Source organism: Mammaliicoccus sp. P-M59, assembly GCF_022386135.1.
Lineage (GTDB): Bacteria > Bacillota > Bacilli > Staphylococcales > Staphylococcaceae > Mammaliicoccus > Mammaliicoccus sciuri_A.
This window is the reverse complement of record NZ_JAJNJJ010000006.1, coordinates 1-57,671: the sequence shown is the minus strand read 5'-3', so window position 1 is coordinate 57,671 and position 57,671 is coordinate 1. Positions and strand designations below refer to the sequence as shown.

Here is a 57,671-nt window from a genome sequence, read left to right as displayed (position 1 = left end):
ATATCTGCATTAAGACAATTCGGCTGGTTTGTAAATAATAGTTTAAACAATAAACCTATTTACAAACTCAAAAAGAAAGACGGTATGAGATATATAAACTATCTACGCGAAGATAGAAAGATGTCTTCTTCTGGTATCAACATGAAAAAGTCAGCAGTATCTGCTATGTGTCAATACATAGAGAACTATTTAGCTGACGATGATGATTATGAAGATGATAATGGAGACTTAATGTTTGAAAACTTCCGTAATTTTATGCAAGGCTTACCCCCTGTTGTTAAGACACAAACTTATGACAAGAAGAAAGTTACGAAAGATGAATACGACTTAATGATGAAAGCTTTAGAAGAAGATGAAAACTATTTAGGCATGGCATGGCTTGCTGTAGCATTCAATGTTGGTGCTAGAAGAAGTGAAATCATTCAGTTTAAAACGAGCATTTTATCAGAAGAATGGAACGAGTCTAAGAAGTATAAGAAGCACTCCCCTATTCGTGGTAAAGGTCGTGGAGAAGAAGGTAAGCGTTTAGAATACTTATTCTACCCTGAAGCCTTAAAATATATTCAACTTTGGATTGAGAAACGTGGATATGAACATGAGTTTATATTTACTATCGGTCAAGGAGAAAATATAAGAGTAATGGGACGTAACTGGGCTGATTATTTCTGTGAGAATACTTTATCTCACATATTAGGAAGAAGAATAAATCCTCACATATTTAAAGCAAGTTGTATTACGTATTTGCTTGAGCAAGGAATTAAGATGGAAGTTGTTTCTAAACACTTTGCACATCACAATTCTACAGCGACAACTGAAATATACAATTTAAGCGATTCAACTAAAGAATTAGATAATTTAGATATTAAACTATAACTTCTATTTTTGAACTCTTATGGGAATTAACTTTCTCGTAAGACTTGAAAAATAGATTTTTTTATGACCGAGAATACAAGGAGTGAAATAAGTGGCAAGTAATTTTAATATAGGTATTTTGTCAGAATTAAGAATAGATGCAAACTCCTCTAGGACAAGTATTAATGCTGCAATTAATACTATACAAAAAAATATCAATGATATTAAAGTTGGTATAGAAGCTAACGAAACAAAAACTCAAACAGAAAATCTGAGGAAATCAGCAAATAGAGTTGTAAATAGCTTAAACTCTGGTAAAAATATAGCAAAGATTAAAGCACAAATAGAAGTAGATGAAAAGCAAGCTTTAAGTAGTATAAAACAATCGATTAAGAATTTAAATTCAAATTTAGGAAATCAAAAACTTAAGGTTAATATTGATGCCAATGTTGATACATCTAGAGTCGATAAAGCTACCAAAGCTGCAACTACTAAAGCTGGTAAGAATAAGGTTAATATTGAAGTTGAGAACAAACCTTTAGATAAAGGTATGAACACAGATTCAGAAAAAGTTAAGAGATTAACTCAAAATTACTTGAGCTTAAAGAATGCTTACAGTAGTTATGACCAATCTGTAAGAGATGCTAATAGTCGTAAGAAAGACAATATTACATACGAAACTACTCAAATCAAAAATGCTAATAACGAAGTAGAAAAGTTCACAGTTACTTTAAGAAAGTATAATACTGCAAGAGAACAAATTGGTAAGCAAACTCTTAACTACAAATTAGATGGTGCTGGAAGTTATCAGTTAGATAAAGACACAAAAAATTCATCTAACGCTAAAGTTAATGCAGATGCGCAACAACGTATTAATAGTTTAAGAGACCAAGAGATTAAGAAGATTGAAAGATTAAATTCTCTAGGTAAGATTAATACATCTCAGGCTAACATGTTGATTAAGAGTTATATGCAGCTAAACAGTACACATAATATGACTTTAAAATCATATCAACAAGAGCACAACATGATACAAAAAACTGTAAGTGCTCATGTACAAGCTAACAAGTTATTAAATCAACGTCAGTCATTAATAGCTCAAATTGAGCGTAACGAAAGAAGAAAAGCTGACACGATTGATAAAAGAGCTACAGGTGCATTAAAGAAAGAATTAAATAACCCTGACTTTTTAAATAGTAAAGATGCAGCTTACAGAATGGCACAAATACAGACTCAAGTTAGAGGTATAACTGCCGAAGCTGAAAGAGCTACACGTTCTCAAATGGGATTTGTTGAAGCTTTCAGAACAGCAATGGTTAAGTTCCCAGTATGGATGGGTGCAACCACTCTGTTCTTTGGAGCTATTAGAAGTGGGCAAATGTTCATTGATACAATCACACAAATTGATAGTAAAATGATAACTTTACAAAAAGTTATGCCAGATAGCACAAACATGGCTGACATATTTAATCAAGCTAATGAAGCTGCTTTAAATTATGGGCAAACAATCAGTGGTGTATTAGATGTTTATGCTGAATTCGCAAGACAAGGTTTTAAAGGAGAAGAACTTACTCAATTTGGTAATGCTGGCTTAATTGCTGCTAACGTTGGTGAAATCGACCCGAAACAAGCTTCGGAATATTTAACATCAATGTCTGCTCAATGGGAAACAGATGCTAACCAAGCAATGAGACAAGTCGATTCACTGAACGAGGTTTCAAATAACTATGCAACAACTGTGGAAAAACTTGCTCAAGGACAAGCAAAAGCTGGTTCTACTGCTAAATCTATGGGACTAAACTTTGATGAAACCAATGCTGTAATAGGTGCCTTAACTGCCAAAACTAAACAATCTGGGGACGAAATTGGTAACTTTATGAAAGCAGTATTACCTAAACTTTATGTTGGCAAAGGTGCTGCTACAATTGAAGACTTAGGAATAAATACTAAGAATAGTGAAGGTCAACTTAAAGGTGCAATGGTTCTTTTAGATGAAGTTGCACAGAAAATTAAAGGCTTAGATAAAGACCAACAAGCTGCGATTATTCGTGGTTTAGGTGGAACATATCACTACCAACGTATGCAAGTATTACTTGATGACCTTGGTAAAGCTGACAGTTTATATAAACAAATTAAAGATACCTCAGAGAATTCAGCTGGTTCTGCACTAAAAGAGAATGCTACATATATGGAATCAATTGAAGCTAAAGCAAATAAAGCTAAAGTTTCTATAGAACAATTTGCAGTTGCAATCGGAGATACTTTCTTAAAGTCAGGTATTCTTGATGGAATTAGAGTTTTCACGGATATGATGACAGGCTTAACTAAAACAGTTTCAAGTTTAGGTTCTACTGCCCCACTATTAGGAGCACTAGGTGCCACTGTCGCATTATTTAGTAAAAATGTTCGTTCTGGTTTTTCAGATGCTCGACAAAGCATTGCTGATTACATTTTAAAACAAAACGAATTACAAGCTGTAAAAATGGATAAAAGTTTTAATGGAATTCAAGGCAATATTGGCACATTCAAAGATAACCAAAAAGGCGCTTCTTCACAATTAGTGTTTACTGAAGGTGCTTATGATAAACAAGCTTCACAAGCAAGAGCTGCAACTACTTCTACTGTTGCCTTAGACAAAGCTCAAAAAGATGTTTCTATTTCTTCAATTGCTGCTTCAGGAGCATTAAGCAGAAATGCAGGTGCTGCAACTGCTAGTGCATTTGCATCAAATGCAGCCGCTACAGCTGTAAGAGGATTAGGATTAGCATTTAAAGGCTTAATGTCGGCTACTCTTGTTGGCGCTGGAATAATGGGAATCTCATTTGTTTTAGAAAAGATTATTGGTAAATTCAATGCTGCTGCACAAGCCACAGAAGAATTTGAGCAACAGCAATCAACAATGAAACAAGCCATTGAAAGTATGAGCTCTTCAGAATTAGACAATATGGTTAGTTCTTATGATAAATTAAAAACTAAATTAGATGGCGGACTTGATTTAAATAATGAAGAACTTTCAGAATATAAAAATGTATCAAGTCAATTAGCAAATATACTCCCTGATTTAGTTACTGGTGAAAATCAATATGGTGTTGAATTAGCTGCTAACAAAGCCTTAATGGATACACGTATTGAGCAAATGAGAACTCAAATAGACTTAGAAAAACAACAGCAAATGTTAGACAACATTGATAAAAACAATGATGTTATTAAAGAGAAAGATAAAGCCGCTAATAAAGTAGATAGTGGAGTCTTTAGACAATCTGCTGCTGATAAATTACATAGTATTGCTCCACAGAACGCAGTGATGCACGAAGATTATCAAAAAGAGATAAATGCTATATCATCTAAACTACAAAAAGTAAAAGATGTAAAAGCTGCTGAAGAATTACTTACTCAAGTTGAAAAAACACGTGCTCAAGCAAGCAAAGATGGACGTGCGGTTGAGCTTGATTACTTAAACAGAGTTAAATCAGGAATAGAGCAATATAATTCTTCTATGGGACAATCAGTTCTAGCAACTCAACAAAGTAAACAAGCTGCTTCACAAAATTGGAACACAAATATACAACTAATGCAAAATACCTTATTAGAAGGAGAAAAATTAAAAGCTTCTAGTATGTCTGTATTTGACACAATCTCTATGTCAGTAACTAAATTTACTAACTCTGGTACAAAAGCAAAAGCTCAATTTGAATCATTAAACAGCACTTTACTGAATGACGATGGATTTGTAACAAAAATGCAATCATATGAGAGCGCTGTTGAACGGTTTAAAGATGCCCAAGGAACCGATAGCGAAAAATATGCACTTAAAGAGTTATCTAATGCATATTCAGAAGTAATCAAATCTATCTTAGATGCTGCTAACACAGCAGACATGAGTAAAAAAGCTCGTGATTCATTAACTAATAGTTTAGAGAAAAATTTACAAGCTGAAACTGGGTTAAATGTAGAAGTAAGTAAATCAGGCAAAGTTCAATTAGATGCTGCCAATGCTACAGATAAAAATTCTAAAGCAACTGCTGATAATACAGCTGTTAAAAACGAGAATGCTGAAGCTGCCGAAGCCCAAAAGGAAGCTAATGAAGAACTCGGTAATGCAATGGCTGAAGCAGGAGATAAACAAAGACTTATAGGTAAAGCTCAACAAGAATTAGCTGAAGGTAACTTAGGTTGGGATACTAAATCAGATTTAGTAAAAGCATATGGTACAGAAGTATATGCTGCTCTTCAAAATGAAGCAGCCATGAGAGATTTCTTAATGGATAAGTCTGACGAAGAGGCAAAGAAATATGGACAAACACTTCAAGATAAGTTAGCAACTGATACAGCATATTATAATGCAGTAGCTGCTCAAGGTACTGAGTTAGCAAATCATATGATGGAAACTTATGGTATTGATACTTCAAATTATCAAAACATGACACAGTTAAAAGCTGCTGTAGTCGATTCATTCAGAAATGGAGATAAAGACCAACAAGAAAAATTAGTAGATAATATTGCTAATACATATGGTATAGACTTATCTAACTTTGATACTTTAGCTCAAAAGAAACAAGCTGTACAAAATAAATTAACAGAGTTACTTGGTCAAAAATGGGCTGATTATATTAACCAGATGGCTGACCAAACCAACAATGTTTTCGAAGCATTTGGTGGAGGTTCTCCTTTACAAAAAGCTACAATGTCAGCATTTAAAGTTGGTGGCTCCCCTGCTTTCGACATTATGAATGGAGCAATTAACGGGATAACAGGAAATACAGCTGTACAATCATTGCTTGATGCAGACCCAGTGTGGCAAAAAGCCGCAGGAAGCATGGGAGATTTAACGTCTGTTGCTGATGGTTTAGGACAAAGTTTAGATGACTTAGGCTCACCTTCTGGCTCTGGCGGTAAGGCTGCTAAAGGTGCTGGGGATGCTGGTAAAGCTTCGAAAAAAGCTGCTAAAGATGCAGAGAAATTAAAAAAAGAAGCTGAATCTGCTGGTGTATCCGTAGAGAAACTTTATAAAACATTTCAGAAGCAAACTTATGTAGCTGACGAATTATCTATGGCTTTAGATAAAGTAAATCATCAATTGGAATTGCAACATTTAAACACTCAAAAATACGCTACATGGTCACAAAAATATCGTGACTCACTTAGACAAGAAAACAAATTAATTGATGAGAAAACTAAGAAACTTAATGAACAAATTAAGTCTATGGAAGCTCAAATTGCCGCTGGTAAAGTTATTGAGTATGGTTTAGTAAGTTCTGATGTTAATGTTCCTTACTATAAATATACTGCTAATAATATGAGTGGTGGAGAAACTGGAACTATTTCTAGCTTATCTGGTTCATCTACTCAAGCTAAGGTATGGAATAACTTGAAAGCAAGAGGACTAACTGATGCTCAAGTAGCTGGTATCATGGGTAACATTGAACGTGAATCTGGTTTCAAGACTAATGCTAAAGAAGCTGGTGGAACAGGTATAGGACTAGTTCAATGGTCATTCCAACGTGCTAATAATTTAAAAGCATATGCTAAGTCACGTGGTAAAGCATGGACTGATTTACAAACACAATTAGACTTCTTATGGCATGAGTTAAACACAAGTGAGATAGCAGCATTAAACGCATTGAAAAAAGCTACATCTGTTACTTCTGCAAGTAATATATTCCAACAGAAGTTTGAAAGAGCTGGAGTTGTTGCACAAGGACAAAGAAATGCTGCTGCTAAGAAATATTATAACCAGTTTAAAGGTATGTCTGGTGGCGTTAACACTCAAATTAAAAATGCTGGTCAAAGTATTGTGGCAGGTTGGAAAAAAACAGCTCCATTTGGTAAATACTACGGTACAAACACCCCACATTATGGTGTAGATTATGCTGCTAATTCTGGTGCACCTATTAGAGCTTCACGGTCAGGTATCGTATTGTCTTCAGGTTGGAGTAATTACGGTGGAGGTAACCAAGTTGTTATTTATAGCCCTGAATTAAATAAAACATTTACATATATGCACATGCTAAGTGATTTAAGAGTGAAAAAAGGACAACAAGTACAAGCAGGACAACAAATTGGCAGAATGGGAAGTACAGGTAATTCTAGTGGAACTCATTTACATTTCCAAGTAAATGAGGGTAAAGGATTTACTGCTGCTGGTACATCATTTACTGGTTGGAATAGAGCTATAAACCCAGAACCATATTTAAAAATAGCTGGTTCTAATAAGTCTCTATCATCACTTATGTCTGCTTCTGCGGTCTCTGGAAGTGTTTCTGCCGATTATGTTAATGATTTAAACGCTGCCGAAGAACAACGATTAGCTCAAATTGAAGCAATCATTAATGAACAAAATGCCGCTGAAGCAATGAAGCAAAAAGTCGATGAACTTCGTAAAACACTCATGGATAAACAACTTGAGCAAGCTAGAAATTCACAACAAAAGAATGAAAACTTATATAATATTCATAAATCACATGCTGAAGAATACGACCATTGGAAAGAATTACAACAAGGAAAATCAGCTAAACTTGAATATGAATTAAATAAGATTGAGTTTGAAAAAGGAAGAAACAACCAAACTTGGAGAAACAAAAATGCTCAACTGCAAGCAAGTAAAGAAGCCGAAAAAGGTTTCGAGCAAGGTAAAATTGATTATATAAACAAAGCTATGAAACAAGATAAGAAATTATTTGGCAAAGGGACAGTTTATCGTGATGAATTTGAACAAATGAAACGTGCTGCTCAACAATCGATTAGAGACATAGCCTCAGGTATACAACAAGCTAATGGTGAGATTGCCGCCTCTATCATAGACCAAATTTTAGATGATTACGATAAAGCTGAGAAAAAACTCCAATCTAAAATTGAATCATTAGGTAAGAAAAAACAATTTTTAGATTCTGAGGACAACAAGCAAGCAAAAACTAGTATTAATTATACTGAACAACAAGCTAAAGCATCAACTGATTTAGGTTTACAAATTAAATTTACTATTGGAGAGCTTGAGAAACAAGTTAAACACTTAAAAGGTAATTATGAATTACAAAAACGTGTAAAAGATAGAATTCTTGAATTAAAATCTGCTTATGATGATGCACGATTAGCTGCCTACCAATATCGTATTGAAGCTGCTGATGCTGATATAGACAGACAATTAAATGTTAATAGTAAAAGATTATCCACTGCTCAAAAAGATAGTATTAAAGCTGATTATGACAATTCGTTTATAAGTCAAGATTATCAGATTGATTTATGGAGAGATAATCAAGTAGATAAGCTTAAAGGTCTTAATAAAGAGCGTGATGCATTAGATAAGAATAAGAAAGAGTTAGAAGCTCAATTAAAACTTTATAAAGATATGCCAACTCAAGCAAGAAAAATTAAAGATGCTATAGATGAAATTTCTAACTCTGTAAAAGAGAATAGTAAAACTATACATCAAATCAGGCTTGATTTATCTCAATCAGTTATTAACTCAATTAAAACGATTTATCAAAAACAACTAGAATTAGCTTCTAAAGCTTATGATGATGAATACAAAGAATATGAAAAACTGATTAACAAAAAGTTAAAACTTATTGATGAAGAAGCACAAGAAGAAACTTACAACAAAGATATCAAAGATAAGACAGAAGAACTTAACAAACTTAGAGATGAAATCGCACAGCGTATGGGTGACGATAGTTTATCTAACCAAAAGAAACTTAAAGAATTACGTGAACAATTAGCTAAAGCTGAATACGATTATGATGCTTATATCAGAAACAAAGAACGTGAAGAACGTAAGAAGTCTCTACAAGAAGAGCTTGAAGAAAAAGGAACACAAATAGAGAAACAAAAAGAAGACTTAAATAAAGCGTATACAGATTTACTTGAAGATACACGTAAGTTTAATGAGATTCAAGAGCAGTTGATGGAAGGACAAATCAATAAGTACAAATCACTTATAGAAGAACTTACTAAGTATGTTAATGACAACATGAAAGACATTGGTGCTTCTGTTGGACAAAATATGCTTGATGCCTTGAATGAGACTTTTGGCACATTAGAAGGATTAACTTCAGAACTTAAGAAATATGAGAAAGGTGACACTAAAGTACCTAACTCTGGTTTAAAACCAACTAAGAAAACTGAAGTTTCACAAGCAGCTGTTAATGCAGTAAATGCTATTGCACCTTCTTCTATATTAAGTGGTTTAAGTGTTAACTCCCCTACTTTACCTAAAGATGCCACAATTAGTAAAACTGTTACTAATAACAATAATACTCAAATGGAAGCTTTAGTAAATATCCAGAACTTCACTGGAACAAAACAAGAGATTGACTCATTAAGTGATACTCTTGCAAATGAAATGAGAAAACGTGGATTAATTTTAACTAAATAAGAATACAAGGAGTGATTTCTAGAAGATGAAAAACATGTATAGTATGGAATATACGGAACTTCGTAACGCTCCACACTTCATCTTTAATGGATTTCACACTCGTGACTTTCACGTACAAAATGTACAAGTTGATTCGGGACTAGCTAAGGACACGTTCTTAGCTACCCGCAATTTAACTGTAGAAAGAACGAGATATAGTGACCGAAGTTACCTACTTGGGTACACTGAAGAACCATTAAAATTTAAGGTGAGACTTTTATTTGATGAACATAAGTTTACTCTAAATAATTATCGTGAGTTAAAACGTGTCTTTTATCAGCCAACTTATAAAGAATTTAAGTTTGATAATGAAGAAGAAAGTAACTTACATATTATTATGTACGCTATGGTTACTGGGACTTCTGAAGCCACACACAATGTAATCAATGATGGATATGTAGACTTAGAGTTTGAAACTAATAGCTCAAAGAAATATTCTGAGATTATGGAAGATGAATATGATTTTAGTAAATCAGCCTCACAGAAAATATTGGAAGAATATGCTAAAGAAATTGGTTCTTTGGCTCAAATGGAAGAGAAATTGTCTAGAGATTTAAAACAATGGGTAGCGAGAACAAATTACGCAAACATTGAAGAAGTTGCTAAAGATAAAAATAAAGATAAGTTACCAGATGGTTGGAAATTAATCTCTGGTGATAAGAATAATATTACAATTGATTCTAAAGGTAAGATGACATTTAATAATGTTCACATTAGAAAACGAATTAACCCTATTAACAACCGTAACTATTATTTAAGAGTTAATGGTAGCAAAGGTAAAATTAGAATCCATGAAAACGATTATGAGATTGACACACTTGGTGTACATCAATTCAAATATAGAAGAAACCTTCTAGGAAACTCTGGTACATTTGATTTAGATAGCTCTGGAGATGGTATTGGTGAAGGTTGGGTACAAGTTGGAACTAATGGTTCTTTCACAATAGATAGAATTAATGAAATACAGACTATTACAAATGGTCAACTTAAAACAACAATGAACATAGTTGATAATCAAAAATATATTTTTATTTCAGACATACCAAACTCTAATTCATATGTAAAAATTGGAACATTGGAAAAGTCTAACTTTACTAATTTACAGTACTTCACTTTTATTGGAAGAAAAACAGATAAAGATATTATTATTGGAACAAACAATAGTGATGAAGCAAAATTCTCACATGCAAGAGTATATGCAATCACTGATGATGAGTTTAATGAAATAAACTCTTTATCACCTACAGAGATTAAAAATAAATACCCTCACTTTGACCTACACCCATACTTCGATATAGACTACTCTGGTGTTCAAGGATATATTAACTATATAGACCTATGGGAACTGAACGATTTAAACAAGAAGAAATTAGATAGTGGAATTCCTATTGAAAAGATAGTTGGTTTTGATTATGACAAGTATAAAGCATTCTTAGAAAAAACTAAGGCTAACATAGATGATGTTAAAGCAGACCTAATGGAATCATTTGATAAACTCAACACAGTTGAAGAAATTAACTTCCAAAATCTTTACGATAAAATAATTCTTTTATCACAAGATTTCAGTCGGGAATACGCGTCTCTAGACAAAGGCAATAATATGAAAAATTACCAATGGGACGACGTTCAGCCGCATTTTCTTAAAATTAAACAACTTTCTGAAAAAACTGCTGAATATTTAACTGAAGTAACAGAATTCATAAATTTAAACCAACATAAGATTGATACTTCGTCTGAAATTGGAAATGATTTAATCACTGTTTATAATTTCGGTGATGATACTGTTTACCCTACTTTCGAGATTGAATCAACAGATGGTTCAGATATTATGATTAGAAATAATGATACTGGTGAATTTACTATTATCACTGACAATATTGCTGGTGAAAAAATAACTTTAATAGGTGAAAATGAACAAATTACAACTTCGAGACCTGCCCCATATTTTAAATATGATGCGCATGATGATAATTTTATCAGATTAAAAACTGGTCACAACACCTTAGAATTTGCTGGAAATTATAAATTAAAAATTACATATCAATTTGTTTTACTTTAAGAGTCACATTAATTTGTGGCTCTTTTTTTATTGAGATTTTAGAGAATAACAAGGAGGAAACACAAAATGGCTATAAATAAACATTTTAACGTAGATACTTATGAATTTGAAGATAGACCAAAACCTAAATTATGGTTACTTAAACCAGACTTTACAAGAATCGAAAGAATTACTGGTGCTTCAAAGCTTCAAGGTACATTTAAATATAATAACTTAAACCAACTATCATTCCAGATATCCCCTACTATGTTCGATGGTTTTAAACATGAGCAAGTAAAAAATACAGTGTTTGATAAAATTAGAAACAAATATATTATCGAATTTAAATATAATAACTACTCAGATTACATGGTAATAGATGACTTAAAAGAAGTTTCTTCAGAATCAGAATCTATTCAAGTAACAGTTGATTCATTAGCCAATGAGTTAAGTCATAAATCAATGAATGAAATTGAAATGTTAGGTTCAACTATTTCTCAAATGTCTGAGGAATTAACTAAAAACTATGCACCATTATGGTCACTTAAATATGTAGACCCTAAAGTAAAAGATGTTAAACGTGAATTAACTTTAAATCAAGGCACAGTTATGTCAGCTTTGGAACAAATTAATACATTATTCGATACAGTAATTATATTTGATAATAAAAACAGACAATACTCTTTCTACCATAAGGATTCAGTTGGTACTAACAGAGGTTTAAGAATACGTGAAAATAGTTATTTAAAGTCGTTTGAAGACTCAATGGTCTCTAAAGATATCATCACAAGATTGATTCCAATGGGAAGTGAAGGATTAACTATTCACAGTGCTAACCCTGCTGGTTCTGATTACATTGAGGATTTTTCATTCTTCATTAAACCATTTAAACGTGATGCAAACAGAAATGTTATTCAACACAGTGACTACATGTCTGACGAATTGTGTCATGCATTATTAGATTATGATGAGTTTTATGAAAGCAAGAAAGAAACTATTGAAGAATATACTAAGAGATATTCAGAAATATTAACTCAACATGCTGAAGAAGATTTTAAATTAAGAAGCTTGAATGCAATCGTACAACGCCAAGAAGATAGAATTGAGTTGCTTAAACCTAAATCAGAATACATAGACTTAGGACTTAAAGCCTCAGATTTCAGTGTAACTGTAGCTAAATCTTCATATTATATATTAATGTTGAAAAATGAAGGTTCACTTACTAACGTTAAATTTGATGGTAAAACTTATCAATTAAACGCTGGTGAATGGACTTATATTAAAATAGATACTGCTGATTTCCAAGATGCTACTCAAGTCGACAAGAAATTAAAATACAAAATTGAATTATTAAATGTAAATACAAGAGTTCATGCTGTAATAACTCGTTCTTCATTAGACGATTATGAAGAAACAGATGTTAAGAAAATTGAAGAAAAATATAATTATCTTAAATATAACGCTTTACGTGAAGAACAACTTGCTACTGTTGCAGTGATTGAACGTAGAATGAAGCAATATGAAAATGAAAAAGACGATTTAATTGCCTCAATGAACCCAAAACTATTCCTTTCAGATGAATTATATAAAGAAAGAGAACAATATATTTACAGTGCTATCTGGCAAGAAGATAATCACACAGATGCTAAAGAATTATATGATGATGCTGTTAAACAATTGAAGAAGCAAAACAATGTAACAAGAGCTATTACAGTTGGTATTGTTAACTTTATCCAATCACTAGAGCATAAGCATGACTGGGATAAACTTAATGTTGGAGATGAAATTGTATTCTCTAATAAGTTCTTTGATAAAAAATTAAAAGCTTATATCACTGAAATGCAAATTGGTTTCGATGAAAACTCAGTACAATTAACTTTGAGTGATGTATTTGATTTTAAAGATTTAGATACAAGAATATCAGAACTAATTGCTGAGACTTCATCTACTTCTACTCAAGTTAATATGCATAAAGAACAAATCAAAGAGTCTCAAGGTAAAATCACTAAGATGACAGAACTTATTGAGGGTGAATGGGATGCTAATAAACAAAGAGTATTAGCTGGCAATGAGACAGTAGATATAGGTTCGCACGGTATCAAAGTAGTCTCTAATGAAAACCCTAATGAGTTTGTAATCATGGTTGGTGGTGTAATTGCCATGACTAAAGATGGAGGAGAAACATTTAAAACTGGTGTAACTCCTGATGGCGTGAATGCTGAAATGTTAATAGGTAAAATGATTATCGGCGAAGATTTATGGTTAGAAAATGAATCAGGTACTATGAGATTTAACAAAGATGGTCTTCATATTGACTCATCAATGTTCCATTTGACAACTAATGATGGCGATGACTATTTCGAAAACTTAAAAAATAAAATACAAGACGATATTAAACAACAAGAAACACGTATTAAAGAAAGTTATCAACGTGACATTCAAAATGCTATTCAAGAATCTGTTGACGTAGAAAATATTATAAATACTGCTACCACAGTTTTACAAGATACATTCGCAGATGGAATCATAACAGACGTTGAGAAAAAATTAATCAATGATACCATCAGTTCTCTTGAAAAAGAAAACTCTGAATATGTGCAACAAATTGAATTAGCTCTTAACCACCCATATATTTCTGATGACCATATTATAGAGTTAACAGAAGCTTATGAAGGGTACATGGGTATGTATGATACATTGGTAACTTCTATTTATGAAAGTATATCAGATGATGTTGTTACTTCAGATGAATCTACGAGAGTAAATGATGCAATAGTTAATTTTAGAAACGAGATACAAACAATCCTAATACTTGTACAAGAGATATTAGAAACTACTAGAGATAGACAATTAACTCAAAAGATAGAACAGTCATTAGATTTTACTACTAGAATGACAGCTGATATGAAAGATGAAATGGCTGACTTAAACAAAGCATTCAAAGAAGCTCAAGAAACTATTGATGATGCTATTAAAGATGGAGTTGTTGATGCTGCTGAAACAGAAACAATTAAAACAGCATTAATGATTATGAAATCTGAAAAACAAGATATTGAAAATAGATATACGCAAATTCTAGCTAACACTAAACTATCACAAGCTGCTAAGGATAGAATTGTTACAAGTCATAATGAATACACACTTGCATTCATTGACTTCAGTAATTATGTGTCTGAGATGATATCTGATGGCATAGCTAATAGCACTGAAAAAGAAAACTATATCAATAAGTTCGAAAAATTGAATGAAACAAGTTCTAAATTCTCTACTGACTTTACTTATGCATTACAAGTTATATCTCAAGGATACGCTAATGATGTTGAAGGTAAGTTAACTAGCCAAATAGATGGTATGAGAACTGAAATCACAGCTGACTTGAAAGATGTTAGTGATAATCTAGTAGAGTTCCAAGATGTAACATTCGAAGCTTTTAAAGATGGAATTCTTTCAGATGTGGAATTGTCTAGAATTAAAGTCCACCAAGAAATGCTAGAAAGAGAATACAAAGATGTAGATGCTGGTTATCAATCAGTTTCAACTAATAGTTACCTATCTTCTAGTGTCCTAACTGTGCTGTCACAAAAAAGAACTGCTTTCACAACAGCTCATGGCAATCTAATTAATTTATTAAACAATATACTTCAAGTTGGTAAAATCACTGCTTCTCAGAAAATTCAAGTATCTCAAGGTCTAACTACATATAGCACTGCTTTAGCTGAATATACAAAGGCTATGCAAAGCGCTTTAGATAATATTTCTAATAACATGGCAAGCGATATCGCTGCTGAAAGAGTTAATTCCTTCTCTGGTGTATTAGACAATATTCAAGGAAACATCAATGGCTTACAATCTCAGGTAGATAACGCAATTGATACTTTCTATTATGGCTATGTCCCAACTTTAAGTAACTACCCTTCTCAAGAATGGACTACAAATGCTAAAAAAGATATACATATTGGAGATTTCTTCTTAAACACAAAAACTGGTGTTGCTTATCGTTTCTTAAAAGAAGATGCAACTTATCTATGGAAACCAATTGATGACCAAGTGATTACAGATGCATTAAACTCTGCAAAAACAGCTCAAGATACAGCTGATGGTAAACGTAGAGTATTTGTAAATACACCTATCCCTCCTTATGACATTGGAGATATGTGGGTACAAGGTACTTCAGGAGATATCATGGTTTGTAAAGTTGCTAGAGGTAAAAACACTTCATATGTAACTACTGATTGGGGTAAAGCAAGTAAATATACAGATGATAGTAAGGCTAATCAAGTATTAAGTGATTTAAACACTTTTAAAACTTCAGCTAACCAAAATATCACTAATTTAAATAATACAGTTAACGACTTCCAAACAACTGTTGTAGATGCTTTCGATGATAGAGTAATAGAAATGGCAGAAGCTTCTAGTATCAATCATAGTATCCAATTATTAAACAATGAAAAAGCTAGAATTGATAGACAATACACTACATTAATTGGCAATGCTGATTTAGTGGGTTCTCCAAAAACTCAATTAACAACTACATACAATGCTTTTGTAACTGCAAGTGATAGTTTAATTCAAACTATACAATCAGCAATAGCTGACAACAAAATTGTTCCTACCGAGAAAACAGCTGTTGACCAGAAATTCGTTGCATATAGAACAGCAATAACTAATTTAGCCGAAAAAACTAATGCGGCTATAGATGCAATTATTAGAAATGTATCTGTAGGAGAAGCAAACAAAGTAAACGAAAGATTTGAAACTTGGAAATCTAGTGAGTTCTTAGTTGAGTCAGAAAAGATTTCTCAAAGAGTATCAGGAGCTAGTTGGGATTCTACATATTTACCTCAAGTAAACTCTAAAATAAAAGATGTACAAGACTCAATTAATTCATATGCTACAACAATTGAAGCTAATAACTCATTTATTGAACAGAATAAAAGTCAGATTTTATCCAGTGTTTCACGTTCAGAGGTAGATGCAACATTAGCTAAAATAGCTACATATGAAACTAGTTATACAATAACTTCCTCTAAACAAACAATAGACCTAGCAGAATATAACTCTATTGCGTTTAATGATAATTATTCATATGAGGTCGTTGCTAAAAACAATACTTTATCTTCAGAAAACGTTGCAGTAGCTACATTTATTAGTAAAGGAAAAGGCAAAGGTTTTGAGTTAACTGAGATAGATAATAAAGGAACTGCTACTAATCACCCTAGATTTGTTTTAAATAATGGTAAACCTGCTATAACCTTATACGGAACTACCACTACAGAACAAAGTGTTTCTGTGATTTATACTAAATACTTAGGTAGTGCTTCAAACATAGAACGTACTAATTCACAAATTAAGCAATTAAGTGACAATATTACTTTAAGTGTTTCAAGCGATATTGAAAATATAAACAAAAAATTAACACCTAAGAACTTAGCTTCTACTATAGCTCTCAACCCTGAAAGTATTGATATTATATCTCAGAATTTAAATATAAACACAGATGTGCTAACTATTAAGAACACGAAAGGTAACTTCACTATGTCTGGAGATACTTTCTCAGTATCTAGCACAAATGGTAATGATGTAGTTAAAATCAATACTAATGGTATTTCAATTAAGCAAGACGGTGTTGAGAAAATGATAAATAGTACATCTAGAGAAGGTTTGGGTGTATTTGCTTATCAACCACGTATTCCTTCGTACACTAAAACAGGTGTACAACATATTGTTGAACCTACCTCTCTCACAACTGGGATGGACTTTGCATATTATACAATGGTTTGGGGAACAATGAAACTCGCAAAAGACGAAAAGAGTTTGGTAGGGGTTCTATCTGATGCTGGAAGAATAAATCGTTTTTCATTCTATCATGAGAAACGATACTTAAAAATAGATGTGACAGTATTTACAGATTATGTTAATGCTTATTTATTATTTGAAGACCCTATTGCAAATAGTAGATATACGGTATCAGGATTTACTGGTAAAGATAAAGGTAAAACTACTCATATTGATACAATAATTATTGATTTAGGTAAACCAACCTACAAAGATAAGATTTTAGAAGTATTAATGAATATTACCAATGGAACTGCGAATAGGGATAGTGCAGGAATGAGAATTAAAAATATTAGATTAACGGACTATAAAGATAATTAGAATGGAGGAAAAATAAACTTGGAAGAAATAAAAACTTATCCCACAATCATAGATGAAAATGGAGAATTAATTAAAAATCTTAGAATTTTAACCGTTCCTTTAGATTGTATTGAAGACGATGGTGTTTTTTACAATTACACTGCAAGCACAGGGGTTTATGCTCAAAAACCTTCTGTAGTTTTAATTATAGATGAGAATACTATGATGCAATTAGAAAAACTTCTGCTATTGCAATTAGATGGTAAATATAAATTATTTGTAAAGGAAAATGAAATATTTACATACCCAATAGAAACTGAACAAGAAAGAGAAATCAGAGAACTAAAAGAAAAATTAGCTGCATTAGAAGCAGCTCAACATGAAGGAGAATGATTAATAGTGAATAGTCAAGAAATAACTAAAGAAGACGTTTTAAAAGAGAATCATTTCTTAAAAATTAAAATCAGTAAGTTAGCTAACCAGTTAGCTGTAACAAACGAATATATTGCTGACATAGAGACTGAATTACATATAGCTCATGAAACATTAAGAGCATTAAATAAACAAGAACAAGAACAGGCTCAAGGTTAATCCCTTGAGTCTTTTTATTTGAGAATATAAGGAGTGTTTTTTTGATGACAAGTTTTGATAATACTTATGTTTTAAAGTTAGATGTAAAAGAACAACAGCCTAATCCAGTAGTTAGAATTGTTCAATTTGATTCTGTTTATTTAAACATTGAGCTATATGATGCAGGAAGAAAAATGGAATTAAAGAATGGTGAACGTTTTACAGTAAGCGTAGAACACGAAGAAACTGGTAAGCAAAGTACTGGTATGGCTAAATATGATGGTAAACAATTTGTTGTTTATGAATTAAGAAAAGCAGATATGGATGAAATTGGTACATATAAAGCTAGATTTGCTTCATACGAAAATAGAAATCGTGTAACTTCCCTACAGTTTAGATATGAAGTATATGAAGATTTAGAAGTTGTTGGAGACCCTAATGAGTTAACTATGCTGCAAGAACTATTCAATGAAGTAGAAGAAGTTGGAAGAGTTGCACAACGTCAAGGTGAATACGCAGAAGACAGAGGAGATTACGCTAACGCAGCTGGTGACTATGCTAATACTGCTGGTGATTCTCAAATTATGAACTGGGTTCCTTATGTTAGAACTTTAGCTGAGCGTAGTGAAAGATACCCTAACCCTGAAAATGGTTATACTGTATATGTAATAGATGAAAACAAAGTATTTAGATATGACGGTATAGATGCATTAGACTGGGAAGCTATTTCTGGCTATGATACTTCGGTAATTCAAGATTTATATAACACCAAAGAAGATAAGGTAGTTGTAAAAGCAATTACAGATGCTATCAAAGCTGATTTAGCTGCATTAACTATCGGTGGTAGAAACTTATTATCTGGCACAGAATTAAATGATGCGTTATCTTTTAGAAGTGCCACGAACAAATATTCTATCGCTACAAATTTAGGAGCTAAAACACTAACTATTGCCCCTACTACTGATTATACATCTGGAAGTGCATACACTTTCCAACTTGAGAAAGATATAGAAAAAGGAAGCTATGTTAACCTATCATTTGTTGCTAAACCTCAAGCTAACGATGGAACATTGAAATTTAAAATAGGTAACGGTACATATTCTGAACCAATTGCTTTAGGTAATGCTTCAGACACTTATCAAACATTCACTGTATCTACTAAAGCTGACCACACTTCTGGAGGAACTGCAATATATATAGAACAAACTAAAGGTTTATTATTTAGAGCGGATTCAATTAAAGTTGAACAAGGCAACCGCCCTACTGCTTGGTCTCCTTCATATGAAGATTTATATAAACGTATTAAAACAGTAAGAGATATTGTTGATAGTAACGTATCTAGGATTAATGCTTTAGAAGTTGAAATGAATACTAATGTAGTTAAAAAGTTGGTATATGCAGCAGACAAGTCTAAAAATGAAGAAAGATTCTCTCAAATAACTCAAACTGCTGATGGTTTATCTAGCTTAGTGAGTAAAAAAGTTGATGGTAAAACTGTTAAATCATGGATTAACCAATCTGCTGAAAGTATTAAAATTAAAGCTTCAAGTATTGATTTTGATGGAGCTGTAGTATTTAAAAACAAGAATGGTTCCCCTGACCCTAACGCTTATGTAAAAATTAACGGTGGAGAATTAACTTCTAGAGGATACTATACTCGTAAATGGCGCGATGGAAAGAATCGTAATAGAAATCAAATCATACAAATGACTGATGGTATGTTAAGGATTTCTGACCCTCAAGGTGATTTAATTGACCATAAAGTATATGGCTATGATTATGTAAATGATACTAGAAAAGATGGCACTAAGGTCAAAAACACATATCGCTCACTATATTATACATCTGACGGTATTTCTACGTTCAGAGATGGCTCTGGTAAATCATTTGACCCTAAAGGTAGAGTAGTTTCTTCAGGAACTATAGAGTTCTTCTCACATGCTTACTCTAATGGTCGTGGATTAACGTTGTACTCAGCTGGCGGAGCAATTGGTCTTCAAGCTTCTGGTAATGCTATACACATAGATGCGGCTGCAAAAGTATATACACGTTCTAGAAAAAATGATATAAGATTTAGACCACATGAAAATATCAGAAACGGTAAAAACGAGTTTCAAATGGGTGTATCTGAAAACAACACTGGTAGATTTGTATATGGTGACATCAGTAAAAACTTAGGTGCTGGTTTCAGAATTAGTAAATCATCTAAAGATAAAACTATTTGGGGTATAGAAGCTAACGGAACTGCCTCAAGCAAAGTCACACTAAACATTGGAGCAATCAAGTCAGATAATATTACAACTAGAAATGGAAAAAAACAAGTATATTGGAATGCTTCAGGTGGTGGCTCATTATCAGCTAAAACAGCTTTGCAAGCAGACGGTGTAAGAACAAACGCAACTAACTTCTATATCGGTGTTGCTGGAGAAGTTCGTATTACAAACAAAAAGGGTTATAACTACGGTAAAACTATTGGATACTTACCTATTAAAGCTAGTAAATTCAACACTGTATCAAGTCGTAAGTATAAATCTAATATTCAAGATTTAGAAATTGATACTTTAGACATTCTTAAGAAAACAGATATCAAACAATACAATTTAAACACTGATATAGACAACGGAATCAATAAAACTAAGTATGGAGTTATCTTAGAAGATACTCCAGAAGTATTACACGAAGGAGATGCTATAGATATATATGGTATGGTATCTATCCTTTGGGATGTAGTTAAAAAACAACAAGCTCAAATTGAAGAATTAACTAAATAATAATTATTTAATAAGCACAAAGACACCACTCTCTCGGTGTCTTTTTATATATATCCAAAATCACAAGGAGGATACCTATGTGCAAAATTTAGAGGTTAGAATTGACAACGTAGAAGATGACATAAAAGAAATTAATATGGATTTAAGAGAAATAAAGAAAGATATCCAAGAGCAAGATAATAAATTTGAAAAAAGAATTGATGAAAAATTCAAGGAGTTTGAGGCGAAGCTAGATAGGAGTGAAGTTTCTCAAAATATTAGGACTGAAAAAACATTAGATGCATTAGCCTCAATCAAAGACAGTCTGCATAGCCAAGAGATAACTAACCTCAATTTAAAAAACTCAATTAATGCAATGGAGAGAGACAGAAAAGAAGAAAAACAAGAAAGAAACAAACTTAAATGGGGAGTATATGGAATGGGTTTCACGCTTGGTGGAACACTAATTTGGTCATTTATTAGAATACAATTTGGCTTATAAAATAAGCTCCCACTTATGAAAGGCGGTGTTCTTTTATGATGAAAATTCTAGGAGTCTCTTTCTGGGAATGTTTCTGGTTTGGAAAATGTAAATAGTTTAATGGGTAGGGTTATCCCCTACCTTTTTATTTCTAATCAAATTTAAGGAGAATGAATAAATGAAAAATTTAGATGCAGGTTCAATTACAAGATTAATAGTTTTAATTATCGCTTTAGTAAACTCAGGTTTAGCTATGGCAGGATATAATCCTCTGCCTATTGACGAGGATGCTTTATACAACTTTATCTCTATGGTATTTGTAGGTGTTGCTTCATGGATTGGTTGGTATAAACATAATGCTACATCACAAGAAGGAAAATGGGCTAAACAAAAATTAGATAAGTACAAGGCTGAAAAGAAATATGCTAAAGCTACTGGTCAACCTATTAATCCTAATCAAAATGAAGAATCACATGAAGAAATCGGAGGCAACCTTTAATTAGGTTGTCTTTTTTTATTTAAAATTTTAAGGAGGATATAAATGGCAAAAACTCAAAAACAAGCAATTGCTTATTTAAAAAAACAAATTGGTAGAAAAATAGATTATGACGGCTGGTACGGATTTCAGTGTTTTGACCAAGCTAACGACTATTGGCACTACTTATTTGGTCATGGTTTACAAGGTGGAAGCGCAGTAGATATACCTACTAATGCAACAAACAAAGAGTACTTCAAAAAAGAAGCTACTATACATAAAAATACACCTTCCTTCTTAGCTAAAGGTGGGGATTTAGTTATCTTCCCTAACACATATGGTGAAGGACATGGACATGTTGCTGGTGTATTATCTGCTACTCTCACAGAATTAGTATTAGTAGAAGCTAACTGGCTTGGCGGAGGCTGGGATGGTGTTAAAGCACAAGGTGGTACAGGTTGGGAACCAACTACCAAACGAGTACATGCTTATGACCCTAATATGATTTTCATACGCCCTAAATTTGCTAAGAGCACAGTAACTAACGTAGTGACTGAAGCTGCTAAGAAAGTAGTTAGCGCAGTTAAACCTTCGAATAAAATGCGTATTTTATTAGTCGCTGGTCACGGAAAAGGATACATGAGTAACGACTCTGGAGCTGTTGGTAACGGTACAAACGAGCGTGATTTCATTAGAAAGAACGTTGTTCCTAACGTTGGTAAGTATTTGAAAGCTGCTGGTCACACAGTTGATTACTATGGTGGTGCTAGTATGGGACAAGACTTATACCAAGACACTGCTTACGGATATAATACTGGCGATACTACTAAGTATGGTTTGTATTGGGTTAAGAGACAAAAATATGATGCTATTATTGAGTTCCACTTAGACGCTGCTTCCCCTGCTGCTTCAGGTGGTCACGTTATTATAGGTACTGGATTAGCTGCTGATTCTATAGACAAAGGTATTCAGAAAGCAATAGTTAAGCATGTAGGACAAATTAGACCAATAGACCCACGTAACAACTTATTGAATGTGAATGTTGCTAAACAATTAAATCTTAACTACAGATTAGTTGAATTAGGTTTCATTACTTCTAAGAAAGATATGGACTACATTAAAAAGAACATACAAGCATATACAAAAGATATTGCTCAAGCTATTTCAGGTGGAACAATTGTACCTAAGGAAAATAAACCTACTCCTAAACCTCAAAGTAAGCCTAAACCATCAACAAAACCTTCTACTAATAACATTAAAATTGGCTCTCTTCCACCTACTACACTTAAAAATCAAAAAGATTTCTATTTTAAAGCTCAAGTTAGAGATGGGTTAACTGTATGTGAGTACAAAAATGGTGAATATAAATTAACTAACATGGAATACACTAAAGGTCACAAAGACTTCAGAGTATTTGAAATTAAAAATGGTTGGTGCCGCATCTACTCTAATACATCTAACTTATGGGTATGGAGAGAAAGATTAATTATTTATGAATTAGGTAAAACATCTAGTAAACCAAAACCTAAAACATCTTGGGCATGGGAAGGAATCTTCACTTGCAATATTAATTCTATCAAAGTAAGACGTACTTTAGACTTAGATAGTAAGACTAATATAGTTGATAGTGGTTCATGGATATACAATAAGCAATACATTAAATTTGTTGAATTACATAAAGTGGTTCGTAAATCTGATGGTGTAAAATTCTGGATGGGGAAATTTAAATACGAATCAAACCCTGCCGCTGGATATTTCTATGCTGCTCTTGGTGAAGTGACAGATAAACAAGAGAAGTTTGAAAAAGAAAAGAAATTATATGGTACTGCAAAAGTAACTAAAAAGAAATAATTATTGAGGGGTCTATCCCCTCTTTTCATATAAAAATTAATTGTAGAAAGAGTGATGCATTTGGCAATTACAAGTGTAAACAATATTAACTATGTAGACTTCGCTAAAGTAAATTCTATACAAATGAAACAAGGAGACAAGACTCCTATTGCTATTAAATTACAGCAAGTAAACACTTCAATTAGACGAGATGCTGAATTAAGTGAGCAAGAAACAACTGCAACCATTTATTTATCTGATATGAAAACTAGAAAAGTAATATATAGAGATGAGTTTGAAGTTAAGCTAGGAACAGTAACATTAGTTATTAATAGTGTTTTACCTGTAGGCTCATATAATTTAGAGATTGATTACAATGGTAAGAAATACCCATCTGATAATAGTTTTAATATTGTTATTAACCATTCTGCCACAGTTGCTTCTGAAGATATCATAAAACTCGATAATTTAGAAATTATTGAGGGTAAAATTTTAGATAGAGTAGATGAAGCCTTAACAGGTGAAACTATAAAGAATATGGTAAATAACACAATAAATGAAAATGTAATGGATATTCTAGATGATGGATATAAAGAACAACTTAATCAAGAAGTTATTAATCATTTCAGTAGTAATATAGAGCAATATAGGGGTGAGCGTGGCTTACAGGGTATTCAGGGTGAACGTGGACAAGATGGCAAGAATGCATATGAATTAGCTAAAGAAAACGGTTATATGGGTTCACTATCTGAATGGATTGATTCACTTAAAGGTCAAAAAGGAGATGCAGGTGAAATTAATGTAAAAGATAGTGGAAAAATACCTCTTGTCTTAAGTAATGGTGCAGTTGATAACAAGCAATCCTATAATGATATAACACATTACAGAGTAATTGAAATTGGTAATATAAAACAAGTGATAGTGTATGGCAACGTCAAAAATCTTACGGATGCAATTTCCTCGCATATTGGAGATTTACCTAGTAATATTGCTCCAACTAAAACCATCAGGACGTTTGGTGGTATAGATTTAACTACTAGAGAAGTAGTAACTGCACAAGTATTATTAACTGGAAAATTAGTACTTTTTAAACAAAGTTTATTTAAACCTGAATACCCAGTAGAATTTAACTTTAGCTATTTTATTTAATGGAGGCTATAAAATATGTACAAACAAATATTTAACAAAGCAAATGGTGCACCGAAACTCATAGAGTCTGAGTATTTCGACAAAGAGCAATTTACAGATATACAGCCACCTAATGGTCTGTATCAGCCCATACATTTTGATGGTGATAAATGGATAGGAACACAATATGATGAATGGATAAAGCTTCAGCCAAAAGAAGATGTTGAATTAATACCTGATAAAAAAGATGAGATTATTGCTAACTTGTCAATTCAAGTATTAGAAACAGAAACTAAAATATCATCTCTACAAGAAGATGTTGCAAACTTAACAATACAATTATTGGAGCGTGAATAAAATGAGAAATATCGGTATTAAATATTACAAGATGGGACTTTATAGTAATGAACAATTTGCGTTGTTTGTAAAACGTGGTTATGTAACTCCAGAAGAATATTTAGAGCTTACAGGTGTAGAATATAATGAAGAAACAGCGAAAGCATAAGAAACACTACTCATAAAAAGCTATTTACCTCTTACATATTAATTATGTAAGAGGTCATTTTTTTATGTTCTATTTTTGACAAAAATTAACCTCTCCTACTACTATTCCCGATAAAGTAAGAGAGGTATTACGTGGTTATTCCTTCGTCATTCATATTATATTTTATTGTTCATTCCTTTTATTTAATAATTTGTAAAGCCCTTGTCGCAGTTTTTTCTGGTTCTAACACTCCTATATCGATAATATCTGTTATTTTTATAGTTTTACAATCACTATCAGTTCTAACCATTAAAATCACCTCATTAACATCTATTAAATTATTAAAAATAGATTTAATCTCTTCTGTAACGTTCTCTACTGCACCAACAACATGAATACTTGTGTCCAAATACTTGTTCCTCCAATTAATTTATTTTTTGGATATTGCTTATATTTGTTATGAGTGTTGTAGTATAATTAATTATTAATGTGTCTAAAAACATTATACAAACAACATACTAGTCTAACAATATCTAATACGATATTACATTTATTAATTTTAATATAAAATTCGATATCAGTCAACTACATAATTTTAAAAAGGGGTAAATTATCTTATGAATGTACTATTTGATAATATTAAAAGCTTAGCAGACAAAAACAACATGACTATAAAGGATGTCGAGAAATTAACTGGACTTACTAATGGTCAAATAGGAAAATGGAAATCATCTAAACCTAATATTTATAAAGTACAATTAGTTGCACAGTATTTTGGGGTGAGTATTGATTCATTACTATCTCCAAACAAAGCTGATTTTAATAACACAATAGATTTCACAGTAATCGATTTAAAAAATGTAGACGGTTACATGAACCTTAATCTTAGTCAACGTGAACAACTTAAACAAGACTTGTTAGATTACTTAAGCTATAAAATTTATAAAGCATTGAATAAATAAATATCTTTGAATATTATAAAACAGATGTAATTATAATTCCACTAAATTTTACTATTTATTTTAAAATGAAAATTTAAAATTACAATTATATACATAAGTTCAATTAAGTTCCGTTCAATTATTTTCTTTGTAAACTAGTTGTTCGGAATTTTTAACTATATTTATTTTCACTTTTCCTTTTAAAATTGAACTACCTCCATCATGTCTTCTAATACAAATAACACCATCAGTTATATTATCTTTTAATAGATTTTGAACCTCTTTCATAGTGAAATTTTCTTCCCCTTCTATTGCTATGTTGTATTTATACATATGAACATCTCCCAACAATTTATACGAACGTGTGTTCGCTTATTTATATTTATATGATAAACCAATAGTTAGATATATGTCAACAAATAGTTGTCAAACTAAGATGAATAATATAGTTAATTATTAATTATTTAAAAATGAGCAAAAAAAATACAACGTCTATACGTTGATACGAAAGGGTTAATTGATATTATGGTATGTATAGAAATAGGTCACACATGCGATACTGGATATCCATATTCTCAGTTTGTGGCAAGTTACCGCATGTTCCTGAAGTTACTGTGTAAACTTGGTTTTCTATAGCGCGTGCCATACAACAATATTTTACACGTAAATAACTTTGTCTATCTTCTGTTGAGAATGGTGTAAATATAATTTTTGCACCTTTTTCCATTGCGATTCTAGCCATTTCAGGAAATTCACTATCGTAACAAATTTGAATCGCAATTTTACCACAATCAGTATCGAATACTTCAACGCCATTACCAGGTGATACACCCCACCATTTTCTTTCATTTGGTGTTACATGGATTTTATATTGTTTTTCGATAGAGCCATCTCGTCTAAATAAATATGAAATATTATAAATATCTTCACCTTCTTCAACGAAATGAGAACCACCAATAATGTTGATGTTATATTTCATCGCAAACTGATTGAACATCTCAATATATTGTGATGTGTAAGTAGTTAATTTTCTAATAGATTCTGCCGGATTACTTTGTTCATCAAAGCTCATTAATTGCGTCGTCAACAATTCTGGAAAGACGATAAAATCACTATCCGCATCGTATGCAACGTCAATAAAGTATTCAATTTGGTTTGCAAACTCTTCAAATGAATTAATTTTACGCATCATATAGTTTACTGTACATATTCTTACAGGTTCACTTGTTTTAAAATGAACATTACTTCTCGCTATGTAATCAGGATTATTCCATTCCATCAAAGTAGCAAATTTCATACTTTTAACATCATCATTTAAATAATTTGGATTAATACGCATTAACGTAAAATCATTCATCAATTGAAATGTTAATACTGGATCTTTAATACGATGTTTAATAACACCTTGTACGTATTCACGTGGTGTTAATTCATCACTATATTGATGATAGTTTGGAATTCTACCGCCTATAATGATACTCTTTAAATTTAATTCATAAGCAATTTCTCTACGAGCTTCATACAGTCTTGCGCCAACTTTCATCCCTCTATAATCAGGATGAACCATAACTTCAATACCATATAAATTGTGACCGTGATCATTATGGTTTGTAATATAACCATTATTCGTAATACTATCCCAAGTATGTTTATCATCATATTCATCAAAATTGATGATAAGAGAAGAACATGAACCTATAATTTCACCTTCAAATTCTACAACAATTTGTCCTCTCGGAAACATTCTTAAGTGACTTTCAAGATGACCTCTTTCCCACGGTTCCATCCCTGGAAAACATTTAGACTGTAATTCAATAACTTCATCAATATCATCAAAAGTCATCTGTCTAGTATTAATACTAACGTTAAATTCATTATTATCGATTGATTTTGACATGAAACATACTCCTTATCTCTTTTTCTTGTTATAATAATTATAACTTATTTTTTGTTATAATATAATTTTTCCCGATTTTGAGAGAAATATTCCTGGAGGACGCTATGCAAATTACAATACCATCAAAATTTGAAGGTCAAACAATCGAAGAGATGTTTAAATCTTTACATCTACCAAAGAAAGAACTTCACCTTTTAAGAATGTCAAAAGAACTTACGATAAATGACGAAGCATGTACATTAAGAGATACAGTAAATGCCGGAGATAAACTCAATATCCCATTATTTGACGAAACAAGCCAATATGTTTCTAGTTACCGATTAGCTGAAATTAAATACGAAGATGAATACTTAGCAATTGTCGTTAAACCTAAAGGTGTAAAGACACATCCAAACGATTTAAAAGAAGCAAACACACTTATGAATCACGTAATCTATACGTTAGATTCAGACTATGCTGAACCTGTTCATAGACTTGACCAAGAAACTGTTGGATTATTGTTAGTCGCAAAACACCCTATCGCTAAAAAAATACTAGATCGTATGTTAGAAGATAGAGAAATTACAAGAACATATAAAGCACAAGTTGATAGTTTATTACCACTTAAACCACAAACAATTGATATGCCAATAGGTAAAGACAAGTTCCATCCAAACAAAAGACGTGTATCACCTACAGGTCAACGTGCAATCACACATATACTTGAAAGTCATATGATTGATGAACATACGGCAGAAGTAGAATTAAAATTAGATACGGGTAGAACACACCAAATCCGTGTCCACCTTGCAGAAATTGGACATCCAGTTGTTGGTGACCCACTCTATAACAATAGTAAACTGAGAAAATTAAAATTACACAGCTATAAAATAGAATTCGAACATCCATTTAAAGATGAAATGATTTCAGTTACGTTAGACGATTAAATAACGCGAAAAGCCAACAAAGCTTTAACTTTGTTGGCTTTTTCTATTTATCGCTTTAATCTTTCTTTAAATTTATTAATTAAGTTACTTCTTTTACTCGTTACAGGTCTCCCTATATTTAAGTGAGACTTTCTCATTTCTTTCCCTGCTAACATTGCCTCATCCATTAACATTTCTTGTGAGTTCATATGTTTATTCCCTGCATCATTGTATTGATATACACCTTCATTATTTTGAATACGTCCTTTTAATCCATCATTGAGTTGTAAATCAACTATACCTTTTAAACGTTTAACTAAATTAGGATCTAATACTGGGAATAATATTTCTACACGTTTAATCATATTTCTTGTCATCATATCAGCTGAAGAAAGATACATTTTTTCTTGTCCATTATGGTAGAAATAATAGATTCTTGAGTGTTCTAAAAATCGACCTACAATACTGATGACTTCGATATTCTCACTTACACCTTTAATACCTGGTTTAAGACAACAAATACCACGAATAATCAGTTTGATTTTAACACCACATTGTGATGCTTCAAATAATTTTTTAATTACTTTTTTATCTGTTAACGAATTCATTTTAGCGATAATGAGACCATTACCATGTTCTTTATGAGACTTCATTTCTTGTTCAATATGTTCAACAAAGAAATCTCGTATTTCAAATGGTGCGACGATTAGCTCATTATAATCAGGCTTTAATGAATAACCACTTAAATAATTAAAGAAGTTAATCGCATCTTGCCCTATTTTTGGGTTTGTCGTAATAATACCCATATCTGTATATATTTTAGCCGTCTTATCATTGTAATTTCCTGTTCCTAAATGAACGAAAGGTGTCACTTTTCCTTTAACTTTCTTAATAACTAGCGTAATTTTACTATGTGTTTTAAGGAATGTCATACCATATATAACATTACAGCCTGCATCCTCCAACATTCTCGCCCACTGAACATTGTTTTCTTCATCAAAACGCGCTTTTAATTCAACAAGTACTGTTACTTGTTTACCATTTTCAGCTGCATTTTTTAAAGCCTGAATGATCGGTGAATCACTACTCACACGGTAAAGTGTTTGCTTAATAGCAAGTGTATCTGGATCTTCTGAAGCTTCTTTTATAAATTCAACAATCGGCTCAAAAGATTCATATGGATGATGGAAAAATACATCTCTTTCCAATGCTAATTCAAAAACATTATTTTTACTTAATGAGGAAGGTAATTGTGGTGTATAAGGTTTAAATAATAGTTCTGGGAATAAATCTTCTAATTGTCCTACAAGAGAGAATAACACTGTTAAATCTAGTGGACCATTAACTCTGTATATATCTTCATTTGATAACTCAAGTTCATTCATTAAGAAAATACTCTTCACTTCTGAATCTATATGTCTACTATCAATTTCAAGTCGTACTGCTGCACCACTTTTTCTTTCTTTTAAAAATCGTTCTATTTCTATTAATAAATCTTCTGCACCTTCTTCATGAATTGTTAAATCTGCATTTCTTGTCACCCTAAATGTGTACGTATTAATCATTTCATATCCCTTAAATAATTGTTCTATAAATAATGAAATGACATCTTCAAGAAATACAATATATTTAACGCCTTCATGTTCTAACTTAATAATTCTATCTAATAATGTTGGAACGGGTACGATTGCCGATCTAATTTCACCATCATTTAACCTAATATCTACAAACAAATTCAACATTTTATTATTTAATTTTGGGAATGGCCTGTATGCATCTATCCCTAACGGTGAAAGTGTTGGTAATATTTCAGTGTTAAATTGATGCTGAAGTTGCTCAATTAAAGGTTCTGGCAATCTTTCTGGTTGTGTAATAAATATTTTATAGCTCTTTAACAAATCTTTTAATTCATTAAATCGTTTATATTGAAGCTCGACGTTCACTCTATTTTTCTTTTCAATGCCGATAAGTTGTTCTTTAGGTGTCAATTGCGCTTTATTCTCTGGTTCATTAAAATTCATCTTAACTTGGTCTTTCAACCCCGCTACTCTAACCATAAAAAATTCATCTAAATTAGAACTATGAATTGCTAAAAATTTCAACTGTTCTAATAAAGGATTGTTAGGATCAATTGCTTCCTCAAGAACACGATAATTAAAGTCTAGCCAACTTAATTCTCGGTTGTTGTAATATTCTGGATTGTCTAAATAAAATTGTTCCGCTTGTGCTTCCATAATTATCTCACCCTTTACAAATTTCCAATCAAGATTATAAAATCACACTACTTCATTTAAACGTAAGTTTATTAATCTTGTGTAAATATAATATTAAGTTTTTTCGGTAGTAACTTTTCTAAATGTTTTTTCTGTCTATCAGATTGATATTCTTCGGCGATTGGGTCTGTAACATATTTGGCTCTTAATTCAAATTCATTTTTCTTTTCAATTAATGCCATTGATTCGATGCAATCGGTATTGGAAACATTTAAAGCATGGGCAAACTTAATGATGCCACCAAGCTTTTGAATAAGTTCGATTTCTTCATCATCAAACCAAGGCGTCCCCTTTATATAAAACTTTAATAACGTCTTGTTTTTAAAACTTGCCAAAAGTGCTAATTTAACCCTTTCTTTATGCGATAAGCCATTAATACTTGAATTGGCTATAATATAATACGTATGTTGTGAACTAGAATCTGCATCAATAAATGAACCTAAATAATATAAATATGCCGCTTGTTTAAATATTTCTCTATCTTCTTTTGAAATTTTGAAACTAGTGATTTCTTCTAATTTGTTTAACAAATCTTCAGCTAATTTCATGCGCTGTTTACCGTTTGAAGCATTGATATTATATTCATTTGCTATATGTTTTAATGCATCACTTGTGACATTATTTTTATTAAATGCCTTTGGAAATTCTTCTTTAATTCTTGTCATCACTAAACCTTCACGTAGACCTTTTCTTGAGAACGTAAAACGTTTTGCATCTGAGATATCGTATAATGTATTAAAAACAATAGAACTAGGTAAAATGATATCTGTACGGTCTCTACTTAATCCATCTAAATCTTTTAATTCATTTTTATCAGATTTTTTCAAGACATCAAACACTTCTTCAAGCCCTTTTTTAGTCATGTCATACCCATGTACACCTGCAATTGGATAGTTATTTAATGACTGATGTATACGCGCATTATTTCGGGCAGATCCACCAATTCCAATAATAGGAACGTTTTTATCTTTTATCCATTTTTCAGATGCAAACTGTTCTTTAACATACTTCTCACATTTTTTTATCGCATTTTTATCATTATGATCTTTATCAGCGAAAAACATTTTCTCTAAAGTTACAACACCAAAAGGAAAACTTATTGCCTCTTTTAACTTTTTATCTTCAAAATAAGTAATTTCTGTTGAACCACCACCTATATCAACTGTAATACCATTATTTATATTTAAAGTATGTGTTGCTGCATAAAATCCGTAAAACGCCTCATCTTGTTCTGGAATAATTTCAATATCAAGATTCGTTTTGTCTTTTACACTTTTAATAATTTCATTTATATTTTTAGATTGTCTTACTGCTGCTGTAGCTGAAGGGACAAGTTCTTCCACTTGAAATTTTTCGGCAACTTTTTTAAAACTATTTAAAGTTTCTACTAAAATATTGATTCCATCTTTATTCATTGTTTTATCTTCTTCTAAATATTGACTCAAACGTGCTGGTGTTTTAACGTTTTGTAGTTCATTTAAGCCTGTATCTTTAGAGTATTCAAAAATAACAAGTCTTATAGTATTGGAACCTATATCTATTAATCCTAATCTCTTCATAAATTGCCTCCAAAGTTATATTTTGATACAGAAAAAGGTGCCTATAGCACCTTTTTTCTGTTCTTTATATTTGTGTCTTAAAGCTGCTATTATTTTTTAGAGCTTATCATATCTTCTGGTTTAATCCACTCATCGAATTGTTCTTCAGTTAGAAGTCCAGATTCAATTGCAGATTCTTTTAATGTTAATCCGTTTTTATGAGCATTTTTTGCGATTGCTGCTGCATTTTCATATCCAATATGTGGATTTAACGCAGTAACAAGCATCAATGATTGATTTAAATATTTATCGATATTTTCTTCAATAGGTTCTATTCCAACTGCACAGTTGTTATTAAATGTTTCAATACCATCTGTTAATAAATAAATAGATTGTAATGTATTGTATAAAATAACTGGTTTAAATACATTTAATTCAAAGTTACCTTGTGATGCTGCTATACCAACTGCTGCATCATTACCTAATACTTGAACAGCAACCATTGTTAACATTTCACATTGAGTTGGGTTTACTTTACCTGGCATGATTGATGAACCTGGTTCGTTCTCTGGAATTGAGATTTCAGCTAATCCAGCTCTTGGGCCAGAAGCTAACCATCTTACATCATTCGCAATCTTCATTAAGTCACTTGCTAATGCTTTAAGTGCGCCATGAACATAAACAACTTCATCATGAGCAGTTAATGCATGGAATTTATTTTCAGATGATACAAATGGATAGCCTAATTGTTCGCTAATTTGTTTAGCCACTTTATCGCCGAATTCTGGATGTGCGTTGATACCAGTACCAACTGCTGTACCACCAATTGCTAAGTTTAATAATTGACCTTTAGATTCATTTAATAATGATTCACATTTATCTAACATATATCTCCAACCACTAACTTCTTGACCTAAAGTTAAAGGTGTTGCATCTTGTAAATGTGTTCTACCGATTTTAATAATATCTTTGAAATCTTCTTCTTTTTTCTTAAATGTATCTCTTAACGTACCAATTGCTGGTAATAATTTAGATTCAATTTCATGATATAAAGCAACATGCATTGCAGTTGGATATGTATCATTTGAACTTTGAGACATATTAACATGATCATTTGGATGAACGGACTCTTCTGAACCTTTTTCTTTCAAGTATTCATTTGCAACGTAGCTCACAACTTCGTTCACGTTCATATTACTTTGTGTACCACTACCTGTTTGCCAAACTACTAGAGGAAAATGTTCATCTAAGTTTCCATTTAAAATTTCATCAGTAGCATATACAATGGCATCTTTCTTATCATCAGATAATTTACCAAGTTCATGATTTGAAATTGCTGCTGCTCTTTTTAAATGTGCAAATCCATAAATCACTTCAATTGGCATTTGTTCTTTACCTACTGGGAAATTCTGTTTACTTCTTTGTGTTTGTGCTTTCCAATATTTCTCACTTGGAACTTTAATTTCACCAAATGTATCATGTTCAATTCTGTAACTCATTTCAATACTCCCCTTTATTTCTTGAATTCATCATTCTTTATTCATCTCTATTATATCGTATAAAGAAAGCGATTTAAACTCTCAGTTGTCAGATAATTTAAATTAACGAAAAAAAAGAGACTGAGACATTACATTATGTCCCAGACTCGTTTTTTAAGATTCTTGTTCAGATTTCTTTTCTTCAAAAGCTTCATCATTTTGTTCTGATATTTGTTCCATTTCTTTACCTAGTTCTTTAACATCTTCTAGGTCTTGAACCATTTCATTTTCTTCTTCTAGATTTTTATTCAAATTTCTCACCTTCTTATGAAAATTGAATTGAGAAGTAAGATCTAACGTCTTCAGGTAACCCTTGTGCCGCTTCATTATCTAATACAACTGTTACCATTCTATGTTGTTTTAATTTAGCGGATTCAACAGAACCATTTGCAGGTTCTTGATATAACTGACTTACTGCTTTAGCTTTTTCTTTACCAGTGACAAGTACGATAACTTCTCTTGCTGGATGAATTGCTTGGTCATAGTCTAATCCAGTTCTGCTATCTTCAGTTAAAGTGACAACATCTAACATCAATTTGTTTTTCTTTTTATCAGTATTCACTTTTTCTTTAATAAATGCTTCAACATCACTACCGACATCAGTTTTTAATACTTGTTTAGCAGGAACACCTAATTCTGTGTAATAATCTTCTTTACCATCAAAGTCTAAAATATGAATTTGACTGAAGTTCACAGGATTTTTCTTAACATCATCTAATAATTCATCGAAAAATGATGTTTGCTCTGCTTCTAAATGTACGCCGACAACTGAAGTGCTGTCTGAATTAAATTGTTTGCGAACTACATCTGCAGCATATCGTGCAGCAATATCTTTTGTTTCAAATACTTTAAAGTTTAAAGCCATTTTGTCCACTCCTCATTTCAACTTGTCTATTTACAAAAATTCATAACCTTTAGTCATTATCTATAATATACCCTTTTTTAATAGTAGTTAAAACATTTAATTCTGAATCAGCTATAACAAGATCTGCTTGTTTTCCAACTTTAATTGAGCCAATTCTATCATCAACTTTCAATCGAATAGCTTGGTTTAAACTAGCAGTACGCCATGCTTCTTCAAGCGGTATATTTGCAAAGTCCATTAAATTTTTTAAGCCTTTATTCATAAGTAATATACTTCCTGCAAGTGAACCAGTTTCTAATCTTGCTTCGTTATTTTTAACAAATACATCTTGACCACCAAGATCATATTTACCATCTTTCATGCCTTTTGCACGCATTGCATCAGTAATTATGCAGAAATTCTCATTTCCTTTAGCAAGGTATGCTAATTTAACTGCAGCAGGATGAGAATGAATGCCATCAACAATAACTTCTGTTGTTAATCTTTCATCAGTCAGAGCAGCACCAAATACGCCTGGTTCTCTATGTGTAAATGTTGTTTGTGCATTATATAAATGTGTAATATGCTTAAGACCATTTTGAACTGCTTTTTCAATACCATCGTAATCAGATACGGTATGTCCTGCTGAAAAAATAACATCTTCATGAAGTGCTTTAATAACTTCCTCTGCACCTTCAACTTCTGGCGCAATTGTCACTATTTTAATCGCGCCATTTGCTTTTTCTTGAAAATCTTTGAATTTTTGTACTGTAGGTCTTGCAACAAATGCGGGATTTTGAGCACCAACTTTATGTTCTGAAATAAAAGGACCTTCTAAATGTACACCAAGTATTTCAGCACGTTTATCATCTATCGGTTTATAGTTTGCAACATTTTCTAATGCAGCATTGATGGCTTCAGTTGATTGCGTCATTGTTGTGGCTAAAAAGCTAGTCGTACCTTCAGATAATAATTTCTCAGATAATAAATTCAATGTTTCTGGTGTTGCATCCATTGCATCTTGGCCATAACCACCATGAATATGTATATCAATAAATCCCGGAAGTACGTGTTGACCATTCGCATCAATCGTTTGTAATGTACCTGTATATTCCCCTTCTTGTATATCGTGAATACATCCATTACGCACTTCGATATAGCCATGATCAATTTTATATGTTTCAGTATAAATTTGTGCATTTTTCAAAATATAATTATCCATATCAATGTCTCCTTAAAAATGTATTTAATTATTGCCTTAATTCGTATATAATAAAGATAACATAACATTACGAGGGGGCTAATTAAATGAACACGCTATTAATCTGTATGGTTGGTGTAGCATTTATTACTGCGATGTTAACTGCTGGTCGCGATTCTAAAGACTATGGTCTTAAGGAAGAAGATTTAAACAAAGAACTTGAATCTTTAAAATCAAATAATAATTAATAACTGAGACCATATGGCCTCAGTTTTTTCATTTCTATGATAAATTAGGATAATTTTGTTGTCTTAACGCCTCATAAATTAATATTGCAGCAGTATTAGATAAATTTAAAGATCTTACATTATCATTCATTGGAATTCTTAATGCTGTATCTTTATATTTTTCTTTAACCCAATCTGGAAGTCCTGTTGTTTCTCTACCAAATATAAAGTAATGATTTTCTTCAACATTACTGTAATCAAACTGAGTATGTGGTTGTGTACCAAACTTCGTTAATAAGTAATAGTTTCCACCTTCAGTCTTTTCGAAAAATTCTTCAATACTATCATAATAAACAATATTTACAAATTTCCAGTAATCTAAACCCGCTCTTCTTAACATTTTATCATCCGTACTAAAACCTAAAGGTCTAATTAAATGTAAAGTTGTATCTGTTGCTGCACAACTACGTGCAATATTCCCAGTATTCGCTGGAATTTCTGGTTGATATAAAACTACATGATTTGTCATAATTTATTTTCTCCTAATCTCTAATCCTTTTATCATTTCTTCTTGGACTTCTTCTATTTCACGTTCATAGTGTGACATAATGAATGGTCTTGCCTCTTCACCTTGTATTTGACCGATAGCCCAAAATGCAGTACCTCTTATCATTGGTCGTGGATCTGTTAACGCAACATCTTTTAATTCTGGTATTGCACTTTCTTCATTAAAGTGAGCAAGTGCGACAATCGCATTTCGTTGGATCGGCTTTTTACCTCTCCATGCACCAGCTAAATGTCCATAAGTATTTTTAAATTCTTTATTAGACATTTTAAGTAGTGGTACAAGTCTTGGTTTCAGTACCTCAGGTTCTAATATAATGTCATCATGTTCAGTATTAATTCCTCTATTTCGTGGGCATACTTGTTGGCATGTGTCACATCCATATAAACGATTTCCTATTTTATAGCGGTATTCATCTTTTAAATAACCTTTTGTTTGTGTTAAAAAGCTGATACATTTTTGACTATTTAATTGACCATTACCTACTAAGGCACCTGTCGGACATCTATCAACACAAATGTTACAATCACCACAACTATCAATAACTGGATCATCAGGTTTAAATGGAATGCTGACTAACATTTCACCAAGATAACTCCAAGTACCTAGTTCTTCATTAATAATAAAGCCATTTTTACCTGCAAATCCTAACCCAGCTCTTTCAGCTACTGAACGGTCAGACAAGACACCAGTATCGACCATTGATTTAATTTCTACATCAGGCACTTTTTCTTTTAGGAATAAACTGAGTTTATCAAGGCGATTTCTCATAATTGTATGATAATCTTGGCCCCATGAAGCACGCGCAAACATACCTCTTCTATCTCCTCTAACACTTTTAGGAGCACCCTTTAATTTATTCGGATACCCTACAGCAATTGCTATAATTGAGCGAGCAGATGGTAATGATAATTTAGGGACTGTTCTTAACTCAATATCACTTTCTTCAAACCCAGAAGCATATCCCTTAGAATGATAATCTTCTAACTTTTTCTTTAATTCATCAAAAGGATCAGCAGTTGTAAATCCAATACTATCAATACCAATAGAATGTGCATAATCTATCACTTCTTGCTTCAATTGATCTAAATTCAAATTTATTCACCTCACTATCAAACATGCTAATACATTTTAACACATTTAATAAATAAATTTACGGTATTCGTATTAATTCAATTAAATAAGTATATAAAAAATTGCTTTCACAAACTGTGTGGCAAATGGTATGGCAAGACAGTATTTAGCTTGTTTGAGGTGAGGACTGTTGTGAACACTTCTGACCAAACTTGTTCATAACGGGGGTCTTGTGAACACTTTCGCCCAAACTTGTTCATAACGAGGGTGTTGTGAACACTTTCGCCTAAACTTGTTTATAACGTGGGTATTAGTTACAAAACTCGGCCGAAGTGTTACTATGGACCTCCTTAGTTACAAAACTTGGACGAATTGTTACTATGGACCTCCTTAGTTACAAAACTCGGCTAAAATGTAAACAAGGAGCTCCTTATTTGCACTTCTAGCTAAATCTGCTAATAACGGCATCACTATTTGCACTTCTAGCTAAATCTGCTAATAACGGCATCACTATTTGCACTTCTAGCCAAATCTGCTAATAAGCGAACAAAAAATCCGACAGTGCCCAAAAACGCTGTCGGATTTTTACTTTATAATGTAATTGTTGTACCTATTTTATTAGAATGAGAACTTTTTAATAATGCATGGTCTGATGATCCTGATATAATTTTGACACTTTTACAACCTTCTTTTATTGCAGAAATTGCGCCAGTAACTTTAGGAATCATACCGCCATATATTTCAGTTGATTCTATATAATTATGAATATCATTGATACTTAAATGGCTTTGTACTTCATCTTTAATCAGTACTCCTGGAATATCACTTATTAAGAATAAGTCGCCTTCCATTTCACTCGCTATTTTATATGCAAGACTATCTGCATTTATATTATATCTTTGACCTGTATTTCTATCGATACCGATTGGTGCAATAACTGGAATACTGGTCGAACATATGTTAGCCAATGTTACTTTATTAACGGATGTACATTCTGCTACAAATCCATATTTAGAATCTAAAGGTTTAATGTCAAATAAATTCATATCAATGCCATTTATGCCTAATGCTAATGAGTCATGTTGATTAATTTGAAACACAACTTGTGGATTGACTTCACCTATCAATGTACTTGAAGTTTGAAGTAACACTTCTTCATCAGTAACACGTAAGCCATCTACAAATTTACTTTCAATACCAATTTTAGTTAGTTGTCTATTAATAAACGGGCCGCCACCATGGACGATGATTGGCATATAATTTTGACTTTTTAAAGTAAGTATATCTTCTATTATCGTTTGACTTAAGTTGCTTAATACACTTCCACCTATTTTAATGACTGCATACTTCACTTAATGACCTCCTATTAAGTTCTATATAATGCATTAATTTTTACGTAATCATAGCTCAAATCGCATCCGAAAGCGGTAGATGAATGATGAGAATTTCCAACTTTCGCTTCTATTTCAATTGTATCTTGCTCCATTTTAGCTTTTAAATCTAACTCATCAAATGTTACATTCATACCTTTACTGACTAATAAATGTCCACAAAGCCAGACGTCTACTTCGTTAGTATCTACTGTATGATCTGCATAACCAATTGATGTTACGATTCTTCCAAAGTTTGGATCAGCACCGTGTATTGCAGTTTTCACTAAGCTTGAACCTACAATCGTTTTTGCAATTGCACTATTTTGAGCTTTCGTCTTAGCACCTTTGACATTAACTTTGATTAACTTCGTCGCACCTTCACCATCTCTCGCAATACTTTGAGCTAAAAATTGACTCACATATTGGACAGCTTGGGCGAACTTTTCCCATTCTGGATGTGATTTAGTTAATGTATGTTGACCACTTTCACCGTTAGCTAAAAGTATAACCATATCATTTGTACTTGTATCACCATCGACTGTAATCATATTAAACGTTTCATCAACAGATTCTTTTAGTAAGCCATTCAAATCTTCAGATTCAACATTTGCATCTGTTGTCATAAAGCCAAGCATTGTAGCCATATTTGGATGAATCATGCCCGACCCTTTACATGAACCGCCAATCGTAATCACTTCATCATCAATTTTAATTTGTACTGCTATATGTTTAGTCTCTTTATCAGTTGTTAAAATAGCTTCATTAAAATCAGAAGAATGCGCATTATTGAGAATATCAATATTATTCACACCATATTCAATTTTTTGCATAGGTAAAAATTCGCCAATCAAGCCAGTTGATGCAATTGCGATTTGATGTTCAGGTAATTGTAGTTTAGATGAAATCCATTTTTGAGTTTGCTTTGCATCATCTAAACCTCTTTGACCTGTACAAGCATTTGCGATGGCAGAATTAATAACAATTGCAGAAAGTTTGTGTTCAACATTAATACTTTCTTCAGTGACTTTTAATGGGGCTGCTTTAAAAGCATTTTGTGTATATACCGCTGCACAATTAGCTGGAACTGATGAATATAACCAACCAAAGTCTTTCTTTTCTCTACGTAATCCAACATGCATGCCGCCAGCAATGTATCCTTTAGGTGATACGACATCACCTTCTTCTATAACGATCATTTCAGAGTCAATTAATTCTTCAGTCTTATCTAACATCAAATTCCTCCTATTCTATGGGTATATTGGCAATAAATTTAATCCTTCATCTTCATTAAATCCAAATAATCTATTCATGTTCTGAATTGCTTGACCACTTGCACCTTTAACGAGATTATCTATAACTGCAACGATAATAGCTTTTTGTCTGTCTTCATCAACATAAATACCTATATCGCAGTAATTACTGCCTAGAACTTCTTTTGTTGTAGGGAATTCGCCAAGGTCTCTTACACGTACAAATGGTTTGTCATCATATTTCTGTTTATATATTTGATGTAATGCTTCTTCACTTGTTTGATCTTTTAAATCTACATAAATAGTAGCCAATATACCTCTTGTCATAGGAACGAGATGAGGTGTGAATGTCACTTTTATGTCTGATTTCGAGACTTGTGATAAATATTGTTCAATTTCTGGTGTATGCTTATGGGAACCTAATTTATAAGCTGAAAAGTTTTCATTCGCTTCGCCAAAATGAACATTTTGACTTAATGTTCTACCAGCACCTGAAACACCAGTTTTAGCATCTATTATAATCGTGTCTTTATTAATTAAGTCACTTTCTAAAAGAGGGTGTAAAGATAAGAGTATTGCAGTTGGGAAACAACCCGGGTTTGCAATAATTTGTGTCGATGATCCATCCACATTTGACCACTCAGGCAAGCTATACACCGCTTCATCCAATACACTCTGAGGAGCTGGCTTTTCTCCGTAATATTTTTCATAAATTGTGGGGTCTTTCAACCTAAAGTCTCCTGATAAATCAATTACTTTAATACCACGTTCTATTAATTTAGGAATAAAATTCTTGCTCACATTTGAGGGGGTCGCAAAAAATATTAAATCACATTGCACTGTTTCTACATCTAAACTTGTGAATTGTTCAATAATATTATTTTGTAAATGTGGATATGTATCCTTTATATCTTGACCAGATTTCGAATGTGAGAATACATATTTGATGTTCACTTCTTTATGCTGATTTAATAATCTCATCAATTCTATTGCACCGTATCCACTACCACCGACTATACCTATATCTAACACGAAAACACCTCTTCTATTTTTAGTATTATAATACTTTAGATAAAAATTGTTTCGTTCTTTCGTTTTGAGGATTATCAAATATTTGTTCAGGTGTACCTTCTTCTTGAACAATACCTTCATCCATAAATATCACATGGTCGCTGACATTTTTAGCAAATCCCATTTCATGTGTTACAACGACCATTGTCATACCTTCTTTGGCTAAATCTTTCATAACACTTAATACTTCACCAACAACTTCGGGGTCTAAAGCTGAAGTTGGTTCATCAAATAAAATAACTGCCGGGTTCATCGCTAACGCACGAGCAATCGCTACACGTTGCTTTTGTCCACCTGATAATTTAGAAGGATAAACATCTGCTTTATCTTCTAGACCAACTTTTTTAAGTAATTGTTTAGCTTGATCTTCTAATTCGGATTTTTGTCCTTTTTTCAAAGTTAAAGGTGTTAGTGTAATATTTTCGATTACTTTTTTATGTGGAAAAAGATTAAAACCTTGGAAAACCATGCCCATTTTTTGTCTTAATTGATCCAACTTTGCACCTTTCGTATTTGTTAAATCATTATTTTCAAATACGATCTGTCCAGAGGAAGGTTCTTCTAATAAATTCAAACATCTAAGAAGCGTACTTTTACCACTACCAGATGGGCCGATAATCGCAACAACTTCCCCTTTTTCAATATTTAAATTAATACCTTTTAATACTTCATTTTTACCAAATGATTTGTGTAAATCGTTAACTTTAATCACTTACACTAAACCTCCTTTCAGCAAAGTACATCACTCTAGATAACGTAAACGTTAAGATAAAGTACAATACTGCTGCTACTAATAATGGTGTAAATGGATCAAATGATGCCCCTTGAACAACTTGAGCATTAAACATCAATTCACTTACGCCGATAACAGAAACTATAGAAGATTCTTTAATAACTGTTACAAATTCATTACCTAATGCAGGTAAAATATTTTTAATGGCTTGTGGCAAGATAACTTTAGTCATAGCTTGTGATTTATTTAATCCTAATGATCTAGCCGCTTCCATTTGGCCATTATCTACTGCGTTAATACCAGCTCTAATAATTTCTGCAATATAAGCACTACAGTTAATGATGAGTGCGATAATACCACAAATTAATGCTGATAAATCTAATCCAAGTACTGCTGTTGTACCGAAATAAACTAAAAATACTTGAACGAGTAATGGTGTGCCTCTTATAAATTCAATGTAAACTGAAGCAATCGATTTAAATATTTTACTATTACTTAATTTCATAAGTGCTAAGAAGCAACCAATTAATGCCCCTGCTACTACACCTAAGAATGATAATAAAATCGTATACCCTACACCGTGTAAGAAATATGAACCATATTTACTGAAGAAAGAACCATCATCGAACATCGCTTCAGTTGCTTTATCTTGATAGTCTTTAATCAAATTATTGTCACGAACTTCTTTAACACTCTTATTAACTCTCTTCATTAATTCAGGTGAGTTTTTCGGTAATGCAATAGCTGTTGTCTTGTCTGCATCTGAAAATGTAACATCTGAATATGTTAAATTAGGATTCTTCTCTAAATATGCATCAGCAACAGGTCCTTCAATAATCATGCCGTCTACCTTTCCAGAATTAAGTGACATAATAACTTCAGGTACTCTCGTTAATGAGCTAACTTGAGATTCTGGCATTTCTGTTTTTGCCAATTCTTCTTGAGTCGTTTGCTTTTGCACGCCGACCATTTTTCCTTTAAAATCATCAATCGTTTTTAATTTGTCTTTATCTTTTTTCTGTATAATCATTCTTTGATTAACTTCCATATAATCATCAGAAAAATCAACTTGTTTCTTTCTCTCAGGAGTTGGAGCCATACCAGAAATAATCATGTCGATTTTTCCAGTTTTTAAAGCACCTAGTAAACTATCAAATTGCATATTCACAATCTTAAGTTTAATATCATTGTCTTTTGCAATTTTTTTAGCAAGTTCTATATCTATCCCAGCATATTCACGTTCACCATCTTTAGTGTGCTCAAACTCATAAGGTGCATAATCTGCTGATAAGCCTACTCTTAACTCGCCTCGTTCTTTAGCTTTATCCCATTGATCAGTTTCTGCAGCTTGTGACTTTATGGGGGCTAAATAAGGAATTGTAAGTAGTAAACAAATTGTTGCTATAACTACTTTAGTAAATACATTTCTTTTCAAATTCGTTACCTCCTGAATCAATAATATTCATTATTATACGCATTCATGAAATTTTATGCAATAGCTTTTTATAAAAAAAGTATGAACGAACGTTCATTCATACTTTACTTAGTTGAACTTCATTTTCACTATATCCAGTTGTGATAACTTCAAGTGCACTATCTAATGAAATTTCAACCATATTTTGTACGGCTGTATGTGTATAAAATGCAATATGAGGTGAAATTAATACATCGTCACGTGACATCAATTCTTTTAAAGTAGGATCTTCAATTTCTTTGTCTGTATAATCATATGAAAAATATGCAAATTCATTCTCATATACATCTAACGCTACACTATGTAATTTACCGCTATTTAATGCTTGAATGATATCATTAGTCTTCAATGTCGCACCTCTAGCTGTATTCACTAAATATGCACCATTTTTCATATATTTAATCGTCTCTTCATTAATAATGTGTGTCGTTTCTTCATTTGCTGGAACATGTAATGTGATTAAATCGGCTTTAGATAGTCCTTCTTGTAAACTTTGTACATATTCAATATCGCTTAACGACTGGTCATATGGGTCATAACCGATAACTTCCGCACCAAATCCTTTAAATAATTGTGCTGACACTTTACCTATTCTACCAACACCTATAACCAGTACCGTCATACTTCTTAGTTCTTTAGCGATAACTGTTTCATCCCAAGTAAAGTCTTGATGTTCTACTTTTTTATTTATTTTATTAATGTTTCTTATTAATTCTAAAGCTCTACAAACTGCAAATTCCGCTATCGCATTTGGACTGTATGAAGGAATATTTGTAATTTTTATATCATGTTTAGCAGCTTCATCTAAATTAAACATATCAAACCCAGCCGCACGACCAGCAATTTGTTTAATACCAACATCTTTAAGTGCCTCATAAATTCTGTCATCAAACTTAAATAACTGTTGAGTACTCACACCATCAAAAGATGATAAAGTATGGACATTATCTAAAGTTAAATCCTCTTCCGTACATTCAATTTCATGACCATTAGTTTGACCCCACTGATATGCATAAGGCTTTTCATCTTCTCTTATATTAAATAATTTAAATCGCATAATTCGTACTTCCTTTCAGTAAAAAATAAATAATGATTAATTCTACAACACTTTATGAAAACAAACAATCTCTTTTTCATAATATTCTTACAATTAAAAGTGTATCTAGTATGGTGAATAACATATTTATCAAGAAGTGATACTAATTAGCGTCCTTGTGAACAGTTTTGTCTAAACTTGTTCGTAACGATGGCCTTGTGAACACTTCTCGCTAAACTTGATAATAACAACCCCAGTATTTGCACTTCTATCCAAACTTGCTAATAACGCACCCAGTATTTGCACTTCTATCCAAAACTACTTTTAACGCCACCAGTATTCAGACATATTTAAAGGCTGCGACATTTTTCTTGTCTCAGCCTGCTCTTCTTTCTAATTATTTTCTTTAAATAAAAACATTTCTTGATTATACTTTGGAAGTATTTTTAAACAAACTTTATGTACGATATATGCAAATACAAACGGTATGACGAAATATGCTACGCCAAGTATTAAAATATTTAAAAATACTGATCCTTCCATAAATTTTAATGCGTTTGCTGGTCCAACAAATCCGGTATAACCAAATCCGGTAGACATTGGTGTACCTTTTATGCCAACGAAATAAGTTAGTAATCCACTCATTAGTCCATTTATGATTAATGGTACTGCGATGATAGGATTTTTGAAATATACTGGAATCATCATTTTAGCAGCACCGATAATAAGAACGATATTGATACCTTTATCGTTCACTTTCCATGAGCCCATCAAGAAAGTCACACATGCTGCAACAATCCCCATATTGCCAGCTCCTGAACTTAAACCATTTAAACCGACTGCAGTAGCAATTGCTACAACTGAAATTGGCGTAACCATTAATAATGCATAAGTAATCGCAATCAATATACACATCATTAACGGATTCAATGTAGAAAATTGTTCTATTAATTTGCCGATACCTTTTGTTACATTACTAACATATGGAAGTGTCAGCATACCTATAAATCCACTGACAACTGAAATAATAATTGGCATAATCAACATATCTAAAGAACCAAATTTTCCTTTCAATTTAATCATCAAATAACAACTGATAATTAAAACAACGATTAAATTGACGACATCCCCTATACTTACAAATATAAATTGATTATTTTGTATTTTCACAGCGCCTGAACCTATTAAACCTGCAGCGCCAATCATAACTGCATCAGTAGCTTGGAATTTAAATTGATGTGCAACAACGATGCCTATAATAAAACTCATCGCAAACTGCATGAGTAATAATGCTTGGTTAAACATTTCTAATAGCGGATGAAACTGTGATAAATAACTAAATAACACACCAAGTATGGCGTTTGGTATTAATGCTATAACAATACCTACACCTATACCATTCAAAATATTAGAGAAAAATTCCTTTACTGTGAAATGTTTATCCATAAAAAGCCTCCTGAAATCATATGTATTAATGATATATGACTTTATTTTTATAGACAATGCTATTTTTACTATTTTACTTTACTTTGGTATAGTTTAATGTAATAGTTTAAATAACAACGTTGTTATAGGAGGATTTTTACATGTTTAATATGATTTCACAAGATAAAAATACAATTGTAATCAGTGACAAGCAAAACGAGCATTTCTTTACAATCCGCATATTAGAAGATTACTTAATCAATATTAAATCTTCTACAGAGAAAGAAATCACTTTACCGACTTGGACCATTACACCTGGAGATACTGAATTACCTTTCGAAGGTCTCTCTAGATATGATCAATCTAACTTTTCATGTCCACAATATGAAATTTCAGAAGAACAACACCATATTATAATTAAGACAAAGTCATTAAAACTTATCATTGATAAAGAAGATTTCTATTGTAGTTGGTATGATATAAGTTCATCTGACAAAGAAATTGAAATTATGCAAGACCGTAAGACAGGCAGTTATCATCATCAAATATCAAGAAATCATCCGACTTGTCATTATTTAAATAGAGATAAAAATGAAATGTATTTTGGTCTCGGTGAAAAAAGCGGAAAAGTGAATAAACATGGCAGACGATTCAGAATGAAAAATATAGATGCTATGGGTTATAATGCTGAAACGACTGATCCTCTTTATAAACATATTCCTTATTATCTCACATACAAAACTGATGAAAATGTATCATTTGGTATCTTCTATGATGATTATCAAGACTCTATTGTAGATCTTGGACAAGAGTTAGATAATTATCACGGTCATTATAGATATTATGAAACTAAATCGGATTTTCTTGATTATTACGTTATTGCCGGTCCGACTATTCAACAAGTAACGACGCGTTTTAGTCATTTAACAGGTAGACCAACACTCATGCCTGAATGGAGTTTGTCTTATTCTGGCTCAACAATGCAATACACAGATTTGCCAAATTCAGATGAAAGACTGTTATCTTTTCTAGATCAATGTAATAGACATAATATTACGATTAGATCTTTCCACCTTTCATCAGGTTATACATCGATTCATGATAAGAGATACGTTTTTAATTGGAATTATGATAAATTTAAAGACCCAAAATCTTTTGGAAAAGCTTATACAGATCAATATGTAGAATTAGTTGCGAATATTAAACCTACCTTACTTACAGATCATCCTTTACTAGATGAAGTATTAGCCTTTGATGGATTTATTAAAGATATGAATGGTCAACCGCTTCTTGTACAATTTTGGGATGAAAAAGGATACTATTTAGACTTTACAAATAAAGACACTATTAAATGGTGGCAATCTAAAATAGAACAACAATTACTATCTAATCATGTGAATTGTACATGGAATGATAATAACGAATTCGAAATTTGGGATGATAAAGCTAAAGTAAATGGTTTCGGCAATGAAGCAAACTTCCAAGACTATAAAGCAATCATGCCTATATTAATGATGAAAGCATCAAGAGAGATACAACAAAAATATCATAAAGAACAATATCCATATATCATAAGTAGATCTGGTGCAGCTGGTATGAGTAAATACGTTCAAACTTGGACAGGTGATAACTATACGAGTTGGCATACATTAAAATATAATAATGCTATGGCAATTGGGTTAAGTCTATCTGGTGTTTATAACTTTGGACATGATATTGGCGGTTTTTCTGGTGACAAACCAGAAGCAGAATTATTTTTAAGATGGGTACAATGTGGTGCCTATTATCCAAGATTTTCAATCCACTCATGGAATGATGACGGTTCTGTAAATGAACCTTGGATGCATAATGAAGTCTTCTCTGAAGTTAAACAAGCCATGCACTTCCATGAAAAGCTTAAACCATATCTTCAGTCATTAGTTGTACAGGCACATGAAGCATATGAACCAATTATTAGACCAACTTTTTACCAATTTGAAAGTGATATAAATACTTTTGAAGAAAATGAAGAATTTATGTTAGGTGAGCATATGTTAATTGCCCCTATCGTAGAAAAAGCTCAACTAGAAAGAACAGTCTATTTACCTAAAAACAACAAAGGTTGGATTGATTTTCATAGCGGCGAACAGTTTGAAGGCGGTCAAACAATAACTGTAAAAACGACTTTACAACATATCCCAACATTTGTAGTAAAAGGCGCAGAGATACCAGTTTATCAAGATGATTTAAAAACAATTGAAAATCTAAAGTTCTAAATAAATAAGAACCTAAGACAATATCTTCTTAGGTTCTCTATTTTTATATAGTATCTACGCCTTCGATATTATAGAGTGACACGGCGTTATTAAAGCAAATATCCTTAATAATTTCAGAAAGAATTTCATCATCATCAATGATTTCTCCTCTTTCCACACGTTTCCCAATCATTTCACATAAAATCCTTCTAAAATATTCATGTCTTGTATATGATAATAAACTTCTTGAATCAGTTAACATACCAACGAAAGTAGATAATAATCCAACATTTGCGTATTCTACTAAATGTTGTTCCATTCCTTCTTTAGTATCATTGAACCACCATGCAGCACCTAGTTGCACTTTGACTTTATCTGAAGTAAAGTTTCCAGCTGTTGCTTGCACCATTAAGTGATCATTTGCATTATTAGGATAAATAATTGTATCTGATAATGCATCATTTTGATTTAAATGATCTAAAAATCTATTTAAGTCAGAAGAACTGAGCATATCACCTACACTATCAAATCCAGCATCTGGACCAACTTCTTCAAACAATAATGTATTATTGTTTCTCACTGGTCCAAGATGAAACTGTACAACCCAATTATATTTTTTATACGTTTTACTTACTTCGGTTAAAATATATCCAGATAATCTACTTAAATCTTCCTCAACTATGTGTTTACCTTGCTTAATTTGTTCAAAATACTGTTCAGCTTGGTCTTTAGTTACATCCACTTTAAGTACTTTAGCAAAGCTTTGATCAGAACTTTTTGCGCCATTTTGATGGAAGTATTCAATTCGTTCATTGAGCGCATTAATATATTCTTCCAAATGATTTATTTTTCTTTCTGTAGCATTTTCTAATTGGTTAATAGATGCTTCTATATTATCTTTCGTTAAAGCGATATAACGATCAGGTCTAAATGTTGGTAATACTTTAACATCAAATGACTTATCCTCACGAAGTAATTGATGATATTTCAAATCATCACATGGATCATCAGTTGTACAAATGATTTGGACGTTGCTTCTTTCAATTAATTTTCTTGGAAGAAATTCTGGTTGTTGTAAACTTTCATTCAACTGATTATATAATTGTTCTTTATCAATTTTATTTAAATTTTCATTGATATTGAAATACCTTGCTAACTCTAAATGACACCAATGGTACATTGGATTCATGATACTTTTAGGCAATAAACTTATAAAAGCTTCGAATTTTTCTTTATCAGTTTTGTCTCCAGTAATATACGACTCATCTATTCCATATGCGCGCATTAAACGCCATTTATAATGATCGTGTTTTAGCCAGACTTCAGTAATCGTATTAAAAGGTTTATTCTCATAAATTTCTTTCGGATCTAAATGACAATGAAAATCAAAAATTGGAATATCCTTAGCTATATTGTATAAAGCCTGTCCTTTTTCAGATTGAACAATAAAATTTTCTTTAATTAAACTCATAAATACTCACCTTTCCTATAGCCCAAGTAATTTTGGTAAAAATAACGATAATTGTGGTACGAACGTAATTAATAACAACAGTATAATTAAAATAATAAAGTATGGTATTAATGTCTTAATGACACTTTCAATTCGTACATTTGCAACACTACTACCAACAAATAACGCACTACCTACTGGAGGTGTTATATTACCTATACATAAGTTAAATGCGATTACTATACCGAAATGAACTGGATCTAATCCGATACTTTCTGCAATCGGTAAGAAAATTGGAGTGAATATAAGTACTGCTGGTGTTATGTCCATAAATGTACCGATGATTAATAAAATTAAATTCATTAATAGTAATAATAAAATAGGATTTTCAGTTAATGATAATATGCCGCCAGAAATTGCTTCTGGTAATCCTGTAAAACTCATAACGAGTGAGAATAATGCAGATGCTGTAATTAAGAATAAAATCATACCTGTAATTTCTACTGTTTCTATAATAATCGCAGGTATATCTTTAATTTTTAAATTTTTATAAATAAGTGACAGTATAAACGCATATAGAACTGCGACAGCTGCACCCTCTGTTGCTGTGAATATTCCAGCTACAATACCACCGATTACGATAATAATTAATAGTAAACTTGGAATAGCATCTAAAGTTAAAAATAATTTATCTTTCCAACTCACTTTTTCAGAAACTGGATAGCCATGTTTTTTAGCTAAAAAGTAAGCAACAACCATACAACCTAGACCCCATAGAATTCCAGGAACGTAACCTGCAATAAATAATGCAGCAATTGATGTTCCACCACTTACTAGTGAATAAACAATCAATAATGAACTTGGTGGAATTAATAATCCTGAAGGTGCTGAAGCAATATTGGCAGCTGCAGAATATGATTTTTTATAACCTTGTGTTGTTTCCATCGGCGTCATAATTCTACCCATTGCTGCAGCAGCTGCAACACTTGATCCTGAAATCGAACCAAACAACATATTCCCTACAATGTTCGTATGTGCTAAAGAACCAGGTAATCTACCTACTAACACTTTCGCAAAGTTAATTAATCTAAATGCAATACCACCGTTATTCATCAATATTCCAGCTAGTACAAATAGCGGAATGGCAAGCATTGTAAAGTTATCAATACCAGTTACCATTCTTTGGGCAGCAGTAAGTATTGTGACATCAAACGGGAAAATAAGTATTAACGTTAATAATGAACTTAAAATAATTGAAATAGCGATTGGAATACCAAATGCTAAAAATATTGCTAATGATACAAATAATACGATTCCAGCAATTGTCGTCATTACACTTCACCGCCTTCATCATTTTCTGGTAACTCATTTGTTATAATGCCTCGAATTGAATAAAATGCAATAAAAAGTCCTGAAATTGGTAATGCACCATACATTAATGCCATTGAAACACCTGTAGCTGGTGCATATTGAGTCCAAGTAAGTGCTACAATTTTAATACCACCGTATATCATCAAAATTAAAGCAACTAATAAAATAATGATGTTCGTCAACCTTTCTATAAATAACTGTGCTTTAAGTGGAAACTTTTCTCTTATAAATAAAATGGCAATATGTTTTTTCTTACCAAATACATATGCTGCACTTAACAAGGCAAACCAGATTAACAAGAAGCGAATGATTTCTTCACTTGTCGTACTTGGCGTGTTCAATATATATCTTGTTATCACTTGCCAAACTGATAAAATGACCATTACAGTTATCAATACACCAGACACAGAAAGCAAAGTTCTATCTATATAATGTGTTAATTTATTCATTTTGTTCTGCCTCCTTAATCAATTTGTATTGTTTTTCTGTTCCTTTATTATTTTTAAATTCTTCTTGTAGAGGTTTTACAGCTTTTTTGAAAGTAGACTTATCTACATCATGGAATTTCACGTTCATATCTTCTTTAGCTGATTTAATTGTCTCTTTAATGGCTTTATCCCAGATGACTTCATGCTTTTCAGTAGATGATCTTGCTGCGCTTTTTATCCATCCTTTTTCTTCTTTCGTTAAATCATTGTATGCATCCTTATTCATAATTAAAATATCAGGAACGATAGCATGCTCAGTATTATAATAATTTTTTGCGACTTCTCCATGTTTATTGTCGGTCAATGCTGTTTCATTATTCTCAGCTGCATCAATAACACCAGATTGAAGTGCTGTATAAACTTCACCAAATGCCATTGGAGTTGGCGTACCACCTAATGACTTAACAAGTTGCACACTTGTTTTACTTGGTTGAACACGTGTTTTTAAACCATGTAAGTCTTTATTCGTCTTTATTTCTCTATCTTTTGTATATATATTTCTTAATCCTGCGTCATAGTAAGTAATACCTACAAACCCGTTGTCTTTAGTCGTATTAAAGAATGAATTTTGTACTTCAGGTTTTTTCATAATAGATCGGAAACTATCTTGAGATTTAAATAGATATGGCATACTAAATAAAGAATACGACTCAGAAAAACTTTCAAGTGCACTTGCTGACACTTTTGTAAATTGAATGGCATTTGTTTGTGTCATCTCAATTGCTTCCCGTTCACTTCCAAGTTGTCCGTTCGCATATATTTTAATTTTTAATTTTCCATGAGATTTCTTTTCTACTTCTTTTTTAAATTCTTCTAACGATTTATGTACTGGATGCGTTGTAGATTGGTTGTGTGCTAATGTTAAAGTCTTAACATCTTTATCTTGTGCGTCACTTTGTTGGCATCCATACAAAACTGTGAATACGCTTACAATTAACAGTAAAATTTTTTTCATCTCTCATCCCCCATTAATTTTAAAAAAGTAATCAAATTGACTACTTCTTTAATACTTATTGATAAGTATAAATCAAATGAAACAAAATAACAACGTTGTTATTTATAGAAAATGTGTGCTTATGGTATAATAAAGGAAATAATATTTAAAGGAGACTCACATGGCTGTAACATTAAAAGACATAGCAAATGCCTGTGGTGTTAGTTATTCAACAGTAAGTAAAGCGTTAAAAAATTCTCCTTTAGTTACTGCTGAAACAACAGAGCGCATACAGCAAAAGGCAAAAGAAATGAATTATATTCCTAATAATTCCGCTCGCTCTTTAGTCTCAAACAAGAGCCAAACAATTGGACTCATTTGGCCATCAGTAGACAGAGTTGCAGTATCAACTCTTGTTTCAGAAATCAATAACTTTTTAAAGAATACTGGATATTTTATGTCAGTATCAATCGATGATGTGGAAACTGCTGCACATAAATTTTTAGAATTACGTTTTGATGGCATCATCGTATTTGATGAAGGCGAAGCATCTACATTACCAAGTATCATTAGTTCAAATATTCCAGTAGTTGCCTATGGTACAGACCGAGAGCTCGAATATCCTATTGTAAATGTTAATCATAAACAAGCAATGATACTTTCTTTAGATGATTTAATGCAAAATAATATAACAAATATTTGCTATATTGGGGATCTCAACACTGATGATATTCGACAAATTATAAAGAAAGAAACTTTTGAACGTTATTGTAAAGAACACAATCTTGAATATAATATGATTGATTCAAAAGGACTATCAGCTGAAGATACATTTTTTGCATTAAAGTCATATTTGACTAATCATACGTTGCCAGAAGGTATCATTTGCGGAAGTTACGATATTACTTTAGGACTCGTGCACACTTTAAAAGATTCACTTGATCAACATATTGTGTACTCATACGACAACGTACCTCAATTTGACCATATGGATACAGTGATTCATTCAGTCGGTGTCCCAACTAAGAAAATTGCTGAAACATTAGTTAATATCCTTATCAATGCTATTGAATCTAAAGAAAATCAGCCTGATGTCTATCATCTCGAGCCTGAATTAGTAAAGCGGAAATAAAGACAAAAAAATGACTACAAAATTGTAGTCATTTTTTTACTGTTGTTCCTTGATGGAATCTCATCTTCCACTCTGATTGTTTTCTAATCCATAATGTACTCCGCTTAGTTGTTATATAATCAGTTTTATTGATTAATTCATAAGTCGTTAGTACAATACCTTTTTGAATTTTTTCAACTATAAAATTCGAAATCTCATAATCAAATGTATGTAAAGTGCCCTCTTCAATATCTCGTTTATATATCATTCTGCCAGACTTACCTATTTCTTTAAAATCATCATCAAGTAAATTTAAGATAAACGATTTATCCTTTCTATTACTCGCATCCAAATGTGCACATTCTAATTCATAAAATTGTTGTTTAATAAATTACACCTACTTTATCTTTGTAAATATAGTTCAACTTATATGCTAAAATAATAACATAGTAATAAGTATAATCGAGGGGGTAAGTAAATGACAAATTTAAAAGAAGTAGCTAAACGAGCAGGCGTTTCACCAAGTACTGTATCACGAGTAATTAATAACCACCCTTATGTTAATGAAGATAAAAGACAAAAAGTACTTGATACTATAGAAGAATTAAATTATATACCAAATATCAATGCAATTCATTTAAAAAAAGGTAAAACAAATTTGATAGGTGTCGTTTTGCCGTTCTCTAATCACCCCTATTTTTCACAATTAATTCAAGGTATTTCTGAAGAAGCGATTAAATCAAACAAAAAAATTGTTTTATTCCAAACTGCCTATGATACTGATCAAGAAATTGACGCTTTTGAAATGTTAAAATAAAAACAAATAGACGCACTTATTATTTGTTCAAGGAATATTTCATTAAATATAGTTGAACAGTACATAGAATATGGTCCAATTTCTATATTCGAAAATATTTCAAACTCCAAATTTAGAACAACATTTATTGATCACTACAACGCCTTCAAACAAGCATTAAATCATCTATACAATAACGGACATAGACATATTGCATGTGCTATAAATAGAAGAAATAGCACTAGTTCAATTTTAAGAATAAAAGCATACAAAGACTTTTGCAGTGAGAATGATTTACCCTTCAATGATCAAGATATATATGAGAATTTTGTATTATTAGAAGATGGTCAAAGACTTGCTCAAGAAATTGATAATACAGAAAATCCACCTACAGCAATTGTTGTTTCTGGAGATAACACAGCAGCAGGATTGTTTATTAGTTTAAATGACGAACAAAAGAAAAATATATCTATCATTGGGTTTGAAAATCATAAAATATCTCAATTGCTAGACCTTACTACAATTGAGATTCCCCTTTTCCAAATTGGTAAAAGTTTGTTTAACCAACTATATGAAGATAAACTGAATAACTATTTATTTGAAACAAAACTTATTAAAAGAAACTCAGTATTTAAATTAAACCATTGACATGAAATGCATTTCATAGATTATCCTTTAATCAATCACAAATATTAGGGGGTAATTAAAATGAACAAACAAAAAGTTGGTATTGATGGTTGTAATATTACTTCAGAAATTTATGTAGAAATACTTCAACACACTACTAATATTGATATTGTCGCTTGTACTGATGAGAGCCTATCAAAAGCAATTAGTATGAAAAACAAATATGATATCCCTCAAGTAATGACAAGAAGTAAAATGTATAAAGATAAGAAAATTGATTATATTATTAAACTTTAATAGAACAAAAAAAGTCTTAAGCGATTAGCTTAAGACTTTTTCATTAATTATATATACCGGTGGTCGGGTTCGAACCGACACGTCCTCAACGGACACGGGATTTTGAGTCCCGCGTGTCTGCCAATTCCACCACACCGGCTTAATAAAAATCCTACAAAAAAATCTTCCCAATGGAAGAAATAAATGGAGCGGAAGATAGGACTTACACCTATATCTCATTCCGGGAAGGAATGTATTCTAAGAGTTGAAATACTCCCGCATTTTAATAAATAACAGTATTAATAATAATGGAGCGGAAGATAGGACTTGCACCTATATCTCATTCCGGGAAGGAATGTATTCTAAAAGTTGAAATACTCCCGCAAAGTTATTAATGGAGGCGGCAACCGGATTTGAACCGGTGAATAGAGGTTTTGCAGACCTCGGCCTTACCACTTGGCTATGCCGCCAGACTACTGGGCTAGCTGGATTCGAACCAGCGAGTGACGGAGTCAAAGTCCGTTGCCTTACCGCTTGGCTATAGCCCATTAATATAAAATAAGGGCGGCTGATGGGAATCGAACCCACGAGTGTCGGAACCACAATCCGATGCGTTAACCACTTCGCCACAGCCGCCATGGCAGGGGCAGTAGGAATCGAACCCACACCAAAGGTTTTGGAGACCTCTATTCTACCGTTGAACTATGCCCCTATTAAATTAAAATAATAATGGTGGAGGGGGGCAGATTCGAACTGCCGAACCCGAAGGAGCGGATTTACAGTCCGCCGCGTTTAGCCACTTCGCTACCCCTCCGTTAGATGGTGCCGGCCAGAGGACTTGAACCCCCAACCTACTGATTACAAGTCAGTTGCTCTACCAGTTGAGCTAGGCCGGCAAAAAGTTAAAAGATGGCTCAGGACGGAATCGAACCGCCGACACAAGGATTTTCAGTCCTTTGCTCTACCGACTGAGCTACTGAGCCATACATTAATTTTTAAAAAATGGCGGTCCCGACGGGAATCGAACCCGCGATCTCCTGCGTGACAGGCAGGCATGTTAACCGCTACACCACGGGACCATCATTAAAGCTATTGCGGGAGGCGGATTTGAACCACCGACCTTCGGGTTATGAGCCCGACGAGCTACCGAACTGCTCCATCCCGCGATAATAATATTAAGTTACAAATATAATGGCGGAGGAAGAGGGATTCGAACCCCCGCGAGCCGTTAAGCCCCTGTCGGTTTTCAAGACCGATCCCTTCAGCCGGACTTGGGTATTCCTCCAATATATAAGTATGGACCTTGCAGGACTCGAACCTGCGACCCAACGGTTATGAGCCGTTTGCTCTGACCAACTGAGCTAAAGGTCCAAAATTTAAAATATGTATCATATTGAAAATTTTAATGGCGGCGGAGGGGATCGAACCCCCGACCTCACGGGTATGAACCGTACGCTCTAGCCAGCTGAGCTACGCCGCCATAATGGTATTATTTTTAAATGGTGGAGACTAGCGGGATCGAACCGCTGACCTCCTGCGTGCAAAGCAGGCGCTCTCCCATCTGAGCTAAGCCCCCATTTAATATGTAAATTTTTAAAGAGTCGGGAAGACAGGATTCGAACCTGCGACCCCTTGGTCCCAAACCAAGTGCTCTACCAAGCTGAGCTACTTCCCGTAACCAAAATGGTCATTACGCGCCCGAGAGGAGTCGAACCCCTAGCCTCTTGATCCGTAGTCAAACGCTCTATCCAATTGAGCTACGGGCGCATATTAATATGGTGCCGAGGACCGGAATCGAACCGGTACGGTAATCACTTACCGCAGGATTTTAAGTCCTGTGCGTCTGCCAGTTCCGCCACCCCGGCA

At 32.4% G+C, this 57,671-nt stretch carries 42 protein-coding genes, 18 tRNA genes and 1 pseudogene (1 of these 61 running past the window's edge); 20 read left to right on the top strand and 41 right to left on the bottom strand.

Features of this window, described 5'->3' with window-relative positions; all coding sequences use genetic code 11:
- From LQ617_RS10050 to LQ617_RS09990, 13 genes are all read left to right on the top strand, one after another.
- Window positions 1–873, top strand: the 3' portion of a protein-coding gene (locus tag LQ617_RS10050; RefSeq protein ID WP_239740261.1) for a tyrosine-type recombinase/integrase. Its footprint begins 153 nt before the window's first position; 873 of the gene's 1,026 nt are visible here — the last part of the coding sequence; its start codon lies off the left edge, out of view; its stop codon occupies window positions 871–873.
- A gap of 91 nt (window positions 874–964) precedes the next feature.
- Complete coding sequence (locus LQ617_RS10045) at window positions 965–9,223, top strand: phage tail tape measure protein (protein WP_239740260.1); 8,259 nt, start codon at window positions 965–967, stop codon at window positions 9,221–9,223.
- A 25-nt stretch (window positions 9,224–9,248) separates the two neighbouring features.
- Entirely contained in the window at window positions 9,249–11,321 is a 2,073-nt protein-coding gene (locus tag LQ617_RS10040) for a phage distal tail protein (protein ID WP_239740259.1), read from the top strand.
- A gap of 66 nt (window positions 11,322–11,387) precedes the next feature.
- Complete coding sequence (locus LQ617_RS10035) at window positions 11,388–17,456, top strand: hypothetical protein (protein WP_239740258.1); 6,069 nt, start codon at window positions 11,388–11,390, stop codon at window positions 17,454–17,456.
- An 18-nt stretch (window positions 17,457–17,474) separates the two neighbouring features.
- Window positions 17,475–17,828, top strand: coding sequence for a hypothetical protein (locus LQ617_RS10030; protein ID WP_239740257.1), 354 nt, complete (start codon window positions 17,475–17,477; stop codon window positions 17,826–17,828).
- Window positions 17,829–17,834: 6 nt separating this feature from the next.
- Window positions 17,835–18,026, top strand: a complete 192-nt coding sequence (locus LQ617_RS10025) for a hypothetical protein (protein ID WP_239704829.1) — start codon at window positions 17,835–17,837, stop codon at window positions 18,024–18,026.
- 44 nt (window positions 18,027–18,070) lie between these two features.
- Window positions 18,071–20,776 carry a tail fiber domain-containing protein gene (locus tag LQ617_RS10020; RefSeq protein ID WP_239740256.1) on the top strand — a complete coding sequence of 902 codons (2,706 nt, stop codon included), beginning with the start codon at window positions 18,071–18,073 and terminating at the stop codon, window positions 20,774–20,776.
- 79 nt (window positions 20,777–20,855) lie between these two features.
- A complete protein-coding gene (locus LQ617_RS10015; RefSeq protein ID WP_239740255.1) occupies window positions 20,856–21,257 on the top strand; it encodes a hypothetical protein in 402 nt (133 codons plus the stop codon).
- Window positions 21,258–21,414: 157 nt separating this feature from the next.
- Window positions 21,415–21,735 carry a phage holin gene (locus LQ617_RS10010; RefSeq protein WP_239740254.1) on the top strand — a complete coding sequence of 107 codons (321 nt, stop codon included), beginning with the start codon at window positions 21,415–21,417 and terminating at the stop codon, window positions 21,733–21,735.
- A gap of 42 nt (window positions 21,736–21,777) precedes the next feature.
- Entirely contained in the window at window positions 21,778–23,562 is a 1,785-nt protein-coding gene (locus tag LQ617_RS10005; RefSeq protein ID WP_239740253.1) for an N-acetylmuramoyl-L-alanine amidase, read from the top strand.
- Between the two features lie 60 nt (window positions 23,563–23,622).
- Window positions 23,623–24,690, top strand: a complete 1,068-nt coding sequence (locus LQ617_RS10000) for a hypothetical protein (protein WP_239740252.1) — start codon at window positions 23,623–23,625, stop codon at window positions 24,688–24,690.
- 15 nt (window positions 24,691–24,705) lie between these two features.
- A complete protein-coding gene (locus LQ617_RS09995; protein ID WP_239740251.1) occupies window positions 24,706–25,026 on the top strand; it encodes a hypothetical protein in 321 nt (106 codons plus the stop codon).
- 1 nt (window position 25,027) lies between these two features.
- Entirely contained in the window at window positions 25,028–25,174 is a 147-nt protein-coding gene (locus LQ617_RS09990; protein ID WP_239740426.1) for an XkdX family protein, read from the top strand.
- A gap of 178 nt (window positions 25,175–25,352) precedes the next feature.
- Here the strand turns inward: LQ617_RS09990 and LQ617_RS09985 are convergent, their stop codons facing one another.
- On the bottom strand, window positions 25,353–25,562 hold the full coding sequence (locus LQ617_RS09985; RefSeq protein ID WP_239740250.1) for a hypothetical protein: 210 nt from the start codon (window positions 25,560–25,562) through the stop codon (window positions 25,353–25,355).
- Window positions 25,563–25,770: 208 nt separating this feature from the next.
- Between LQ617_RS09985 and LQ617_RS09980 the strand changes: the two genes are divergently transcribed.
- Window positions 25,771–26,115, top strand: coding sequence for a helix-turn-helix domain-containing protein (locus tag LQ617_RS09980; RefSeq protein WP_239740249.1), 345 nt, complete (start codon window positions 25,771–25,773; stop codon window positions 26,113–26,115).
- A gap of 114 nt (window positions 26,116–26,229) precedes the next feature.
- Here the strand turns inward: LQ617_RS09980 and LQ617_RS09975 are convergent, their stop codons facing one another.
- Entirely contained in the window at window positions 26,230–26,427 is a 198-nt protein-coding gene (locus LQ617_RS09975) for a hypothetical protein (RefSeq protein ID WP_239740248.1), read from the bottom strand.
- A gap of 190 nt (window positions 26,428–26,617) precedes the next feature.
- Window positions 26,618–27,991 (bottom strand): bifunctional GNAT family N-acetyltransferase/carbon-nitrogen hydrolase family protein, encoded by a 1,374-nt coding sequence (locus LQ617_RS09970; protein ID WP_239740247.1) that lies wholly within the window; start codon window positions 27,989–27,991, stop codon window positions 26,618–26,620.
- 104 nt (window positions 27,992–28,095) lie between these two features.
- Here LQ617_RS09970 and LQ617_RS09965 point away from each other — a divergent pair, with 104 nt between their 5' ends.
- Window positions 28,096–28,917, top strand: coding sequence for an RluA family pseudouridine synthase (locus LQ617_RS09965; protein WP_191836404.1), 822 nt, complete (start codon window positions 28,096–28,098; stop codon window positions 28,915–28,917).
- A 47-nt stretch (window positions 28,918–28,964) separates the two neighbouring features.
- Here the strand turns inward: LQ617_RS09965 and LQ617_RS09960 are convergent, their stop codons facing one another.
- The 6 genes from LQ617_RS09960 to nagA all read right to left on the bottom strand — a co-directional run bounded on the left by LQ617_RS09960 (window position 28,965) and on the right by nagA (window position 36,311).
- Complete coding sequence (locus LQ617_RS09960) at window positions 28,965–31,130, bottom strand: RNA degradosome polyphosphate kinase (RefSeq protein ID WP_037589727.1); 2,166 nt, start codon at window positions 31,128–31,130, stop codon at window positions 28,965–28,967.
- A gap of 71 nt (window positions 31,131–31,201) precedes the next feature.
- The gene (ppx, locus tag LQ617_RS09955) at window positions 31,202–32,728 is read right to left on the bottom strand and encodes an exopolyphosphatase (RefSeq protein WP_239740246.1); all 1,527 of its coding nucleotides are present in this window, start codon (window positions 32,726–32,728) and stop codon (window positions 31,202–31,204) included.
- An 89-nt stretch (window positions 32,729–32,817) separates the two neighbouring features.
- On the bottom strand, window positions 32,818–34,206 hold the full coding sequence (gene fumC, locus LQ617_RS09950) for a class II fumarate hydratase (protein WP_107577221.1): 1,389 nt from the start codon (window positions 34,204–34,206) through the stop codon (window positions 32,818–32,820).
- 153 nt (window positions 34,207–34,359) lie between these two features.
- Window positions 34,360–34,572, bottom strand: coding sequence for an SAS053 family DNA gyrase inhibitor (locus LQ617_RS09945; RefSeq protein WP_370688581.1), 213 nt, complete (start codon window positions 34,570–34,572; stop codon window positions 34,360–34,362).
- Complete coding sequence (locus tag LQ617_RS09940) at window positions 34,511–35,110, bottom strand: 6-phosphogluconolactonase (protein ID WP_025904800.1); 600 nt, start codon at window positions 35,108–35,110, stop codon at window positions 34,511–34,513. Before LQ617_RS09940 ends, LQ617_RS09945 begins: the two co-directional genes overlap by 62 nt.
- Before the next feature lie 49 nt (window positions 35,111–35,159).
- Window positions 35,160–36,311 (bottom strand): N-acetylglucosamine-6-phosphate deacetylase, encoded by a 1,152-nt coding sequence (gene nagA, locus LQ617_RS09935; RefSeq protein ID WP_025904799.1) that lies wholly within the window; start codon window positions 36,309–36,311, stop codon window positions 35,160–35,162.
- A gap of 86 nt (window positions 36,312–36,397) precedes the next feature.
- On the opposite strand from nagA, the gene LQ617_RS09930 reads away from it, so the two are divergent.
- Window positions 36,398–36,538, top strand: a complete 141-nt coding sequence (locus LQ617_RS09930; protein WP_162841915.1) for a hypothetical protein — start codon at window positions 36,398–36,400, stop codon at window positions 36,536–36,538.
- Window positions 36,539–36,572: 34 nt separating this feature from the next.
- Here the strand turns inward: LQ617_RS09930 and trmL are convergent, their stop codons facing one another.
- The 9 genes from trmL to LQ617_RS09885 all read right to left on the bottom strand — a co-directional run bounded on the left by trmL (window position 36,573) and on the right by LQ617_RS09885 (window position 46,539).
- Complete coding sequence (gene trmL / locus LQ617_RS09925; RefSeq protein WP_025904798.1) at window positions 36,573–37,046, bottom strand: tRNA (uridine(34)/cytosine(34)/5-carboxymethylaminomethyluridine(34)-2'-O)-methyltransferase TrmL; 474 nt, start codon at window positions 37,044–37,046, stop codon at window positions 36,573–36,575.
- A 3-nt stretch (window positions 37,047–37,049) separates the two neighbouring features.
- The gene (gene queG / locus LQ617_RS09920) at window positions 37,050–38,177 is read right to left on the bottom strand and encodes a tRNA epoxyqueuosine(34) reductase QueG (protein WP_037589731.1); all 1,128 of its coding nucleotides are present in this window, start codon (window positions 38,175–38,177) and stop codon (window positions 37,050–37,052) included.
- 569 nt (window positions 38,178–38,746) lie between these two features.
- Complete coding sequence (gene argB / locus LQ617_RS09915; RefSeq protein WP_239740245.1) at window positions 38,747–39,508, bottom strand: acetylglutamate kinase; 762 nt, start codon at window positions 39,506–39,508, stop codon at window positions 38,747–38,749.
- A gap of 14 nt (window positions 39,509–39,522) precedes the next feature.
- A complete protein-coding gene (gene argJ, locus LQ617_RS09910; protein WP_239740244.1) occupies window positions 39,523–40,761 on the bottom strand; it encodes a bifunctional glutamate N-acetyltransferase/amino-acid acetyltransferase ArgJ in 1,239 nt (412 codons plus the stop codon).
- A gap of 15 nt (window positions 40,762–40,776) precedes the next feature.
- Window positions 40,777–41,811, bottom strand: coding sequence for an N-acetyl-gamma-glutamyl-phosphate reductase (argC, locus tag LQ617_RS09905; RefSeq protein ID WP_206180556.1), 1,035 nt, complete (start codon window positions 41,809–41,811; stop codon window positions 40,777–40,779).
- 25 nt (window positions 41,812–41,836) lie between these two features.
- On the bottom strand, window positions 41,837–42,562 hold the full coding sequence (locus tag LQ617_RS09900) for an amino acid ABC transporter ATP-binding protein (protein ID WP_037589737.1): 726 nt from the start codon (window positions 42,560–42,562) through the stop codon (window positions 41,837–41,839).
- Window positions 42,555–44,018, bottom strand: coding sequence for an ABC transporter substrate-binding protein/permease (locus LQ617_RS09895; RefSeq protein ID WP_037589738.1), 1,464 nt, complete (start codon window positions 44,016–44,018; stop codon window positions 42,555–42,557). Before LQ617_RS09895 ends, LQ617_RS09900 begins: the two co-directional genes overlap by 8 nt.
- A 97-nt stretch (window positions 44,019–44,115) precedes the next feature.
- Window positions 44,116–45,114, bottom strand: a complete 999-nt coding sequence (locus tag LQ617_RS09890; protein WP_239740243.1) for a D-2-hydroxyacid dehydrogenase — start codon at window positions 45,112–45,114, stop codon at window positions 44,116–44,118.
- A 372-nt stretch (window positions 45,115–45,486) separates the two neighbouring features.
- The gene (locus tag LQ617_RS09885) at window positions 45,487–46,539 is read right to left on the bottom strand and encodes a PTS sugar transporter subunit IIC (RefSeq protein WP_239740242.1); all 1,053 of its coding nucleotides are present in this window, start codon (window positions 46,537–46,539) and stop codon (window positions 45,487–45,489) included.
- 140 nt (window positions 46,540–46,679) lie between these two features.
- Between LQ617_RS09885 and LQ617_RS09880 the strand changes: the two genes are divergently transcribed.
- A complete protein-coding gene (locus LQ617_RS09880) occupies window positions 46,680–48,773 on the top strand; it encodes a glycoside hydrolase family 31 protein (RefSeq protein ID WP_239740241.1) in 2,094 nt (697 codons plus the stop codon).
- Window positions 48,774–48,816: 43 nt separating this feature from the next.
- Here LQ617_RS09880 and uxaC read toward each other — a convergent pair whose 3' ends face one another.
- From uxaC to LQ617_RS09860, 4 genes are read right to left on the bottom strand one after another with little or no spacing between them, the layout of a single operon-like run.
- Window positions 48,817–50,223, bottom strand: a complete 1,407-nt coding sequence (uxaC, locus tag LQ617_RS09875) for a glucuronate isomerase (RefSeq protein ID WP_239740240.1) — start codon at window positions 50,221–50,223, stop codon at window positions 48,817–48,819.
- 15 nt (window positions 50,224–50,238) lie between these two features.
- Window positions 50,239–51,534, bottom strand: coding sequence for a TRAP transporter large permease (locus LQ617_RS09870; protein ID WP_126477930.1), 1,296 nt, complete (start codon window positions 51,532–51,534; stop codon window positions 50,239–50,241).
- Window positions 51,534–52,022, bottom strand: coding sequence for a TRAP transporter small permease (locus LQ617_RS09865; RefSeq protein ID WP_025904787.1), 489 nt, complete (start codon window positions 52,020–52,022; stop codon window positions 51,534–51,536). Before LQ617_RS09865 ends, LQ617_RS09870 begins: the two co-directional genes overlap by 1 nt.
- Complete coding sequence (locus LQ617_RS09860) at window positions 52,015–53,016, bottom strand: TRAP transporter substrate-binding protein (protein WP_239740239.1); 1,002 nt, start codon at window positions 53,014–53,016, stop codon at window positions 52,015–52,017. The genes LQ617_RS09865 and LQ617_RS09860 overlap by 8 nt, the downstream gene beginning before the upstream one ends.
- 160 nt (window positions 53,017–53,176) lie before the next feature.
- Here LQ617_RS09860 and LQ617_RS09855 point away from each other — a divergent pair, with 160 nt between their 5' ends.
- Complete coding sequence (locus LQ617_RS09855; RefSeq protein WP_037589744.1) at window positions 53,177–54,127, top strand: LacI family DNA-binding transcriptional regulator; 951 nt, start codon at window positions 53,177–53,179, stop codon at window positions 54,125–54,127.
- Window positions 54,128–54,155: 28 nt separating this feature from the next.
- On the opposite strand, the gene LQ617_RS09850 is transcribed toward LQ617_RS09855, so the two are convergent.
- Window positions 54,156–54,494, bottom strand: a complete 339-nt coding sequence (locus LQ617_RS09850; RefSeq protein ID WP_345773051.1) for a nuclear transport factor 2 family protein — start codon at window positions 54,492–54,494, stop codon at window positions 54,156–54,158.
- Window positions 54,495–54,584: 90 nt separating this feature from the next.
- Here LQ617_RS09850 and LQ617_RS16085 point away from each other — a divergent pair.
- Together LQ617_RS16085 and LQ617_RS09840 are read left to right on the top strand one after the other, a co-directional pair.
- A pseudogene (locus LQ617_RS16085) lies at window positions 54,585–55,550 on the top strand (LacI family DNA-binding transcriptional regulator).
- 60 nt (window positions 55,551–55,610) lie between these two features.
- A complete protein-coding gene (locus LQ617_RS09840) occupies window positions 55,611–55,826 on the top strand; it encodes a hypothetical protein (RefSeq protein ID WP_065381363.1) in 216 nt (71 codons plus the stop codon).
- 54 nt (window positions 55,827–55,880) lie between these two features.
- On the opposite strand, the gene LQ617_RS09835 is transcribed toward LQ617_RS09840, so the two are convergent.
- The 18 genes from LQ617_RS09835 to LQ617_RS09750 all read right to left on the bottom strand — a co-directional run bounded on the left by LQ617_RS09835 (window position 55,881) and on the right by LQ617_RS09750 (window position 57,670).
- Window positions 55,881–55,965: transfer RNA gene (locus tag LQ617_RS09835), tRNA-Leu, on the bottom strand.
- 149 nt (window positions 55,966–56,114) lie between these two features.
- A tRNA-Gly gene (locus LQ617_RS09830) sits at window positions 56,115–56,189 on the bottom strand.
- Between the two features lie 11 nt (window positions 56,190–56,200).
- Window positions 56,201–56,275 (bottom strand) — tRNA-Cys (locus LQ617_RS09825).
- 6 nt (window positions 56,276–56,281) lie between these two features.
- Window positions 56,282–56,353, bottom strand: a tRNA-Gln gene (locus LQ617_RS09820).
- Between the two features lie 15 nt (window positions 56,354–56,368).
- Window positions 56,369–56,441: transfer RNA gene (locus LQ617_RS09815), tRNA-His, on the bottom strand.
- 2 nt (window positions 56,442–56,443) lie between these two features.
- Window positions 56,444–56,517 (bottom strand) — tRNA-Trp (locus LQ617_RS09810).
- Between the two features lie 18 nt (window positions 56,518–56,535).
- A tRNA-Tyr gene (locus tag LQ617_RS09805) sits at window positions 56,536–56,619 on the bottom strand.
- Between the two features lie 6 nt (window positions 56,620–56,625).
- Window positions 56,626–56,701, bottom strand: a tRNA-Thr gene (locus LQ617_RS09800).
- Window positions 56,702–56,715: 14 nt separating this feature from the next.
- Window positions 56,716–56,788, bottom strand: a tRNA-Phe gene (locus tag LQ617_RS09795).
- 20 nt (window positions 56,789–56,808) lie between these two features.
- A tRNA-Asp gene (locus tag LQ617_RS09790) sits at window positions 56,809–56,884 on the bottom strand.
- Window positions 56,885–56,897: 13 nt separating this feature from the next.
- Window positions 56,898–56,971: transfer RNA gene (locus LQ617_RS09785), tRNA-Met, on the bottom strand.
- Between the two features lie 26 nt (window positions 56,972–56,997).
- A tRNA-Ser gene (locus LQ617_RS09780) sits at window positions 56,998–57,090 on the bottom strand.
- Between the two features lie 12 nt (window positions 57,091–57,102).
- Window positions 57,103–57,176 (bottom strand) — tRNA-Ile (locus LQ617_RS09775).
- A gap of 35 nt (window positions 57,177–57,211) precedes the next feature.
- Window positions 57,212–57,285 (bottom strand) — tRNA-Met (locus LQ617_RS09770).
- A gap of 20 nt (window positions 57,286–57,305) precedes the next feature.
- A tRNA-Ala gene (locus tag LQ617_RS09765) sits at window positions 57,306–57,381 on the bottom strand.
- Window positions 57,382–57,406: 25 nt separating this feature from the next.
- Window positions 57,407–57,480, bottom strand: a tRNA-Pro gene (locus LQ617_RS09760).
- 18 nt (window positions 57,481–57,498) lie between these two features.
- Window positions 57,499–57,572 (bottom strand) — tRNA-Arg (locus LQ617_RS09755).
- Window positions 57,573–57,581: 9 nt separating this feature from the next.
- Window positions 57,582–57,670 (bottom strand) — tRNA-Leu (locus tag LQ617_RS09750).
- Window position 57,671: the final 1 nt, after the last annotated feature.

Excerpts from the sequence above, each read along its gene's own strand:
- LQ617_RS10040 (WP_239740259.1), top strand. The coding sequence starts at position 9,249 with ATGAAAAACATGTATAGTATGGAATATACGGAACTTCGTAACGCTCCA.
- LQ617_RS10035 (WP_239740258.1), top strand. The coding sequence starts at position 11,388 with ATGGCTATAAATAAACATTTTAACGTAGATACTTATGAATTTGAAGAT.
- LQ617_RS10020 (WP_239740256.1), top strand. The coding sequence starts at position 18,071 with ATGACAAGTTTTGATAATACTTATGTTTTAAAGTTAGATGTAAAAGAA.
- LQ617_RS10010 (WP_239740254.1), top strand. The coding sequence starts at position 21,415 with ATGAAAAATTTAGATGCAGGTTCAATTACAAGATTAATAGTTTTAATT.
- LQ617_RS10005 (WP_239740253.1), top strand. The coding sequence starts at position 21,778 with ATGGCAAAAACTCAAAAACAAGCAATTGCTTATTTAAAAAAACAAATT.
- LQ617_RS09995 (WP_239740251.1), top strand. The coding sequence starts at position 24,706 with ATGTACAAACAAATATTTAACAAAGCAAATGGTGCACCGAAACTCATA.
- LQ617_RS09990 (WP_239740426.1), top strand. The coding sequence starts at position 25,028 with ATGAGAAATATCGGTATTAAATATTACAAGATGGGACTTTATAGTAAT.
- LQ617_RS09980 (WP_239740249.1), top strand. The coding sequence starts at position 25,771 with ATGAATGTACTATTTGATAATATTAAAAGCTTAGCAGACAAAAACAAC.
- LQ617_RS09975 (WP_239740248.1), bottom strand. The coding sequence starts at position 26,427 with ATGTATAAATACAACATAGCAATAGAAGGGGAAGAAAATTTCACTATG.
- LQ617_RS09970 (WP_239740247.1), bottom strand. The coding sequence starts at position 27,991 with ATGTCAAAATCAATCGATAATAATGAATTTAACGTTAGTATTAATACT.
- LQ617_RS09965 (WP_191836404.1), top strand. The coding sequence starts at position 28,096 with ATGCAAATTACAATACCATCAAAATTTGAAGGTCAAACAATCGAAGAG.
- LQ617_RS09960 (WP_037589727.1), bottom strand. The coding sequence starts at position 31,130 with ATGGAAGCACAAGCGGAACAATTTTATTTAGACAATCCAGAATATTAC.
- ppx (WP_239740246.1), bottom strand. The coding sequence starts at position 32,728 with ATGAAGAGATTAGGATTAATAGATATAGGTTCCAATACTATAAGACTT.
- fumC (WP_107577221.1), bottom strand. The coding sequence starts at position 34,206 with ATGAGTTACAGAATTGAACATGATACATTTGGTGAAATTAAAGTTCCA.
- LQ617_RS09945 (WP_370688581.1), bottom strand. The coding sequence starts at position 34,572 with ATGAAGCGGCACAAGGGTTACCTGAAGACGTTAGATCTTACTTCTCAA.
- LQ617_RS09940 (WP_025904800.1), bottom strand. The coding sequence starts at position 35,110 with ATGGCTTTAAACTTTAAAGTATTTGAAACAAAAGATATTGCTGCACGA.
- nagA (WP_025904799.1), bottom strand. The coding sequence starts at position 36,311 with ATGGATAATTATATTTTGAAAAATGCACAAATTTATACTGAAACATAT.
- LQ617_RS09930 (WP_162841915.1), top strand. The coding sequence starts at position 36,398 with ATGAACACGCTATTAATCTGTATGGTTGGTGTAGCATTTATTACTGCG.
- trmL (WP_025904798.1), bottom strand. The coding sequence starts at position 37,046 with ATGACAAATCATGTAGTTTTATATCAACCAGAAATTCCAGCGAATACT.
- argJ (WP_239740244.1), bottom strand. The coding sequence starts at position 40,761 with ATGTTAGATAAGACTGAAGAATTAATTGACTCTGAAATGATCGTTATA.
- LQ617_RS09890 (WP_239740243.1), bottom strand. The coding sequence starts at position 45,114 with ATGCGATTTAAATTATTTAATATAAGAGAAGATGAAAAGCCTTATGCA.
- LQ617_RS09885 (WP_239740242.1), bottom strand. The coding sequence starts at position 46,539 with ATGGATAAACATTTCACAGTAAAGGAATTTTTCTCTAATATTTTGAAT.
- LQ617_RS09880 (WP_239740241.1), top strand. The coding sequence starts at position 46,680 with ATGTTTAATATGATTTCACAAGATAAAAATACAATTGTAATCAGTGAC.
- uxaC (WP_239740240.1), bottom strand. The coding sequence starts at position 50,223 with ATGAGTTTAATTAAAGAAAATTTTATTGTTCAATCTGAAAAAGGACAG.
- LQ617_RS09870 (WP_126477930.1), bottom strand. The coding sequence starts at position 51,534 with ATGACGACAATTGCTGGAATCGTATTATTTGTATCATTAGCAATATTT.
- LQ617_RS09865 (WP_025904787.1), bottom strand. The coding sequence starts at position 52,022 with ATGAATAAATTAACACATTATATAGATAGAACTTTGCTTTCTGTGTCT.
- LQ617_RS09860 (WP_239740239.1), bottom strand. The coding sequence starts at position 53,016 with ATGAAAAAAATTTTACTGTTAATTGTAAGCGTATTCACAGTTTTGTAT.
- LQ617_RS09855 (WP_037589744.1), top strand. The coding sequence starts at position 53,177 with ATGGCTGTAACATTAAAAGACATAGCAAATGCCTGTGGTGTTAGTTAT.
- LQ617_RS09840 (WP_065381363.1), top strand. The coding sequence starts at position 55,611 with ATGAACAAACAAAAAGTTGGTATTGATGGTTGTAATATTACTTCAGAA.